This is a genomic window from Candidatus Saccharimonadia bacterium (assembly GCA_035544015.1).
Taxonomy (GTDB): domain Bacteria; phylum Patescibacteriota; class Saccharimonadia; order UBA4664; family UBA4664; genus UBA5169.
Genome location: DATKIP010000076.1, coordinates 220,145 through 275,957, shown reverse-complemented (window position 1 = coordinate 275,957; position 55,813 = coordinate 220,145). Strand labels below are relative to the sequence as shown.

Below are 55,813 nucleotides of genomic sequence, written 5' to 3'. Positions count from 1 at the left end.
GCTATGCTAGCCGCCACCCTCGTTTAGCGACGGCTGGCTATCGCGAACTGCGCTGGTCGTCGCGCAGATACATGTAGATGAAGAGTGCCACAAACGAGACCGCAAAACAGACGGCGCCAAACGTGTCTTCGCGCGGGAACGAAGCGAAGTGCGTGAGGGGCAGCGGTAGGGTTTCGGGATGATGGCTGGCATTTTGAGCAATGTAGACCCAGCCGGCGAATCCAAACACAAACACGGTAAAACTGAAGGCACGTAATATTTTTTTCACGAAGCTTAGTATACCAAATGAATATTCATTGCGGGGTTAATTCTTTTTTCATTTTTCCGTTTTTTCATTTTTACCGAGACGAGCAGAGCCCTAAAGTGGTCGGCTCAATTGGCTTATTCTGGGAGTTTGACTATTGCCAATTGCCAGATATTCGACATCGACGCTCCGATCAGATGAGATCCTGCTCAAATGTCGCGTTGCGAGGAGTTCCCATGGATCAAAACTGGGGTTGGAGCGGCCACAGAACAGTGGAGCGGCTGGGGTCGGTGAAGATTTTTGGTCATAATGCTAAAAACGCCGCTCTTATCCTTTTTTTAGCTGTCCGGCTAGGGGCGTAGGGTCGCCACGCGGGGCGTCGAGCGAGAGACTGGCCCACCGCTACGGCGGTTATCAAAGGTGGAGTCGGCCTCAACGTTCACCTTTCTATAGCCAGAAAGAGCGAGATGGCCGACCTCGCAAGTTTTGGGTAGCGGCGACCGCCATTCGACCGAGGCCGCAGATCGTTCTGCAACCATAGCTACCAAGCATTTTAAATGCCTCTTTGAAGTAAAGAAGTCGATTGTGAGGAATTCCTGGTTGGCCCTTCTGGGGGGTTTTGAGGTCGAGTGATTACTTCGTATTTAATCTTTCCCTTGTAATGTTCATGATGCAATTTCTATCAATACCTAGTTAACTTTGTTTAATTTCTAGGCGGTCATGAAAATTCTCTTGATAGACGATAATCAGCTTATCTTCGACAGTGTGAAATCGAGACTAGCTCCAACCTACGTGGTCGATTCGGCCGACACGGGGTACGAGGGCATCGAGCGCGCGCGTTTGATTCGGTATGGACTGATTTTGCTCGATTTGGGGCTGCCGGATATGGATGGGTTTGAGGTGTGCCGCGCACTCCGTAGTGCCAATGTTGGGGCGCCGATCTTGATATTGACGGTCCGCAAGGACTCAGCCACCTCGGTGCGATTGCTCAATTGCGGAGCTGACGACTTCCTTACGAAGCCGTTTAACGGTGATGAGCTCAGGGCTCGGATTGCGGCGTTGCTGCGGCGTAGCAGCGAGATGCATGAGGAAAAAATCATCAAAGTCAGCGACCTAACCATGAATGTGACCCGGCGCCAGGTGACGCGTTCGGGCACGATCATTTCATTGCGACGCAAAGAATTTGATATTTTGGAATATTTGATCAGCAATCAGGGACACGCCCTCACGAGGTCGATGATTCTCGACCACGTCTGGGAGGCCGGCACCGAGGGCTGGAATAATACCGTGGACGTACACATCAAGCACCTGCGCGATAAGGTGGATCGGCCGTTTGGGATGCCGCTGATCAAGACAGCCTATGGGATCGGTTATATGGTCGATGACACGTAGGGAAAGGCGCGACCGCTAGTCTTGCTGTAGTACCGCGAGCACATTGCCGGCCGGGTCCTTGAACCAGGCAATGTCGGGGCCGCGGCCAGTGGTGAGGCCTCGGGCGATGTCGCCGTCGTCGGTCAGGTCGTCGTAGTGTTCAAACGTAACGCCTTTGGCCTTGAGCGCCTTCACGGCCGTGTCGATGTCGTCGACGGGGAAATTGAGAATGGTGAAGCTGGCGGGTACGTGGTCGTCTTTGGGGTACACAAAAATTGGATTTGAGCCGGCTATCTTGAGCGATAGGCCCATGGGATCTTCTTGCACTTCGATGCCTAGGGTTTCGCTATAAAACTTTTTGGCCGCCGCTTGATCGTCCACGGAAAAACCGCTAAATGCGTGGGTGTCTTTAAACATGCTCTGCCCTCGTTATGTATGCTCATCTTACGCTTTTTTAGTGGGCTGTGGCGGATGATCCGGATTGCGGGGCGCTCGAGAGTGAACACGGCTTGGAGGGCTGATCGACACAGATTTGGAGCTTCGCGTTTTGAGTTTGGGTGGAGGCCCAGCCTTTAGCAGCATTTTCGGCGTTCATGTTGAGCCCCTGGGTGGTGCGGTACCACACAATGTTCGTGGCCCCGACCGCAACAAACAGCGCAATGATAAGCCAGTCTCGAATATGCAGCTTCGGTTTGGGTTTGGGCTTTAATTTTTTCGCCATAATGTCGCCTTCTTGGCTTAATATAGCGTTTACAAGCGCTTTGATCAATAAGCACGAGCATTATGAGCGGATTTGAGCATTTTGGGCCGACTTGGCCGTGAGAGCGCGTAAGCCCCTTGCCAAAGGCAGAAGTTTTATTACCATGGTCTGCGTTTGCTTCGAATGCTCGCGAAAGGCGAGGGACTGCAGCCTGAACCGCCCGCGAACTCTCCCGCCTTGGGCAGGGCGCCGTCTGCCGGGTCTGATCAACCCGACTGCGCGTGCGCCCTGCCCAAGTGTGGTCATCCCCGTTCACCCCTATAGCTTGGCGTGTCATTCCCGCCAATCAGCCGGCGACGCTTGAGGTCATTGAACCGTGGTTCAGAGATTTATTAGTGCCACCTGCTACTAGGCGTCTGGGGCGGCGCGCACAACGGCCATGAGATCCTTGGGATCGGCTAGCGAGGGTGTGAAATTGTGCTCCTCGCCGAGTCCATAGCGCTCGGTTAGTTCGTAGGTGAGCCGCAGCGCGGAGTAATCTTCCAGGCCGATGCCGACCGAATCAAACAAGGTGATGTCGTCATCGTGTTGGCGGCCGGATTTGGCGCCGGTAATGAGCTCGTGGAGTTCGCCCAGTACGGCTTTTTTGGCTTCAGGGAGGCTAAATCGCTGTATCTCTCCCTCTATAAACGATTGGTCGAAATACTCTACTACGATGCGACATCGGGGCAGTAGGGTCGCCTCCAGCTCGGTCTTGCCGGGGCAGTCGCCGCCCAGGCCATTGATGTGCACGCCGGGCTTGATCCAATCGTTTTTGATGACGTCGACGTGCGCCTTGCAGGCGGTGCAGACGGTCACGATGTCGGCGCCAGCGGTGGCCTCCTCGGCGCTGTGGCAACGCACCAGCCGCAGCGGCGACCCGGCCAGGTTGCGCTCGAACTTATCCATAGCCGCGGGATCGATGTCGAAATAGCGCACGCTGGTAAGATTGCGCACCAGCTGCGCGGCCTGCACCTGAAATTCACTTTGCGCGCCGGTGCCGATAATGGCTAGGATGGACGCGTCTGGGCGCGCCATCAGGTTGGTGACGAGCGCCGAGGTGGCGGCGGTGCGCAGGGCGGTGAGGAGCGTCATTTCGCTGTACAGGAGCGGGTAGCCGGTATCGATGCGCGAGAGCTGGCCTGTGGCGACCACGGTCTGAAGCCCGAGCTCGGGATTTTTGGGATGGCAGTTGACGTATTTATAGGTGTAGTAGGTGCCGTCGCAGACCGGCATGAGCTCGAGCACACCGCCAGGCACATGCATGGCGGGGCGCGGCATTTGGGTGAATTGTGCCCAGCGCCCAAAATCGCGCTCCAGGGCCCGCATGAGGTCGGTAAGGTAGGCATCGAGGCCGTGGCGGCCGATGAGCGTGGCGAGGGTTTCGACGGTGAGGATTTTCATTGTCTGTATTGTAAATCATTTATGATGTCCTCGGGAGCGGCTGCCGACACTAGTAGCGCCCCTGCACCTGCTGGGCAACAGTGCGGAAGGCATCATAGGCGGGCTTTTTTGAGCCGTCACTGCGCCGGAGGCCAAAGCCGTCTTCGTTCTTGTGGCTAGTGGGTAGCCATTGATCTGAATCGGAATGCACGAAGAGTGGTCCCACATTGGCCTTGTCATACCAGATATCCAGGCCTTGTTTGACTATTTGGGCTTGGCTCGCTTCAGTGACGTGATCGGGTCGGTTTCGCTTCGTCGGCTGGGCTACCGCACGCGCGCCCGTTGTGGGCGCGCCATACTCCGTGCCCCAAATTTGCTTGTTACCCCAGCCGGCTCTGGCCATGATGGTGCGGAGGTTGTCTTTGGGTCGACCTTGATCAACCGTGTAAAACGCATTGTAGCTGACGGCCCGGGCGGGTGGCACCGGCCAGCTATAGGGGTGGACACCTACGGCATCAAATAATTTGGGATTCAGATACGGGAGCATTTGGGCCAGAAAATCGCTTTGGCGCATGCCTTTGGGAAATTTTGGCTCAAACATCGGGGCGAGGCCGCCGGTGACGACAAGGGTGCCCGGGCTGTTGTGACGAATTTCGCGCGCGGCGGCATTGGCCAGGGCGGCGTAGGCTCGTGGGTCGTAATATACGGTTTTGTTGCGGCGGGCGGTTTTCCAATAGGAGCTTAGATTTGGCTCGTTCCAGATCTCCCAGGCGCGTATGCTCTGGTGCTTATATCGAATGGCGGCCGTCCGAGCAAATCGGGCGAAGGCAGCGTTGCTTTGGGGGTTGCATTTTTGGGCCGCGGCTTTGGTGATGACCAAAGTGGCGCAGCGGGGCTCCGCGGCCCAGGGCGCCGTGTAGTCTAGGACGGCCAGGATTTTGAGGTGGTGCACACCGGCCACGCGCACCACGCGATCATACATTTTCCAGTGGTAGATGGTCGGCCCTTCGGGTTGAATGGCCGGCCAGCTGAAGTCGACTCGGATCCAGGTGGCTCCCAGCCTTTCAATGTCGGCTAGCCGGCTATCGAGGTCCTTGTCGTTCATTCGCAGAAGCGTGGCACCGGTGGCGATACCGACTTCGTCTCTCGTGGCGGCCTGCACCGGCGGCACTGTGGCGAGCTCAAAGATCACGAGACTGAGCATCAGCCCCCAATACATACCGGTTTTCAATAACCGAACGTGTGCTCGCATAACATGACTGTCCTTTCTGAACTGTCGGGATTATAGCAACTTTTGTTGACGATATTATGAAACCGGATCGGGGGGCGGCCTACCCAGACCTCCAAGTTAATACTCACATCACATCCTTCTTCTACATTGTTACGTGCAGCTACGGATACACGATAATGGAGGAGGCCTCACTATTACCAAGCTGGTTAAAAGATTTTTTGGTTTTCTGATCGTCGGCGTTCTGCTTGGTTTGGGCTGCGTGGTTTTTTTGAGCCGATCGGCGCTGGCGGAGCAGGCAGACGCTTGGCACCTGGTGCCTCGCCCTCAAAGATTCACGGAATTATATTTTGCTGATTACCTTCGCCTATCGACTGCGCCGAAGCCCGGTTCGACGCAAACCGTGGCGTTTACGGTGCATAATCTCGAGCACCGATCGACAGCGTATCGCTACGAACTTACATCTCTGGCGGCAGACGAGCAGACCGGGAAGACGCTGGGGAGTGGGTCGATTATGCTGGCGCACGGGCAATCGAAGGTGACTGAGCAAGTTATCGCGGTGCCTTCGCCTCGAAAGCGAACGCTCATCAAGGTTTCTTTGAGCTATGAGGGTATTGCCTTTGGGGACAGCCGTCCCACCCCGCAAACGCAATCGATTCATTATTGGGTCGAAGCTACTCGTGCCGTTTTGAGCGACAAGGTGCACCATGCGACCAAGTGATACGAAGTCTACCAAAGTGGCGGTGGTGATTCCGTGCCATAACGAGGCGGCCAGTATCGGCCATGTGATAGCCAAATTCCCCCTCGACGAGCTAGCCCGGCATGGCGTACAGCTCGAGATACTCGTCGTTGATAATGGCTCTTCTGATAATACGGCCGAAATTGCGCGAGAAGCTGGCGCCACGGTGATTCACGAATCGAAAAAGGGCAAGGGCAATGCCCTGCGAGCCGGATTTCGAACGGTTTCCCCCGACTCCGAGTATGTTGTGATGCTCGATGGCGACGACACGTATAGCCCTGGGGAAATTCTGCGCGTGATAGAGCCATTGCGGAGTGACTTCTGCGATGTGGTAGTGGGTTCGAGACTCGGCGGTCGGATTCAGAGCACGGCGATGAGCAGATTTAACCGGTTCGGCAATCGGGTCTTCACGACCGCTGTGCGCGTGTTGTACGGCGCGAACGTAACCGATGTGCTCACGGGATATTTTGCCTGGAAGAAGGTGGCACTCGATGCCCTGGAGCCGCATGTTAAAAGTACCGATTTTGCTATCGAGATGGAGATGATCACCAAAATGGCTCGGCTCCGGCATCGGATGGCATCGGTTCCGATAAGCTACCACCCGCGCGCAGGGGCGTCTCATTTGCATCCGCTAAGAGATGGCTCGCGTATTCTGCTCATGTTCATGCGGAACTTGGCCTGGCGCCCCCCGGCGGTACCCGAAGGGCGGAAGATCGTATTTGTAAGCGATGCGATTTATCCCTATATGAAGGGCGGAAAAGAAAAGCGCCTGCATGAAATCACCAAGCGATTGGCGCTCATGGGGTATGACGTTCACATCTATACCATGCACTGGTGGAATGAACCCGCTAAGACTCGGATGGAATTCGGGGTGCACTTGCACGCGTTGAGTAAATATTACGAGATGTACCATGGGGACCGCCGGACGATCCGGGAGGGTATAGGGTTTGGCTTGGCGTGCTTTAAGCTCTTTCGGGTTCAGTTTGATGTGCTCGATGTGGACCATATGCCGTTTTTCCCGATTTTCACGGCCTGGATTGTGTGCACCTTGCGCGGTCGCAATCTGTCGGCTACCTGGCATGAGGCACTCACCTACCAGGAGTGGGTCAACTACATGGGGATGGGTGGATTTGTGGCCGCGGGGGTTGAACGGCTCAGCATTCGCCTGCCTCACCACATCACCGCCGCATCGGCCCACACCAAGGAGCTCCTTGAGACTATTCACGGGCGCAGTCGGCGCGTCAACCTGGTGGCCTCCGGCATTGATGCTTCGCTCCTGAGGGCTGTGCGAACGAGCCCCATTCGTGTGGACGCGCTGTATGTGGGGAGGCTCGTGAAAGACAAAAACGTCGATGAACTGATTGCGGCGGTGGATATTATTCGGCAACACCATCCTGAAGTGTCTTGCCTGATAATTGGCGACGGGCTGGAGAAGCCTCGCTTGAAGCAGGAGGTTACGAAACGGAAGCTGGAAAAGAACATTACGTTCTTGGATTCTCTACCCGAGGCGTCGGAAGTGTACGGCTACATGAAAGCTGCTCGGGTTTTTTGTTCGCCGTCGACCCGCGAGGGTTTTGGAATTACCTCGCTCGAGGCCTTAGGGTGTGGCACGCCGGTCGTTACGATCGATAGCCCCGGCAATGCGGCGCGCCATTTCATACAGGAGGGCCTGAATGGGAGCAAGGTTGTGCTCTCTCCTCGGGCACTGAGCGAGGCGATTTTGTACTGGATCTCCTTCGCCAGTAAGCCGATTATCTCGATGCCGGTAGCTGAATACGATTGGAACCAGCTGGCCAAAAAACAAGTGGAGGCATACATGCTATGAATATTCTGCATGTCTGCAAGAAGTATCCCGATGCGCTGGGCGGCGACGCGGTAGTGGTATCCAATTTGCGACGTCAGCAGCAAGCGGCCGGCCACGACGTAGCGGTGGTGACATCAAATTGCAACGAAATACTTAAGGGTCGGCATATCTACAAGATTGGGATGAAGGATACTCCGGCCAGCCTTGATTCGATCACCCCGAAACGGCTGGTGTCTCTGGTGATTTTATCTCTGGGGATGTTTGGTATTTTGCGGAGAGAGCGGCCGGATGTGATCCACACGCACTCGATAGATATGGCTTTTTTTGTTTCGTTTGCGGCCCGGTTGTACGGGATTCCCATGGTTCATACCTTTCATATCGTAACGTTCTACGATGCGACCCAGTCGGCGCTCCGTCGAAAATCTGAACTATGGCTCGCGCGCGCGGCTCATCTGCGCTCGGCCACGGCGCCTAATAGTTATGACGTGGCGAAGCTGCAGGCTGCAGGACTTGTCCAAACCGTACTGCTGCCTAACGGTGTGGATCTCGCATTCTGGCGGGGAAGATGATGTCAGTGAAATCGGAGGTTTATACCTTTTTGTCGATCGGCCGCCTTGAGCGCCAAAAGGGGTGCGAGTATCTGATTCGAGCCGCAGCGCTCCTCATCGGGGAGCTGCCGGGAGTGTTCCGGGTGGTAATTATCGGCGACGGCTCGCAATATGACGCCCTGCTTGATCTGGCGCGCGAACTGCGCGTCGAGGACGTGGTGCTCTTGGTGGGGCGTAAGGACCCGAGCGAGGTGAGGACGATGCTTTCGCGGACCGATGCGGCCGTATTTCCGTCGCTCTACGAGACGACGCCGCTGACCCTCCTGGAGGCTTGGGCGGCAACGGTGCCGGTGATCATAACGCCGGTGGGTATTTTGCACGAGGTATCGCCAGATTTCGAGGCAGCCTATATCGTGTCGCCGGGCGATGAGCGCTCGCTCATGCAGGCTATGAGACGGTGCATGACCGACCATGAATCGAGCTCGCGAGTAGCGGCCAAGGGCTACGAGGAGTCGAAAAAATACGCCTGGCCTTTGATCGCGCAATCGGCCGAAGCGATCTACGGGAGTGTCGTATGAGGGCGGAGCATATTGTTCAGGTAAGCTCGTACTACCCTCCCCATCTGGGTGGGCAAGAAAATGCGGTGCATGATTTGGCCACGCAGCTCGCCCGCGACCACCAGGTGGATGTGCTGACTTCAACCGCGGGCGGAGGCGCGGCAGGCACGAGCCTGGAAGACGGCGTGCGGGTAACGCGGTTTGGCGGCGTCGTGTTTGGGCATGCGCCGATCATGCCTTGGTTTCCCATTGGGCTTTTTCGTGCGGCTCGAGCGGGTAGCGTCGTGCACCTGCATATCGGCCAGGCTTTTACGCCAGAAATGGTATGGCTGGTTTCGAAGCTGCGTCGCTTTCGGTACATCGCTCAGTTGCATATTGATTTTGAACCCTCGGGGCCGGCGGGCCTCTTGCTGCCGCTCTATAAACGCCTGGTACTGGGACGCGTACTGAGGTCGGCGGCCATGGTGGTCACCCTCAATGAGCAAACCCTGCGCATGGTTCGTAGGACGTATGGCTGCAAGCGTGCCCGCGTGATGCACAATGGGATAGATGAGGTTTACTTTACTTTGGAGCGTTTGCCATTTGCTCCCCAGCCACCCAACATCCTGCACCTCCTGTTTGTGGGACGGCTTAGTAAACAAAAAAATGTTCCGGTGCTGCTGGAGGCTCTGCGTAAGACCAAACGGAGCGTGCATTTAGATATCGTGGGCGACGGTGAAGAGCGGGCCGTGATAGACGGCTTCATTGCGGATTACGGCCTAGGGAATGTGACCGTGCACGGCCGGCTCAAACGACAGGAAGTGATGCGATTTTATGAAGCGTGCGATGCGCTCATCATGCCTTCGCTCTACGAGGCCCAGCCTCTCGTGTTGTTTGAGGCGATGGCAGCCCGGATACCGATTATCGGCACGGACGTGATCGGGGTGGCAGATCACATCCAAAAGGTGGGGATTATCGTGGAGCCGACGGCGACAGGTCTGGTTCGGGGCATTGATGAATTCTACGACCGCTACTCCTCATTACCGGAAATGGTGTCGCGGGGGTTCGCGTCGGCGGAGGGGCTGCGATGGAACCGGACCTTGAAAGAATATGAAGATCTCTATGAAGAAATTCTGGGAGATTAGTACCAACAAGACCGCGGCCGAGCTTTTGGGCTGGCTGTTGGTTACGGATGTGCTGATTTGGCTCGTTGATAGCGCGGGATGGTGGCCGCTTCGGGTCGGGCTGTTTGTGAGTTTGGTATTTCTGCCGGGGGTGGCATTGCTGCGAGCGTTGCGCATTACGCTCAAAACGATCTCGGCCGGCGTGCTGTATAGTTTTGGCCTCAGCGTGCTCGTGTTGATGGTGAGTGGATTGGTGACGAACCAAGCCCTGATGATGGTCGGCATCAGCCGGCCGCTCGAACTCCCGGGCATTGCTATCATCTGGACGCTGGTAACGGCCGCGATTATTGTGGCGGGTGTTTTCACCAACCCGCAGCCGGCCAAGCTGCGACGATGGTCGCTGGCGGGGGTATCGAACCTGGCATGGATGTTTGGGTTCCTCACGCTGCTGCTTCCGGGTCTGGCGGCTTTGGGCGCCATTCGGCTCAATAATGGCGGCGACGCGCTCGTAGCGCAGGCCACGTTGGGCTACGCGGCCATTTTGATCGTTTATGCGTTTGTATTGCGGCGACGTCTGCCCGATGGGCTGCTGGCATGGTTTATTTTCGTGATGGGTCTAAGCATATTGCTCATGACTTCGCTTCGCGGGTGGGATATTTTGGGGCACGATATTGAGCGTGAGTTTCGGGTATACACGCTGGCTCACCTGAACGGACGGTGGGACATTGGCCTCAACCGCGATCCCTACAACGCTTGCTTGAGCATCACTATCTTGCCGGAGATGTTTGCGAAGCTGCTCGGCGTATCGGGCCTGTTGGTATTTAAGCTTATTTTGCAAATTGTCTTCGCGGCCTGCCCGGCAGTGTTGTATGTGCTGCTGCGGCAATATGTGTCGCGTCTCGGCGCCCTGGCGGGATGCATGCTGTTTATTTCCTACCCCACGTTTGTGAATGATTCGGCCATGTTGACTCGCCAGGGCGTGGCCTACCTCTTTTTTGCGCTGGCGTTGCTCGTGATATCGAATAAAACTCAGAAGAAAAGATATCGGCGGCTGTTTTTGCTGTGCGCCCTGGGAGCGGTGCTGTCGCACTACTCGACGGCCTACATGTTTGTGGCGTTGTTTGCGGGGGCGGTGGTGTGCAAGTACGTGGTCGGGTGGTGGCAGAAGCGCCGGTCGCCGCAGTACCGCACTCCCCGCAGCGTGGTATCGCCGCTATACGCGGGGCTGATATTGCTGATGACGTTTATCTGGTATACGCAAATTACCGCTACCTCGAATGGGCTTCTGACGACGATTCGCAGTTCGATCGCCAACATTCCTAAGTTGATGACGGAAGACAATAAATCTTCGGATACCTCCGTGGCGCTGGTTTTTTCGGGCAGCAAGTCGGTGGTGGATTTGTACCAAACCTACATCAAGACTTCCCAGGGTGGTGCGGCTGCACATGAGGCGGGTCCGGCGGAGCCCATGCCTTTGCTTACGAGCGACGACCTGCCGCTGACGTGGCTAGGCAAAAAAGCTCAATCGATGGGCCTGAATCCGTCGATCATTACTACGCTGCGCCAGAATTTTGCCAAATTTCTGCAGCTGCTGGCTTTGGCCGGTGTGCTCTACGCGGTGTATGTCTTGCTACGGAAGCGGCCGGATGCGCTGGGCATTGATACGCTCTTTCGGAAACGGCCCGACACACTTACGATTGATTTTATTTGCCTGAGTATGGCCGGTATTGTGCTGCTGGCCCTCATGGTGGTATTGCCGGTTTTATCAGTGAATTATGGGGTTTTGCGGGCATTTCAGCAGGCGCTTATTTTTCTGGTCTTACCGATCACGCTCCTGCTGGCTCAGCTACACAGACCGCTTCGTGCCTGGATGCGCACGAGCATTGCCACGATAGGGGTGGTGGGCTTGTTTTTTCTTTTTACGGGCATGTTTGCCCAGATGCTGGGGGGAACGAGTCCGTCACTGAGCCTGAATAATCGGGGTCTGTATTTTGGCTTGTATTACTCATCGGCGGCGGATTATGAGTCATTTGTGTGGCTCAAGACACACGTCCCGAAGGGGGGTGACGTGCGAGCCGCAAACTTCAACCGCGCGGTTATGCACGATCCGGAATATCCTTTTGGCCACACGGGCATTTTGCCATCCCAGCTTAAGCCTAAGAGCTACGTCTATCTGGATTACGCCCAGATTGTGTCACAGAAGTTTTATGCGTATTACGAAAGCAGCCCACTCGTAATGACTTTCCCGGTTGGCTATTACGATACGACTAAAAACCAAATTTACAGCACTTCGTCTACGCGAGTGTACCAGTGACGACGGCGGTTTGGCTGACGCCGATATCGGTACGGCTGCAGGCCCTACGTGCCAGCAGCTTAGTGGTGAATGCTTTCTATCTCATGCTCTCGACCTTCGTGGTAGCGGCGGCGGGGCTGGGGTTTTGGGTGGTGGTGGCTCGTACGCACGATACGGCTGCCGTGGGGCTGGCAACGACGCTGCTTTCGGTATCGGGATTGCTTTCGCTTTTGGGGCTGGGGGGCTTTGACACGACGTTTGTGCGCTTTTTGCCGCGATCGGAGCACAAGAATGACTACATCAACAGTGGGTTTATCATTGTGACCCTCGCGAGCGCCGGGCTGGCCCTAGCTCTGGCGCTGGTGTTGCCGCGCATATCGCCCCAGCTTTCGATGCTCGGGAGCGGCTGGGCACTGGTGGGATTTGTGTTTTTCACGGTCGTGACGTCGCTGAATGTGCTGACCAATGCGGTGTTTTTGGCTTACAAAGAAGCTCGATATATTTTTGCGATTAATGCGACGTTTAGCGCGTTTAAGGTGATGCTACCCCTCGTAGTGGTGAACGGCGGCGCCATGGGGATTTTTGTGCTGGCGGGCCTGGCTCAGCTGCTGGGGTTGGTTTTGAGCGTCGCTTGGATGTACCACCGGTTTGGCTACCGATTTTCCCCTCGGCTGGATGTGGACGCGCTGCGGGTGGTACGGAAATTTTCGGTTTCGGTTTATTTCTCGAGCGTTTTGAATTTGATTCCGCCGACCGTCTTGCCGCTGATTATTATTCATCAGCTGGGTCCGGAGCCGGCGGCCTTCTACTACATGGCTTTTACTATCGCGGGGGTGCTCTACACCATCGCCTATGCGTCGATGCAGTCGGTGTTTGCGGAAGGTTCGCACGACGAGACGGCCATCCGGGCGCATGTGACCAAAGCCGCGCGCATGATCGGCGTGACGCTGGTGCCGGCGGCGCTCGTGGTGGCGGCGCTGAGCGGGTGGCTGCTGGGGGTATTCGGCCGGGCGTATGCAGCGCAGGCGGGTGCACTGTTGCAAATCTTTGCCCTCAGTGCGCTGCCGGTGGCGGTGTATTCGGCTCTGGGGGCGATCTTCAAGGTCACTAAGAACCTGCGCGGGGTGGTAGCGATGAATGTGACCTACGCGGGGGTGATTTTGGGCTTGAGTTTTCTCTGGGTGCCCCACGGGGGACTCCTGACGGTGGGCTGGGCCTGGGCGCTTGGTAACGTGGCGGCGTGCGGCGTGGGTGGACTCTGCTTGATGGGAATTAATAATAAACGCTTAGGAGTATAGATATGGCACGGCTTCCCAAGCCAGGCGGCGATCACGATGTTTGGGCCAAAGTATTAAACGATTTTCTCTTGGTGGCGCACAATCCGGACGGCACACCGCGCACGGAGGCAGTGAGCACGCTGGCCGCGGCTACGGTGGGGTTGGCGGATCTGAAAACAAGCAATCCGGCGGGACAGGCGATCGGGAACTTTGTGCTGTCGAATGACGGGATCAACCTGAAGTGGAAGGCCGCGACGGTGCTGGATGTGACGAACTATGGCGCCGTCGGCGACGGCATCCACGACGACACGGCCGCTATCCAATCGGCCATCGACGCAGCTATCAACGGCGGCACGGTGTTTTTGCCACGCGGGGTCTATATGGTCACCGGCCTCGTCCTGCGTAACAAAGGCACCAATATCCTCGGCGACGGCCGTTGGGCGACGCGGATTGTGCGGCTCAGCGGCAACGCTCCGCTGATTACGATGAACGGGTCGGGCAGCAAGATTGGGCATTTGCGATATGCGTCCATCAACAACATCATGCTCAGCGGCAACTTTATGCCCGGCACATTGGTGCAGTCGTATTATGCTGATACGTGTTTATTTGGGCAGATAAATTTCATTCACACGGTCGGCCGGGCTATCGACTTTGTGGAGGTCTGGGATACGCGCTTCCTGGAGTGCGCCTGGGAAGACTGCGGTTCGGCGACTGAGGCCTGTGTCTTACTGCGCAATAGCACGGCTCCGGGAAATTTTGGCTTCAGCAGGGATAATACTAACCAAATTTACTTTAGCTCTTGCCGCTGGGAGGGTTTTCGCAACGGCGCGATTCGGATGGACGGGACCTTTGGCGGTTCCACGGAGATGCTCAACGGAGTCTTCATTGTGTCGTGCAAGATGGAGTCGATTGTGGCGGCTGGGCCCTTCATTCAGACGACCGATAATACGACGGTGGTATTCGTAAACCAGCTCTATGTGGCTGTCACCGGCTTTGATGCGGGCTACTCCACGCCCATTGACGTGATCCAGGACAACGCTTCGCATATCTTTATGTCGAATATCTTTGTGCACTGGGGGGATGTGCCGGGTATCGCGAGCTCGGTGGCACACATTATGAGCAACTCGCCGCATATGTATCAGAGCGTCACCACCTTCTATACCACCGGCGTTCCTTCGCACGCTACAATCTGGACCGAGACGGCCGCCTCCGATGTGACGATTACGAGGCTGTGGTCGAATGCGCCTACTAGCACCGACGGCTTGGGCGACTTCAGCCAAGTGGTGGGCAGCAGCCCGATGACCGGCCTGAACGTGCCGCTGGAGTATCCGGGCGCCTTTCAGATTACCGACCAGGTCACAGACCGCGCACTGATAAAAGTTAATGCGAATACTACCCGGCCGGCGCTGCAGGCGGGGAACGGCGTGGACTTGATCGGCTACTCCGACACCTTCACCACCGAAAAATGGCGGATTATCGGTGCCACGGGCGGGGCGCGGTTTGCGGGCGGGAAGTTTCAGATTGAGCCTACCAAAGGCTATGTGGGGATCAATGCTATGCCGTTTACGGGGATTGCCATGCTCGTGAAAGCCGCGGCGGCCGGCGACCGGGGGCTGGCGATTGTGCGGCCCACCAGTGCGGCGGTCGGTAGGCTCTTGGAGTTTCAGGATGAAACCAACACGCTCCAGGGGCAGGCCTTCGACTTCAGTGGCCGCCCGGTGGCTGTGGGCACTCCGGCGACGGTGACGGCCGGTGCTCAAGTGAGCTACGCCAACCCGCGCGATCAGGTGCGCGACATTGCCGGCAACATCACGGCGGCCGTGAAGCCGAGCCCCACGGCACCAGGCACCATTGTGCGGATTACCTTTTCCAAGCCTTACGCCGCTGCTCCGCTCTCTATCGCCATCAACGACCACTCGGCCATTGCCGCGGACTTGTACGTTTCGGCCCGCAGCGGCAGCAGCTTTGTAGTATCGACACGCTCACCCCTACCCGGAGGCTCGATTCTGAACTTTGACTACACCGTAGCAGCTTAATTAATAATAGGAGTATAGATATGGCACGGCTTCCCAAGCCAGGCGGCGATCACGACGTTTGGGCTAAAGTATTAAATGATTTTTTGTTGGTGGCGCACAATCCGGATGGGACGCCGCGGGCGGAGGCGGTGAGCACGTTGGCGGCGGCGACAGTGGGGCTGGGGGATCTGAAAACGATCAACCCCGCCGGGCAAGCTATCGGCAATTTTGTGCTATCGAACGACGGAGTCAATCTGAAGTGGCGGGCCGATACGGTGTTGGATGTGAGCAATTACGGCGCCAAGGGCGACGGCGCCACCGACGACACGGCGGCCATCCAATCGGCCATCGATGCGGCCGTCAACGGCGGCACCATCTTTTTGCCCCGGGGCGTCTATATGGTCACCGGCCTCGTCCTGCGCAATAAAGGCACCAACATCTTGGGCGATGGCCGCTGGGCGACGCGGATTGTGCGCAAGAGCGGCAACGCTCCGCTCATTACCATTAGCGGATCGGGCACCAAAATCGGCCACATCCGCTACGCCTCCATCAACAACATCATGCTTAGCGGCAACTTCATGTCCGGGCCATTGCTGCGGTCGTATTATGCCGACACCTGCTTGTATGGGCAGATAAATTTCATTCATTGCGTGGGAGCGGCTATCGATTTTGTGGAGGTCTGGGATACGCGGTTTATCGAGTGTGCGTGGGAAGATTGTGGCTCGGCTACCGAGGCCTGCACGCTGCTGCGCAATAGCACGGAGCCCGGTACGTTTGGCTTCAGCGACGATAACACCAACCAGATCTACTTCACTTGCTGCCGCTGGGAGGGTTTTCGCAACGGTGCGGTCCGGCTGGACGGAACCTTTGGTGGCTCCACGGAATTGCTCAATGGTATTTTCTTCGTCTCGTGCAAAATGGAAACGCTCGTGGCCGCCGGGCCGTTCATTCAGGCGCTGGAAAATTCCACGGTTATCTTTGTGAACCAATTGTATGTGGCCGTTACCGGCTTTGACGCAGGCTACTCCACGCCCATCGATGTGATACTGGATAACGCTTCGCATATCTTTATGTCGGACGTGTTTGTGCACTGGGGAGATGTACCGGGCATCGCCAGCTCGGTGGCACATATTATCGGCAACGCTCCCCATATGTATCAGGAAATCACGACGTTTTACACCACTGGCGTTCCTTCGCATGCCACCATTTGGGTGGAGCCCGGGGTGGTAGACGTGACGGTCACCACGCTGTGGTCAAATACGGATAGCAGCACCGATGGGCTGGGCAACTTTAGCCAAGTACTCGGCAGCAGCCCGATGACCGGCCTTAACGTTCCACTGCTGTATCCGGGCTCGTTTCGGGTGACGGATCAAACTACGGGCAATACCCTGGTAAAAATCGACGATAACCCCACCCGGCCGGCGCTGCAAGCAGTGAATGCGGTGGATGTGGTGGGCTACTCCGATGCCTTCACGACTGAAAAATGGCGGATTATCGGGGCTACGGGCGCGGCGCGGTTCGCGGGAGGGAAGTTCCAGATTGAGGCCACCAAAGGTTACGTGGGCATTAATGCTACGCCGTTTACGGGGATTGCCATGCTCATCAAGGCGGCGGTCGAGGGCGACCGGGGTCTGGCCATCGTGCGGCCTACGAGCACGGCCACCAACCGGTTGCTGGAGTTTCAGGACGAGGCCTTCGCTATTCAAGGCTTGTCGATTGATTCTAACGGCCGGCCCGTGGTGGTAGGCACGCCCCCGCACGTGACGCCCGGCGCGCAGGTGAGCTACGCTAACCCGGGGGTGCAGGTGCGCGATGTGGCGGGCAATATCGTGGCCGCGGTGCGCCCCTCCCCCACCGCGCCCGGCGCCATTGCCACGGTGACGTTTTCGAGGCCGTACGCCGTGGCACCGCTGACGATTATGCTCACCGACCACTCGGCCGTAGCCGCCAATCTGTACGTGTCGGCGCGCAGCACCGCCGGATTTACGGTGTCCACGCGCAACGCGCTGGCGGGCGGATCGTTGCTCAATTTTGAATATCTCGTGGTTGCCTAACCATATTGAAACCGGTACTTAATTAATAAACAGTTCATTCTTCTTTGGTATTAATGAAGCCAAAAGGAGATTTCATTACTATGGCCAGATTACCGATACCCGGAGGCGATGTTGATGCCTGGGCGGGAGTGTTAAATGAATACTTGCTGGTATCGCACAATCCGGACGGATCGCAGCGCGTAGAAAGTATTCCGGCTCATTCGGTAGAGCTTCATGATCTCGACGTTAAAAATCCGGCAGATCAAATGCTCACAAATCTCGTGCTCACCAACGACAATACGCGACTCGTCTGGCGGAAGGTTGGCGAGGTTTTGCGCGATACGACGAAGGTGCCGCTCGATAGACTGCAGATCAACGTGCTTAGCTTTGGCGCGAAAGGAGATGGTGTCGCTGATGATACCGCTGCGATACAGGCTGCTATTAACTACGCGGCCAATGGCGGTGTGGTGCATATTCCCCGCGGTACCTATCTTGTGCGCGGGCTCAAAGTTAAGAAGAACGGCATCACCATCACCGGCGAAGCGCGCTGGGGTACACGACTCGTGCGGCATAGCGGCGCCGACCCACTGATTGAGTTTAGTGGCACCGCGACGCTTGACGGCCACATTAAGTACGGTTCGCTTCTGAGCATTACCTTGAGCGGCAACTACCAGCCGGGGGTGCTGCTGAGATCGATCTTTGCCGACAACTTCGTGTACCGCGACGTGAGCTTCATTAACTGCGACGGGCTTTCTATGGACTTCGTGGAGGTGTGGGACACGCGATTTTTCAGCAGCAGCTGGGAGGAGTGCGGCTCCCTGAGCGACCCGGCCGTGCTCTTGCGCAACACTATGCCCTCGGGGGTATTTGGCTTTGGGGTTGATAATACGAACCAGATTCATTTTTTGGGCTGCCGCTGGGAAGGCTGGCGAAATGGCGCTCTAAAGCTCGACGGCGGAGCTAATGGGTCGCCCAATCTGTTGAACGGGATATTTTTGGTGTCGTGTAAAATGGAAAGCCGCCATGCTGCGGGGCCGGCTTTCCAGATCATGGAGGGGACCACAATTGTATTTGTGAACCAGCTCTATATCGCCATGATGGCGGTGGATCCGGATCTGGTAAAACCGCTGGACGCGATCGAGGATCACGGCTCGCACGTATTTATGACGGACGTGTATATACAATGGGGTGCCGAGCTGAGCATTGCCCGGTCTTTGGTACATATTTATCGCAGCGGCCCGCATATGTACTACAAGCTTGATACGTTCTTCCCGGCAGAGGACCCAACGGAGGCGGCGGTTATTGCAGAGCCTGAAGCCGAAGATGTAATTGTATCGAGTACGGTGATCAACCGCGGCAAGCCGACGGTTGGTGATGTGTCCTCAGTGACGATCTCAAGTGCGAGCCGAGGGCTGACTTTGCCACTTGATGCATCGGGTGTGTTTAAGATTACTTCTAATGTTATTCACAAGGACCTGCTAAAGCTCGACAATACTGGCACGCGGCCAGCTCTAAATGCGGTAAATGGGCTTGACCTGGCTGGGTTTTCTGACAGCTATGCGGCGGAAAAGTGGCGGATTGTAGGGCCTACGGGAGCAGCGCGATTTGCCGGCGGAAAGTTCCAGATAGAGGGCACAAAGGGCTATGTGGGAATTAACGCGACGCCCTTCACCGGTATAGCCATGCTCGTGCGGGCGGCGGCCGGTGACGACCGTGGTATTGCTGTCGTGAGGCCATCGAGCACTTCCTTTAACCGCCTGCTGGAATTTCAAGATGAGACGTACAACATCCAAGGCCAGGCTTTTGACTCGAACGGCCGGCCGGTGGCGGTAGGGACGCCGCCGCGGGTTTCGCCCGGCAATCAAGCCAACAGCGCCAGTCCCCGCGTACAGGTGCGAGACGTGGCCGGCAACATTACGGCTACCGTCCGACCCGTGCCGACTGCGCCTGGCACAATCGCCACTGTGACGTTTTCGCGGCCGTACGCGGCGGCGCCGTTGGCCATCATTTTGTACGATCACTCGGTAACTTCGGGTGATCTCTACGTATCGGCGCGAAGCGCTAGTGCCTTTACGGTTTCGACGCGATCGGCGCTCCTGCCAGGTTTGGTCCTCAATTTTGACTATACGGTAACGGCTTAATGGGTAGTTAAGACCAACGCGCGATAGTCGTTAGTACAAGAAAGTGGAGGGATTATGGCAAGATTACCCGTTCCGGGAGGTGACGTTGACGCTTGGGCGGCGATATTGAATGATTACTTGCTGATTACCCATGCCGATGATGGTGCGCAAAAAACTGACAGCATCGGCAGCGCAGCGCTGCAAAGTCGGTCGATTGGGATTCGCCATATGCGCACCACCAATCCAACCGGAGCCAACCTGAACAATCTGGTCCTATCCAACAATGGCAACGACCTGGTGTGGAAGTCGGCGGGAGATGTGGCGCTGCCGCCATCGCAGCAGCTGGCGATTAACGTGGCGGATTATGGCGCGGTCGGCGACGGGGTGACCGACGACACCAACGCCATCCAGGCTGCGATAAACGCGGCGGTGGGCGGGGGTCTGGTGGAATTCCCGCGGGGGGTGTTTATGATCCGGGGGCTCAAGATTAGCAATAAAGGCACGGCGCTGTCGGGGGCGGCGCGGTTTGGGACGCGGCTGGTACGCTTGAGCGGCACGGCGCCGCTCATTGATATCAGCGGCACGGCGACCACGATTGGGCATTTGCGATATTGCTCGCTCACCAACTTGATGATCGACGGTGGCGGGTTGCCGGGGCTCTTGGTTCGTTCGTACTACGCTGATAACTTTATTTTCCGTGATCTTAATTTTATTCACTGCCAGGGTACAGCAGTGGACCTGGCGGAGGTCTGGGATACGCGCTTTGAAAGCTGCGCCTGGGAGGATTGTGGCAGCGCAAGCGCACCGGCTACGCTCCTGCGCAATAGTCTACCCGTGGGAAGCTTTGGATATAGCCTTGATAATACGAATCAGATCCACTTTGTAACGTGTCGCTGGGAGGGTTTTCGCAACGGAGCGTTGCGGCTCGATGGTGCGGCCAACGGATCGGCAAGCAAATTGAATGGCATTTTCATGGTGGCGTGCAAAATGGAATCGTCGGTGCTGGCCGGGGCGGCGTTTCAGATAGCGGACGGCTGCACAGTCGTCTATGTGAGTCAACTGTATATGGCGATGATGGCCTTTGATACTGGGTACAGCACGCCCATTAACGCCATTGAGGATTCGGGCACGCAAATCTTTATGACAAACGTGTACGTGCAATGGGGCTTCGCTACGGGGCTGGCGAACAGCCTGACGCATGTTCTGGGCGGCACTCCACACATGTATCACGAGGTCAGTACGTTTTACCCCACCGAAGACCCGGCACAAGCCACATTCTTCATTGAGCCGGCAGCCACCGAGGTGATGGTGGCGTGCATTTGGATCAACCGCGGCGAGGATATCATGGGCGAGGCCACCACGATGCTCGAAGGCGACCCGCATATGGGGCTGGAGCTGCCGATTCATGCACCGGCGTCGTTTCGCGTGACGGATCACGTCACGGGCAAAGACTTAGTGAAGGTGGATGCCAACTCCACGCGGCCGGCGCTGATAGTGCCCAACGGCGTGGATACGGCCGGGTTCTCCGATGCGTATGCGACCGAAAAGTGGCGCGTGGTGGGGGCTAGTGGGGCGGCACGGTTTGCGGCCGGGAAATTTCAGATCGAGGCCACGAAGGGGTATGTGGGGATAAATTCTACTCCGGTCACGAATATATCGATGCTGATCCGCGCGGCGGCCGACGGGGACAAGGGGCTGGCGATTGTGCGGCCCTCGAGCGTAGCAACGAATCGGCTGATGGAGTTTCAGGATGAGACGTACAACATCCAGGGATTGGCGATTGATTCGAACGGCCGGCCGTTGGGGGTGGGGACGCCGGCGCGCGTGACGGCGGGCGCGCAAGTGACGTACGCCAACCCCGGGATACAGGTGCGCGACATCGCCGGCAATATTTCGGCCGCGGTGCGGCCCTCCCCCACCGCGGCGGGGGTGATTTGCACAGTGGCGTTTTCGCGCGCGTTTCTGGCGACGCCGCTGAGCATTATGATTACCGATCACTCGGCGGTGGCGGCGGCGCTGTACGTGTCGGCACGCAGCACTACGGGGTTTACGATCTCTACGCGCGCGGCGCTGCAGGGCGGGTCGATTTTGAATTTTGACTATTCGGTGATCGGCTAAGGGCTGGCGACGACGCTCCACCATGGCAGCTTGCGGATGATGAGATTATCGACCGCCCAGCGCGCGGGTGTTGCCAGCCTCTCTAGCCCATAAAGGGCAAAGAAGACCATCGCGTAGACGATCCCGGCTCCGATGTCGGTCGAGGCGCTCGTGTAGGGGCCGCCAAATCCCTGAGGAATCGCCCAGATAAGCAGGCTCATGGCGGCGGCGCCAAGATAGATGGTTCGCCGGGCAAAGCCAGTAATCAACGCTATTGCTATCGCGCTCTCGAGGACCGCCACCAGGCTGGCAAAAGCCTGGGGCTGGCTGCCTAAAACTTGGCTCCAAAAATGAAACCATGGGCCCAACCAAGCCGGCTGGCCTTGGGCGCCACCGTTAACGGAATCGAGAAAGCTGCTCGCGAACGAAGGCATCCATTTCAGGGCGGCGTTGACGGCCCAAATGGCGCCAAACGCCAGGCGCAGGATGGCAACATGGGTTGCTAGTCGATTTTGGATAGGCTGGGTCATGGTTTATCTCCATTATGCTTATTTTGCGCGATACTGAGCCGCGGCAAAGTAGCTATCTGCGAGCATGTCGACGGTTTTCTCGGCCCGCAAGATATATTGCGGCAGGTATTTGCGCAGATGGGCGCGATAATGGGGCTGTTCTCGCACGAGCCTGTGCAACTGCTCGATAAGCTTGGCCGACGTGACGTCTTCGATCTTTATGACCCAGCGATCGAGTTTGAGGTCGTGCATAATGCCGCTGGTTTTGTGCTCGTACTCGATGGCTAGCACGGGTACGTAGGAGGTAAGCGAGAAGATCACAGAGTGGAAGCGCGTGCCGAGGAGGATATCGAGGTTGTCGTACAGGGCTTTGATGCGGTGGTGATCGGGTGTGCCATCGACGACGGTGGTGGCCGCGGGATGATGCATGAGGTCGCGCACTCGATGGCTGACCACGCGATCGTCGTCGCCTTTGTTGGCCGTGACCTGGGGGATGAATATGACATGCGCGGCCGAGGTTTCGAGGAGGTCGTCTAGGGCGGCCGCGACGGCGGCTTCGTAGGTGCGTTGGGCCTCCCCCTTTAGCCACGACCGTACCGTGACGCCCACCAACAGCCGGTCGGCTGGAATGTGATATTGGTTGCGAATATCTGCTTTGTGCGAGCTTGTGAGCAGAAAGCCGGAGTCGATGGCGCGTTTAACGTTGCGCGTGACGCCTAAATCTTTTAATAGGGCGGCGGAGGTGTCCTCGCGCAGGAGAATGAGCGTCATGCGCCGGAGCACAAAGGCCACCAATCGCTCGTCGAGCCGGCCGTGAAATGGGCCGATGGACTGCGAATACAGCACGGTGGGTTTGCGCAACAGGTAGCCAAACAGCAACGGATGGAGCAGCAGCGGGACATTGAAGCGCATCACGAGCCCCTGGCGGCTGCGGATGTAGCCACCGCCCACCGGCACGATGAGGTCGGCCTGCTCGTAGAGCCGAGCGATGTGGCGCAGATGCGGCGGCAAATAGCCGTGCCAGCCCGTGAGGCGATACCAGGCCGCCCACGCCAAAGTGGCGGCCATCATGGCGAGGGCGTAGGCGAGCTTGAGGAGCGGGTGGCGGTATCGATTGGCCACGTAATACATGAAGCTGGGTTTTTCGGGCACGCCCTCAAACCGCCCGCCCGGCTCGACGGATTCAAGCTTGAGGATGGTAAGAGTGGCGCTCGGGAATTTCCGCTTGAGGTCTTGGATTAAGACGCTGGTGAGCGCGGCGTCGCCCTTGTTGTCGCTGGAGTAGACGTGGGTGATGAGGATGGTTTTGGGCTGGGCGGTCATAGCTGCGCGTGGCGGCGACGGGTGTAGGCAAGGGCGCCGATGCCGGCTCCGGCGGCCAGTGCGCCGGCGAGGCCGCCGTACTCTGGCACGGAGATGACTTTGTGGAGATCGAGATTGATGAAGGTTCCGCCGAATGCCATCGCGTCGGTAGAGCCAAATTCATCGGCGGTTTTGGCCGACACGGTGATGCCCGAGCCATCGGGACACACGTCGGTGGAGTAGTCTATGATGAAGTGACCGAAGACATTGGTGGTGCCAAGGATGGGAGTTATCCCCCCGTGCGTATAGCAGTCTACGGTGACCGGCGCCTGGGGTACGGGTTGGCCGTCGGAGTCGTAAACGTAGCCTTCGAATTGGTACTGGGCCGCGGCATGGGCGGCGTGCGGTGCCAAACTTACGGCGATTACGGCTGCGATGAGGGATATTCCTGCTACTATCTTGTTCATTCTGGGGCCTGCCTTTCGTGGTGATGCTTATTGTTCTCGGTGAGCCACCTGGCGCCGGCGCATCATGGCAATTGCGCCAAAGCCTGCACTGTCGGCGAGCAAGCCGGCCAACCAGCTGTATTCGGGTATTGAGGTACGATGTTCGAGGTAAATATCGAAACGGTTGTTTTCGGCTAGATTGCCCGCGGATAGGCCGACCCATTCGAAGCTCGTGCCGGCGAATACCTGCGCGTAATGGCCGCGCGGGCACTGGGCCTCGGTGATGGTGACACGATAGTGGCCGGTAGCGTCGGTGGGTGCGCTATCGGCCACATGGTGGTGCTCTTCCATCCGGCCGCAGTACACTGAGACCACGACGCCAACTACCGGCTGGCGCTGCTTGATGACCGGGCCAGCGATGGTGCTGGTACCGGCGGCTTGGGTTGGCTGGGCGGCCAAGAGGGCTGCGGCGGAAACAGCGGCCAGAGATACTATTGACAGTGGCTTTTTCATAAGCTGACGTACCGGCGGCGCATTATGGCCATCGCACCAATCCCGGCGCTACCAGCTAGCAACCCGCCCAGCCAACCGTACTCCGGGACAACATTTTTGCGCACCAGACTAATATCTGTCACCGTCACCTTCTGAATCGTGTTGTAGTTGAAGCCGACATACCCGCTCAAGCCGACTGACTCAAACCGTACTTTCAGCTGCGAGCCAAGGGGGCAGAACGCTTCGGTCGCGAAGTGGGAATAGATGCCGCTGCCGTTGGTGACGGCGTGAGCCTGGAACCCCGTGCTCCAGCATTCGATGTCAACTTCGAGCCCGGGCATGGGGTGGCCCTGAATCGTGACGAGCCCGGTAAGCTGAACTGAATCGTTGACGGCGGCGTCGGCCGGCCGCGGCGCGAAGCTGGCTATTGCCACCGCTGCCGCCAAAAGGGTACTGGTTATTATGTTTGATTTTATTATTGTTCGTCGCTTCATTTGGTCCTACCTTTCGTAAAAATAATGATATTCCGAGCAGACGGGGTTAAGGACGCGCGCACTGGCGACGGGCGTAGGCGATGGCGCCAGCGCCGGCACCCCCGGCCATGAGGCCGCCGAGCCAGCCGTACTCGGGGATGGAAGTGTTTGCTCTGACGACAACATCGAGGTGCATGTGCGGGCTCCCGATGCTGGAGGCACTACCAAGGCGGGCGCCGGGGGCGCGGACGTCTACCTGGATGGTCCAGTCAACCTGGCATTGGTCCATATTGGAATGGTACGAACCGTCCACGTCCGATCTGGTGAGTTCTACTTCTACGCCACCGCAAACGATGTAAACGTCCGCGCCCTCAACGGGCTTACCGGTCTCGTCGTGCACGAAGCCCTGCACGTCGTAAACGGGATCAAACGTGGCGTGGGCCGGCTGCGGCGCAAATACGGCTGCGGTTAAGCCGAGGGTTATGAAAACGCCCAATATGCTTTTAGGCATGTGGGGCTGCCTTTCGTGGGCTGTATTGGGCCCGGCGGCGGGTGTAGGCAAGGGCGCCCAATCCAGTCCCACCCACTAGAATGCCGCCCAACCAGCCGTATTCGGGCACGGAGATGACGCTCGTGAGAACCATGTCGATGACGACCTCCGGCTGCGCGGCGGCCTCCCCCTCGGCTCGTTTTTGGTAGTCGGAGGTAAACCCAAAAACTCTGATACGAGTGCCAATGGGGCATTGATCGACGGTGAAGGTAATCTGATAGGCGCCGTCGACACCGGTAAGATGTTGGCCATACTTCGCGAAATGCCCGCAATCTCCGAGGACCTGTACTCCGGCGGCAGGCTGGCCGTGCTCGGTGACGACCCCGGATATTTTCACCTCGGCCGGAGTGGCAGCCCGGGCTGGGCTCGGCGCCAGACCAACTGCCGCCGCGGCAGCCAGCAGACTCAAGCTCGCGATGAATCGTTTCATGATTGACCTCCGAGAGGGGCTGTTTGGGCGGTGCGGCGGCGAGTGTAGGTGGCGTTTGCCAGACAGGGCGTCAAACTGACGGCTAGTAGTCCGGCTGCGAAGAACGTGGTTTTTATTACTTTCGTTATCATCATCCGAGCCTTCCATGCTTAATGGTTCTGCGCCGGTTCGGGACCGGGTATTTGCACGTTCACGGCGGCCGTCTTGAGCTTGGTGGTAATGCCCCGCACGGTACCCGAGGCGCGGCCGGGGCGGCTGCCGTTGGCGGCTACGACCGTAACCGACGATCCGGCTGGGCATTCCGCGGCCGTAAAGGTAACGAGATAGGCCCCCTTGGCGTCGGAATCGTCGAACTTTTGGAGCCCTTTGCACTCGACAAAGGTCGCGTTTCGCTGCCTCGGGACACCAAACTCCGTCACGATGCCGGTGATGTCGGTTTCGCCGGCCGGAGCAGTGGCGGCTCGGGCGGCCGTTACCCCCGTGACGGCCAGGGCTGCGGCGGCTAGGCTGATGATTATGATGGGCTTTTTCATAATGGGTTACCTTTCGCGATTACGTGTTTATGGTCAAGAGGCGCCGATGTCGTAATCAAATATTTGTAGGCTACGGCCCAAAAAACGGCGCTATAGAGCATGAAGAACACCATGCCGGCGTAGGTGTGGAACAGGCTGAAAGCAAGCTCGGGATTGATGTAGTAGCCTGCCAAGATGAGCCCGTAAACGCGCAGGATGTTGAGCCCAAACAGCGCCAGCAGCGCGAACGGAAAGATGGCGAAATAGCGGAAGCGATTGAGGCGGGCCCAATCGAGCAGCCCCACGATGGCGTAGAGGCCCGTAAAGAGTGCAATGGATTCTATACCGGAGCAATATTCGGCGACGGTGATGCCGAATTTGTCGAAGATGAGGCTGTTGGGCGGTACCATGACGGCGTGAAGGCCGCCTAGGGCGAGCAGACCTCGGACACAAAGGAGCACCACGGAGGCCAGCGGACGCCAGAGGGCGTAGACCGCCAGCAAAAATAGGTAAAATAAGGCGCCGAGAGCCAGCGAGGCCACGATCTCGCGCCGGTATATGGACCCTAGCGACCGGAGATTTTTTGCCCCCAGACAGCCAACGGCCAGCAAGGCGATGCCCAAGATGAGGCCGGCGTGGGCGAGCGCAATCGCCTGGACTTGATGTTGGCCAGCCAGCAAGCGGGCAATGTTTGCCCATGCCAAGGCCAATGCCGCCGCTGAGGCCACGATCCAACCAAGATCGGCGGGGCGCCATGGCTGCAACGCAACGAGGAGGCGGCGGCGGCGCACGAGCAACCCGAAGCTGATGAGACTAAAGAGCAGTGTCTTGCCGGCTCCGCCATACACGGCAAAGCCGCCGCTGAAGAGAATCCCGCCGCTAATAATGCGTGGCCCGATGGCTCCCGAGATGGCAACGAATAGCACCGAAAAAACTATCACCCGCTGAAGCAGCGGGTTGATAGTTTTTAGTCGGCGCACTGGCTCTAAAACCCTAGCGATGGCTACGCTTCAAAGTCTTGTTGGCGGCGGCGCATGTAGGCGAGCATGCCGATCCCGGCAGTACCGGCCATGAGCGATCCCAGTAGGCCAAACTCAGGGATTGAGACGTTCACAATAGCGAGATTGAGCTTCGTGGTGATTCCGGTAACCGTGCCGCTCGAGACACCGCTCTTGCCGCCCTTCTTGGCTACAACCTTGACGGTATCACCGAAAGCGCAGTCAGCCACGGGGAAAACTACGAGATACGAGCCATGGGCGTCCGTGGTGGTGTCGACCTGTGCGTTACCGTTACAGGTCACGGTAACTGTCGCACCGGCCACCGCTATGCTATTTTCGGTGATTACTCCGGTGACGTCGGTTTGAGGCGGGGTACCAGCTGCATGGGCGCCGCCCGATGCTGCACCTACCGACACGATTACGGCCGCTAATAATCCAGCCATTATTTTTTTCATTCTACGATCCTTGTTTAAGTTCTAATAGCGGTAGTGTATGGACTAGTGATTAACTCAGTCTGAATTCCTGGACATATCGCCAAAATCACTTTTGGGCCCCGTGGGACCGTTGATTCCGGCCCCACGTTTTTGCGCAAAAGTTCATAGCATCTTAATAAGTTCTCAGTATTTTTCTTTTATAGATAATTAATTATTTTTGATAATGAAAATCCTCTATATTGATGACAATCAGTTGCTTGTTGCCAGCGTAAGAAAGCTTCTTTATGCTCACTACGTAGTTGACTCCGTACACACGGGTCGTGAGGGCGTTGAAAGTGCCTGCGCAGTCCAGTACAGCCTCATTCTTCTCGATGTTGGGTTGCCGGACATGAGCGGGGTGGATGTCTGTCGTGAACTGCGTAGCCTGAAAATTACTGCTCCTATCCTCGTCCTAACGGTCGAGAAGGACCCCCTCACTTCGATCCAACTCCTTAATTGTGGTGCAGACGACTACCTAACAAAGCCATTTAACGGAGGGGTTTTAAAGGCGCACATTGCCGCGTTGTTGCGCCGAGGCACCGAACTACATGAGGAGAAAATTGTCGGCGTGAGTGATCTCACCGTTAATATTACCCGCCGCCATGTATCGCGCTCGGGTGTAACCATTCCGCTGCGCCGCAAAGAGTTTGATGTGCTCGAGTACTTGGTCGCGAATAAGGGCCGCGCGCTCACCCGGTCGATGATTCTGGAGCATGTGTGGGAAGCCGGCACCGAGGGATGGAACAACACTGTCGATGTTCATATCAAGAACCTTCGCGACAAGGTGGACCGTCCTTTTGGGGGATCGCTCATTAAAACCGCCTACGGTATTGGCTATATGGTTGATGACAAATAGTAAACGGAGCGTTTACGTTGCAATATGGTCATTCATGGCTACTAGGAAAGCATGTACCCACTGAATTACACGCTTCGTAATATCCAAGTGATTTGTAAAACCATGGTGGCTGGTAGCTACTTCGGGATAGGGGTGGTGTGGATTTGGCTGGCTGTGCGGGCGGGGCACGAAGTCTTCACCAGCCCCAAGGTGCTCGTGGGAATGGGTGTTTGTTGTCTGGCACTGCTCTATATTGCCGTGGCCCAGCTGCTGGCACGTCGCAATTATCATTATGCGGCGGCCTGCTTGATCATTTCGTTCTATATCTTGATAGCCACCGGGATCATCTGGACCTGGGGCTTAAATGCCCCGATTGGGGAACTTATTTTTGCGCTCGTTATTGTGCTTGCCGGCGTCTTGCTGACCTCGCGTCATTCGCTGTTTGCGGCGCTTGCAGCCGGTGCGGTCCTCATGGGGGCGCAAGTGGCGATTGTCTTTGGCTGGCACTCGCCCGATATTTCTTGGACGCGGCACCAATCAACTTTTGGCGACGTCCTGACATACTGCGTGGTGTTTGGCATGCTGGCGCTCGTATGTTGGCTCTACAACCGAGACATGGAACGCTCCCTGGACCAGGCGAAGCGGGCGGAGTCGGCTTTGTTGCTTCAAAAGAATACTCTCGAGCGGCAAGTCAAAAAACGCACGTCTCAGTTGCGCCATATGCAAGTAGAAGAAATGCGACATATGTATCGTTTTGCCGAACTGGGCCAGCTAGGAGTTGCCTTGCTGCACGATCTGGCCAACCATTTGACTGCCCTCAATCTTGAGATTGAGGATCTGCAAGACAAAGAGCACATGAGAACACTCGCCCGGGCCAAGGAAATACTGCTTTACCTCGAGGGCATCGTGGATAGCACGCGCGAACGGCTGCAGGGAAAGCCCAAGGAGCAAGCCTTCGACATGGTTCGGAAGATGACCGAAGTCGTGACGTTTTTGCATTACAAAGCCAAGGATGCTGGGGTTGCTATCGACTGGCGGCCTCCGGCTGGTTCGCGGGAGTACTTGGGTGACTCCAGCTGTTTCGGCCAGGTTATCGCAACCCTTGTGAGTAACGCGATTGACGCCTACCCCGATCCCGGTGCAGGGGCGATCTCCTCTCATGATCGGCGCGTCGATATATCGGCTCGGTGGGATGATACGCATATGAGCATTCACATAAGCGATTGGGGACGGGGCATTCCCAAGCTTGAGCGAAAGCAATTGTTCAAACCATTCCATAGCAGCAAGAAAACCGGTCTGGGTCTGGGCTTATTTATTGCAAAGCAGACGGTGGAAACAAGTTTTTCGGGTAGCCTTAGACTCAGTCCGCGCAGCGATCGTACGGAGTTTATCGTGAAGCTCCCGTTCAGGCATAAGCCGGAGCCGTTATAGAAACCGCCTTTGAACGTTGGCCGGTTTGGCCGCTCCCCCGTAGGCACTAGCGCCGTAGCCTCCCGAGATCGGCTTGGCTTTGCCGTCTGCTTCTGCCACGGCCTTTATGATGCCCGCAATGCCCGAGACGGCCACGACCGCTGCTCCGATGTGAGCCAGAAATTCCTTGCGGTCGACATCCTTTTTTAATAATTCGCGAACGGATTGGCTGATGTTCGTCATTGGTCTTTTGTCCTTAAATTTAGCTGATGAGAAGGTGGGGGCGAGGTTGGCCAGCTGGGGGCGCGTAGGTCGAGCAGGTTGGCGGGTGGGCGCGGCCTTGGCGCTGGTACCTGCCGCGTGAGATCCAGTACGCCCACTGCGCGGGAGGCCGCCACTGGCGCGGGCTCAGGCGCGAGCTCGACTGGGCCCTTCCTCGCCCGGTTGCGCAGCCAGATCACGAGAATGGTGCCCTGGTAAAGCAGGATCATCGGCAGCGCCATAATGGCCATATTAACGGCATCCGGCGTGGGCGTGATGATCGCCGCCGCTACAAAACTAGCCACGATGAAGATGCGCTGTTGCTTCATGAGGGTCCTCGGCGGCAAGGGCGTGACGTGATTAATAAACAGGAGTATCAGCGGGAGCTGGAAGATGGCCGCGAAACCAGCCAGGTAAATCATGACAAAGTTGAGATATTGATCGGTCGATACGAGGGCCTGGATTCGACCTCCGCCGAAATTGGACAAAAACTGAACGGCGGCCGGCAGGCAGACAAAATACGCAAACATAATCCCAGCCACTGCCAACGCCACGGAGCAGCCCAAAAGCTTCAGGATGCGGGCATGAAAGCCGTGCTTCATGACCGGCTCGATGAAACGCAGCAGATTATAGGTCACCACTGGAATGGCTACGAGAATGCCAAAAAATAGGCAAATCCGAATCAGAAAATCGAGACCGCCGGTCAACGATGAGTAGTACAACTTTTGGCCATAGGGCCGAAGCAGGATATCCATCAGCTGCTGATGCAACTGGTAGCCCGCGGCCGCGCCAATCGCCACCGTCCCCAGCGACCAGAATAACCGTCGACGGAGCTCATGCAGGTGCTCGATGAAGGGCTGCCGCCCGGATAAACTTGCAGGCATGGTGTCCCTACTTCGCCTTACGCTTGGCTGCCTCATCAGGCTTATCTGATCCTCCCTTGAGACCCAGGCGCAGTTCACGCACCCCCTCGCCCAGACTCCTCGACAGCTCGGGTAGTTTCTTGCCCCCGAACAACAGCAAGATGATCGCCAAAATTACTAATAGTTCTCCGACGCCAAGGTTGGGCATCCGTAACCTCACAAAGTTAATTGGGGTGACTATACCATAAGAAATTTAAAGAAATATGAAGTGGGGACGGAGGGTGCCAGCAATGCTTGCCCCGGGTATCATCATAAATTCATCTCGTTGGCTTATAAGTAGCATGCAAGTAATGTGCAAAGGGTCGTATGGAAAAATTACTAAAAACCAGGGTATGGCAAGCAATCGTAACCGTAATGACAGGAGGCATCCTAGCTGCGATCCCGCTCGCGAGCGCCGGTGCCAGTAGCTTAAGCACCACAACGCTCGCCACCAAGGGGCAAACTGGCGCGGGCGCCAATGAAGACATCCACAAAGCTCGGGCGCGCACCGTAAGTGCCGATGGCCGCGTAACGGTATTCTCGTCACCGTCGAGCAACCTAACGAGTGGCCCCCATAACGCCATGGAACAGGTATACGCTTACGATCGCATCACTCAAAAAACCATCCTCGTTAGTCGTAATGCGGCGGGCGAGCCGGCCTCGGGCGGTAGCTATGTGCCGACGATCTCGGCCGATGGTCGCTTCGTAGCCTATGCCACGACCGCGCGCGATGTGGCGCCTGGCCTGGACAAATTTTGCCTGGGGTCAGCCGACCCCTGCACCAACATAATCGTGCATGACCTGATAACAAAATATACTCAAGCCGTAAACGTTGACTCAGACGGTAAGCGGCGGCTTCCGGCCATCCAGACGGGCGTCGGCGGCCAGGCGCCGGTTATTACCCGCGACGGCAGGTATGTGACATTTCTGACCTACCATCGCACGGTAAACAATACGGATGGCTACCGCCTCGTTATACGAAACCTCGAAGGACGGACGACACGAGTGATTGAGCTCACCAATGCGGATGATCAGATTAGTGAGAGTGGTTTTTGGGACGCGACCATAAACGATACTGGTCGTTTTATTGCGTTTTCAACCGACGAACGGCTCACGCGCTTTGATTATAATGGTCAGCCCGATATTTATTTATACGATCTTTGGGACAACAATCTTATCTTCGTGACTAGTGGCCTATACGGTTTTGGCGCTAGCAATTCTACCCAACCGGTCATAAGCACGGATGGAAACTTCATCGTCTACGAATCGACCGCCCCGAACCTGGTGCCCGGTGACAACAATCACAAAGTGGATGTATTTCTCTATAACCGCGCGAAAGGCACTACTACGCTCGTTAGCAAATCGACCAAGGGGGCGCTCGGTACCGACAACAGCTTTGCCGCCGATATTAGTGGTGATGGCCAATATGTGGTTTACGCGTCCTACGCACCCAACTTGGTTCGGGCCGACACCACCAATATTGATGTCTTTTTGTACTACACCAACTTTGGTGCCACGCGCCTCATTAGCCGGGCATCGCACAATGGGGTACCGAGTGATAATCACAGCCTAGATCCCTCTATTAGCCAGAATGGCAAAGCGATAACGTTCTTGTCGAAAGCTCATAATTTAACGAGCGATACTATAGACCGGAATACCCTGTTTTCTAATCTGTTTATTGGCTTCGATGACGCCCGGCCGATTCCTTATTATGACCAGACGGACTTGCTTGAGTTGCTGTAGCGGCGTGGGCGATCATCTCCTTGAAAAGAATAGTTTTCATTAGATTACCTTGACAGTCATAGTATTATGACTTATATTGTTATTGGGGGGGGAATGGTGCTTTATTTAAGCGGTATTTAATGTAAACGCGGGATTCTATTTTTATAACGATCTAACTAAAAGGAAATATCATGAGCAAACAAACCAATTCACGTCAAACTTCTAGGAGCCGTCCTCAAGCCGTAACTGTCGTGGCGATAGTACAGGCTCTGATTGGGTTAGCTTTCTTGAGCATACCCATCATTGGCCTCATGTACGGCGCTCAAGTCCAGACGGCGGTGGACGCCGAGATGGTGCGACAGGGGCATTCGACTGCTCTTTTGACCCAGAACCATATCAGTTTCACCGAGAACGGCGCTGCCACCATCGTCCCTACCATCGTCGCCCTGATCATGATAACTCTGGCCTGGCTTAACCTCGCTGGAAAGCGAGCTGGCCTGATCCTGTCTTGGGTCCTTCAACCGCTCGTCCTGGCTGGCAACTTCCTGATCATGGCCAGCCAAGCAGCTGTTGTTTCGACGCTGGAGTCTGTATTCAAGAGCACAGGGGATGCGGCTCTGCAGAGCCTAAATGTGCAAAAGCTGGTCGATGCGGCCTTTAACGCCTACCCTAGCTGGGTATCTTCTCTGGTGAATGCGCGCAACGTTGTGGTGATCTTGGGTTCGATACTCATCCTCATTCTTCTCGCGATTCCTTCGACACGGGGCTATTTCCGCAAGGCTACGGCGGCAGCGAACTAGGCTTGGGCTTTAACGACTTGCATCTACCGATGAGGTGGAGCGGAAATAAAAAAGACTGACGTTAGGTCAGTCTTTTTTATGGCTGGGCAAAGAGGCCCCGTGAGTACAGATTTAGGAATGGATGTTAGACCTTATTGATGGCGCAGTGACCGCTTAACATTTTGGAATACTAGTCCATCGGCATCCGTGTACTCGTCGCCATCATTGGCGAAGCCGACCCTTGCGAGTAGTTTGGCGGAAGCGGTATTTTCGACCAAGTGTCTTGAGTGAAGATGTTGGTATTCGCCTTCTTTCTCCAATAGCTCGATAACCGCCTGCAGGGTGGCTTGGGCGAGGCCTTTTCCGCGCACATTTGGATCGCCGATCATAATGTGGATTGATGGAGACTTAAGGTATTTACTCGACTCAAGGTCAATCCAGGTTGCCCCGACTGTTTTGGTCCTGTAGTGCAGGTTCCACGTTCGCTGATTCGTGGATGTGATAAACTCTCGGATACGTTGCTCTTCAGCCTTTAGGGTTGACGGTTTGTTGTTTGTCTCGGTGCTACCCATGAGCCGAAGGGTCTCTTTGCCGGGTTCGCCCGCAAGCCACTCGACGCTGATGGCTGGGTCGCTTTTGATGTTAGGATTTGTGAGACTGAGATCGGGCATCGAGGTTTGGAGGCGTTTGATGCGATAATTTGAGCCGTCGGTATTGCGATCAAGGAAGCCTTGTTCGTAAAGCTCGCGCCTAAGAAGTGGCCAATCATTGAATGTATGCCATTGCTTGAGCAGCTCGTTAACTTCGGATTCAGTGTAGCTGGCCTTGAAGTCGAACTTGGTCGCCAAATAAGCCACCGCCAGTAATTTGTCGGAACGCCTAGACGGCCATTGCCGCAAGCGACCTTTGTCATCCAGAAATCTTTGCTCGGTGTGCATGCGACTATCATAACAAAAGGAAGATTGTGCTGGCTTGGTGGGCAAAATAAAAAGTTCCAGAAGATATTTTCTGGAACTTTTTGCGGCAGAACTCTAGCGGTTTTGTTCGGGTAGCTTTTGGTCCAATGCGGCCTTTTGTAGGATGGCGTAGTTCTTGGCTATGGCTTTGTAGGCTTCGCGTAGCCCCGGGTTATTGTCGGGCACGCGTTTTACGCCGTGCGGGGTCACGACAAAATGGCCACCATCCCCGCTCGCATCACCGATTACAATGATGACCTCTTGTGTGGCATTTACGTTGGACATAGGAACTCCTTTTGTTTTAGTTTTTTAACGGCTATAGCGTAGCACGGCGAGCCAGAGAAAACGTGTGGCATTGTTGCTTAATCCTGGCGACTAGTGCTCGGCAAGTTTGAAGTATTCGGGGTAGACAACCTTGCCCTTGGGTGCTAGTGCGGGGCTGTTGCCCGAAAGCGGTAGGGCCTGGCCCGCTTCCGCCGGCGCCCAGTCGGGTAGTGGGTATTCGATGTCTAGCTGATAGGAAGGCCGGAAACCGAACCGGGTGTAGTACTCGGGGCGGCCTTCGAGGACGATCAAGGATTCACCCCGCTCGTCAGCTCGGCGAATCGCTTCCCGGACCAGTTGTGAGCCAATACCTTGTTTGTGAAACTGGGGGTCGACTGCTAGGGGCGACAACGTCAGAATTTTGTGCCGCCGGCTGCCATCTTCGAGCGTGACATAGCTCTGCATGATATGCCCAATGATTTGGCCGTCGCGTTCGGCCACGAGCGAGAGCCCCGGCACGTAATTGTCCGAGGCCCGGATATGCCTGATTAGCTCGGCCACGCCCGGCCGCTTGAAGGCGCGGGTGACTACGTCGGCTATCCTGTCGAAGTCGGTGGTGGTTTCTGGACGGATGAGGATGTTCATAAGTGTCAGCGCCCTGATTATGACTCAAGCAGCCTCTTGATCGGATCAAAATAATATTCGCGCCAGTCGTCGATGTCTCTTTGCTCATCGTAGATGTGACCCGAATAAGCCAGGTGAACGAGAGTAGTGTTACCCTTCATCTCAAACGAGAATACGGCACGGTATTTTTCTTCTGGATGATCATGGCCGTACCAATCCTGCTCAAGTAGCTTCTCTGAAACGACCTTCGTATTAATACCGTGGATATCTCCGTTCCAGTAGCTGAATTCGCCGTCTTCGGTAGCATCAAATTTTGCGGGGCCAGCCCCCCATTGTTCGGCGCCTTCGGCTGTCGTGAGTGCCTGCCAGACTTTTTCTAAAGGAGCCTTGATGACATAGGTTTGTTCGATTTGCTTCATGCAGACGATTATATCAGAAACAGGTGCATTGGCTGGGGAGGAGAAAGATAGTCCAAACTTTAAAGTTAGCCCTCGACCTCAACCGTAAAACCACCATAAGCCATACGTGTCATATCGGCAGGCATAGGCTCGGCTGGGTGCTCCATTTCGCTCATTTCTGCCATGACTTTAGCGTTAACCTCATCGCGATGTTCTTTGGATTTAAAGACAATGAACGAAAACCAGACATCTTCGCCATCTTTCGCTCCCGCCATTTCGTTAAATGAGCGCGTAGCTTGGTCGCCCATTTTTTGCTGCGCGAGGTCGTTCGCCTTACACTCGTAATACGAAAGTGCGCCGTGCTTCATCCACGAATCACGGCCCATAGTAGCCATTTTTTTGTATTCGTCGGCTTTATCCGCCGGTACCACTAGTACGAAGCCATCTACATATTTGTCCATGCCTTGCCTCCTTATGCATTCGCAACGATACTATTTTAGCATCACGGGCATGGGGTCTGAAGAGCGAGAACTAAATTTTGGTCGTTCTACCTACCCAGCCTAAAACTTTTGCCTTTCGCCCCTTAGCAGTGTTCTCGAAGAGAAGCTAGATTTGATTATACGAGAAAGTATGCTATAATAAGTTTTGCCTCCTCGAGATTGGAGTAGCCATGTAAAGCTCATCCTTTGACCAACTTCCCTCTTTGGACTTAGAGAATGGAGCATAGCGGTGACCAAGACCTAAAGGAGCAAGCATGTTCGGACGGGGCCGACACCCAACACCTCCACCGGTTGATACCCGCTCGCGCGCAGAAATACGGCGGGACGAGGAGTTGGATAGGCAAGAAAGGGACTTCTACATGGGAGGCCCTAAAGCATGGTCTGAAGTCTTCTCCGATGAAGACTTCAACGCTACCGGTGGCAACTTCACGTTCGGGTTTCGCGTAGACCTGGCCAATGGGGTGAGGCGCGCGAAGAAGTACAAGGTCTGGCACGCGATGCACCTGACGCTCATAATACCCGAGTTTTACCCTGCGGCCGCCATAGCAGAGATGTTGAGGCTGGGGCTGGTTACCGGCACGAATATGGGGCTTGCGCTGACGAAACGGGGCAAGATATTTTGCCTCATGCTACACGAAGTAGTCTACCCATTCTATGAGTAGATGAACATGGGATAAGGAAGCCTCTTCCTTATCCACCATACGCCCCCACGAAGTTGGCAGCCGCCCTCCTTGTGGGGGCGATTTGCATTTGTGGAATAACGGAAACGACTGATGCGATCTAAATTGGTCGGCTTCTTATCTGTAAAATTCCTTGGCTGGGGCTAGTTAACGAAGTTAGAACCCTTTTAGCGATGGGTCCTGCCGGTCTTGCGACATAAACGACTGGCTGGAGTGATTGGCTTCCCACTCCTCTATCAACTCTGCTCGGCGTCTTAGCATCCAATCGCCGCCACTGTCATCGTCAACAGATGGCGATACTAGAGCCTCTCGCAATTGATTTCGAACAGCCATGAGCTGATCTGAGCCAGTAAGTCGATTGCCAAGTATATACTCGCGGACAATGCTTTCGTGGACATCGTCTTGACCGCCCCGGTTTGGGCGATCGTTCTCCTGATAATAGAGGTCTTGAGCTAGCATATCTTCCAAGATGAGTTCGGGAGTACGTCGTATGCCCGAATCTGGCACCTGGAGCACCTTTGAATATTCAGCCCACATGGCCCGGAAGCCTGTTTCGGAGTTATTACGGGATTCCTCATCAGTATCGCCGTGTCGGCGCGGTGGCAGTAATTCATCCACCTTATTATCGGCTGCATTCAAGGCGGTGGGCAATATGTCTTGGTGCCCGGCTTGTACATGCTGGTCGGCCAGAAGACTAAATAGTGGCGGTTGAATGGCTGTCTCTTTTTGTGAAAGACGAAAAGTTTGATAGAAGTCCCGCAATAAATCTCCGCTCAATTTACCAATCTCAGCTTGGTGCTCAAGCTCTTGACTCAATTGTGCGCCACTAAAATCGCTTCGATGCTCCGGTGTATTTAACTCTTCATTCATACTTTACAATTTTATACGAGATATATGCGGACAACAAAATAACGGCTCATCGAGCCGTTATTTTAAGCATAAGTGCAATGGCTGGGGATCATGTTGGAGGATCGAACCCCAACTCGTTTAGATGAACTTGTGGGATCTATTGGTCAGATGCGAGCACTGCTCGATGAGGATGATGAAGGAGCTACGACATGAATTCTTCTATAAACTTTGCAAGTCCATCGTGGTCGACAGAATCACAGACAACGTCCGCCTGCGACTTCAGTAATTCGGTCGCGTTTCCCATCGCCACTTTTTTGCCGACCCCACGAAACAGATGGACGTCGTTATTGCCATCGCCTACGCCAATAGTTTGTACCTTGGTGATGTCCAGCATTTTTAGCAGTTCGGCAATTGCATGTTCCTTGGTCGCTTCACGGTGTGTTACATGGATATCAAGGCCTTCGCCTGTCCAGGACAACACGCCAGCGGCAGTAATGTTAGGAACCTCGGCAAGTTCTTTGAGAATTGCTTGGCCGTCAGCTTCCGAGCATTGCATGATGTATATGACATTCACGCTTTCGGTAATGATGCGCCGTGCGGCAGGTGCACCCTGTCCCATCAGCTCATTACGGATGAGGACTTCGTAATGATGGGGCTTACAAATATCCAGAACAGCGGCGACATCTTTGTTATCAAGCGCGGCTTCCCACAAGATTTGACCGGTTTGCGGATTAACAATTTGTGTCCCCGCCGAGATAATGCACGGATCGGTCAAGTTAAGTCTGTCCAAAATGGGTTTTGCATTCGTAATAGGCCTACCAGTGGCCGCACAGAATCTCAGCCTTCCTTTTGCCTTAGCTATAGCCTTAACCAATCGATCCGAAGGAAGGCCGTTTGGAATGTTGGGAATTGCCGTGCCGTCGAGGTCGAAGATGAACGCTTGATATTGCATGAGTAAATTCTAACAGATAGACGATGGGCCAAAGTTCGGTCGTACTATCTCCCTCGCCCGATGACCGAACTAAGTTACAGATACAAAATGACAAATAATAACTGGCTGGGGCGCTAGGATTCGAACCTAGGATCTCTTGAGCCAGAATCAAGCGCCTTACCACTTGGCCACGCCCCATTGGATGAATATTTGGCTGGGATGAACCGTCATATGGTACAAGATTTTGGGGCGAATGACAATGCGCTAGCGGCGGGGGCGGAGTTTTTTGAGCTGAGGGAGGGCGCGGCGGACGATGCCGATACCGTACACCAGAAACACGAGGATGGCGGCGATGATGGCGATGGCGTCCTCGGAGGCGTCGATGTTGTAGTGGTCGGTGAGGCGGACCCACATACCGAATTCATCGAAGGCGAGGGCGAGGCCGGCGCCGTAGAAAAAGGCCTGCACGCGGCGGGCGCGGTCGGTGATGAGGGCGATGAAGCCCATGGTAGCGAGCACGAAGAAGCCGTAAATGAAATGATGGACGTGCGTGCCGTGGACGTGGACGAACAGATACGGGAAGTGCTGCACGGTAAACCGCGCCAGGAAGAAGGTGGGCAGAAAGCCGACCAAGATCCAAAATGGGATTTGTTTGCGGCGGTGCAGGATGAGCTCGCGGAAGGCGTAGCGGAAGGGTTTGAGAAAAGGCCTGAGGAGGAGCATGGGTTAGAGCTGCTTTTGGATTAGATAAATGGTGCCGGAGTAATCGTCGGAGAGGTAGAGGTTGCCCAGCGCGTCGAAGGTGAGGTCGACCGGGCGGGCGGAGACGCTGCGGCCGGCGATGAAGCCGGTGACGATATCGGTGGTGCCGGTGATGGTGTTGCCACGGACGGTGAGGCGCACCACTTTGTAGCCGTCGGGTACGCTGCGGTTCCAGGAGCCGTGGTAGGCCACGAGCAGGTCGCCTTGCTGGTCGGTGGGCCATTGCGGGGAGGCGATGAAGGCGAGGCCGAGCGGCGCATTGTGGGCGGGGACGCCGTAGATGGGCCCAACGGTGGAGGCGCAGGGGTCGGCGAGGTAGGCGGCGTGATCGAAGGCGGTGTCGTGGATTTTGGCGCCGTAACAGATCGGCCAGCCGTAGTTGGAGCCGTCGTGGATGATGTCGATTTCGTCGGGCGGGGTGGTATCGCCGAGGTTGTCGCGGCCCATTTCGGTGGACCAGAGCTCCTTGGTGGCGGGGTTGATGGCCATGAACGGGGCGTTGCGCAGGCCGGAGGCGAACGTGCGCAGATTGTGGCCGTCGGCGTCGGCCGTGAGGATGGTGGCGGAGTGCGGGTCGGATTCGCGGCAGACATTGCAGGTGGAGCCGACCGAGATGTACAGCTGGTCGTCGGCGCCGAAGGTGATGGTGCGTTTGTTGTGGTCGGGGTTGGGGGTGGGGAGTTTGAATAATTCTTGGCCGGTGGTGGCGGCGAGCGTAGTTTCGTCCCAGGCGTAGCGCATCACGCGGCCGGTTTCGGCCACATACAAGTAGCCGCCGCGGAAAGCCAGGCCATGGGGGTTGTCGCCGCCGGTGAGAATGATTTTGGCGGAATCGGCGGCGCCGTCGTGGTTGCTGTCGGGCAGGGCGGTGATGGTGCGCGCCTTGGGATCGGACACGAGCAAGGTGCCGCCGGGCGAAAATTGCAGATCGCGCGCGGTGCCTTGGCGGTCGGCGAACACATGGATGGCATAGCCGGCCGGCACGGTGAGCGGCGCCTTGGGGGCGGGCCCCGCCGACATGGCGTACGGCGGCGTGGCGGCGGGGCTGGGCTGGGCGGCCGTCGCCGTGGGCGTCGGCGCGGGGGCGCGATAGACCCCGCGCCCTGGCGGCCGGATGGCCGCGGCGGCGAAGACGGCGGCGCCGGCCACCGCCACGAGCGCGGCGGCTACCAAGCCGGCCCGGCGCCACGGCACGATCACGGCCTCGAGCTGCGAGCGGTCGACGGCGCCAAAGTGGCGGCTATCGTGCGAGTCGGCGGGGTTGTCGCCGGCCAGCCACACCTGGCGGCCGTCGATGCGTTCGATGCGCTTGAGCAGCGGGTCGCCGCCGGCGCGCGCCACCACGGTTTGGCCGGGGCGGGGCACAAACCAGCGGCAGCCCAACACGACGTCGCCCGGCCGGTGCGTCGGCTGCATGCTGTGACCCGCCACGCGGTAGAGCCCCAGGGGCCAGAGTTTGCGCATGCGCTACTTGGCCGCGGCTTTCGTGGCGTTAAATATTTCGGTAATTTCGGCAATGAGATCGAGTAATTTCTGACCTTCTTCGGGTTCGACGTGGTGCTTGCACTCCCCCGCCTGCTTCGTGGCTCGCCAAAAGAGGTCGTGGAGGTTGGGATGTTTTTCGAGATGCTCAGGCTTGAAATAATCGGTCCAGAGCACCCACAAATGGCGCTTCACTAGTTCGGTACGCTCTTCTTTGATAATAATGGCGCGGGTACGAAAGACTTGGTCGGTGTTGTCGGCATATTTTTGCATAATTTTGTGAACCGACTCGGCCTCTATGCGGGCCTGGGCTGGGTCGTAAACGCCGCACGGCAGGTCGCAGTGCGCATACACAGTGGTGGTGGGCAATACGTCGATAAGTCTCATCATTTTCTCCATATTCTGTCCCTCATTATACGCCGAGAATGAAAGGGTGGCTTGTGTGGAGATGATGCTTACGTTTATAGTAAATCTATGATTCGTGTGATGGATGGAGTGCGGCCGACGCCAATGCGTCCTCGGGCGACTGTTTTGCAACAGCCGATGATGGCACGCCCCCTGACGGCGGCGCCGGAGGCGCGCGGCTACACGGTGGGCATGGACGGCATTCGCCGGCCGGTGCCGCGCACGACGCCGCGCGAAGTGGTGGCGGCGATGCAAGCGCCGGCTGCGACGCTCACTCCGGCCTGGCAGCTGCCGTCGCTGCGACTGCCGCACATTGGTTGGCGGCGGCCGGCCATCGCCTTTGGGCTGGTGGCGACGGCGCTGGTGGTTTCCACGCTCACGGTGAGCCGGCTGTCGACGCCGGCGACTTCGACGGCCCGGGCGGCCGAGAAGCCGGCGCCGAGCCCGGCTGCGACCCCAGCGCCGGCCGTGGCGGCGGCAACTCCGGCGCCGACGCCGCAAAAAGCCGGCTTGCAGCAGATTTTGGATGATTTTTCGGCCGCCAATCCGGGTAAATTTGGGATTGTGGTCAAAGATCTGTCCAGCGGCGCCACCGCCAGCATCAATCCTGATCAGCAAATGGAAAGTGCCAGCCTCTATAAGCTGTTTGTGGCTCAGCGCATCTACCAGCAGATCGACCTCGGTAAGCTCGATTACGGACAAGCGGCCGGCGGCGGCACAGGGCGCAATATCAGCGACTGTTTGCGCGTGATGATTAATGTTTCGGACAACGCCTGCGGGCGTGCTTTGGGCGATATTCTCGGTTGGGGCCAGCAAAACCAGGCGCTGCAGATAGAAGGTTACACGCAAACGAATTTGGCTACCCCGCAAAAAACCTCGGCTCAGGATGTATCAACGTTGTTGACGCGACTCTACAGCGGCACGCTGGTGTCGTCGAATTCGACTAATAACTTCATGGGGCTGCTCAAGGATCAGCGGGTGAACAACCGCCTGCCGCAAGGTTTGCCGGCGGGAACGGTGATCGCCCACAAAACCGGCGATCTGGATGGATTCGTGCATGACGCGGGCGTGGTGTACGGCCCCAAGACTAATTATTTGGTGGTAGTGACCTCGGGTCCGTGGAATACACCGGGTGGCGCACCCGCGCTGTTTGGGGATTTGTCGTCTAAATTGTGGAATTATTTCGAACTTTAGAGGCGTTTCTGGAGCAGCCGATAGGTCTGGAGGGCGCGCTCACGTTCAGTATGGAGCGTGCGGCGGCCATGGGGCGTGAGACGGTATTTTTGTGGGCGAGTATCGGCGGTGGCCGCTACGAGACCAGCTGCGATTAAGCGCGGCATTTCGCGATACACTGATCGGCTGCTTATGAGAATAGCGCCCCGGACATCGGCGATCATTTGTTGTTCAATGGCGTAGACATGCGCCTCGCCGGTGGCGAGAGCTGCGAGGACGCTGAGTGAGAATGGTTTGGGTGGCACGATGGATGGTACTCCGGAATTTTCGTTCTTTCGGGAAGAGTGTACGTGACGGCAACGCATACATCGTGTAGTATACCGCCAAATTGACATATTGTGAGCGTGATTTGTGTCAGTTTGGCGGTAAGTGCTGTGTTGTGTGTGTCGGCGGGGGTGGGGTTCCGGCGCGCGGCGGGGTTATGGTCGCAGATCGGGCCGAAACTGGCGAGTTTTGGCCTCGGCCTGGGTGCGGCGCCAAGCGGCGATTTCGGCGTGGTGGCCGTTTTGGAGCACCTCCGGCACCTCGGCGCCGCGGAATTCGGCCGGGCGGGTGTAGTGGGGGTATTCGAGGAGGGTGGGATCGCTGAATGATTCGTCGTGGGCGGATTGTTCGCCTCCCAGCACCCCGGGAATGAGGCGGATGACGCTGTCGGCGATCACCATGGCGGGGAGTTCGCCGCCAGTTAGCACGTAGTCGCCGATGGAAATTTGATCGTCGACGTAGCTATAAATGCGCTCGTCGAAGCCCTCGTAGTGGCCGGCCAGCAAAATGAGTCCGGGGAGACGGGCCAGTGCGGCGGCGGTGGCTTGGTCGTAGCGGTGGCCGCCAGGCGTGAGCGCAATGACACGAGCACCGGGGCTGGCGGCGCGGGCAGCCTCAATCGCCGCCACTACCGGCTCGACCCGCAGCACCATCCCGTCGCCGCCGCCGTAGGGCGTATCGTCGACGGTGCGGCGCGAACCCAGGCCAAAATCGCGCAGGTCGATCAAATTGATCTGCGCCAGTCCCCTCTCCTGGGCTTTCCACAGCATGCTCATGTCGAACGGACCTTTGAACATGTCCGGGAAGAGCGTGATAATATCGATTTTCATGGGGCGTCGTTTATTTACAGGTCGAGGTCGTCGAGATCAGCAAATTCGCGCTTGGTGCGAGCCAGCATTTCAGCTTCGGCATCCTCAACGGGAGCGGCGGCGGCGGGGACTTCTTCGAGCGGCAACTCATCGGCGGCGGCGGCGTGATGTTCGCTGCCTTCGGGCTCGATGATCTTAAGGTTGACGCGGGCGTCGTTGCGCGAGCCGAGTACCCGCAGCAGCGTGCGGATGCTCTTGGCGGTGGCGCCGGCCTTGCCGATCACCTTGCCCATGTCTTCGGGGTTTACTGATAACTCAAGCAGGACGCCCATGTCATCGACAGAGCGCTTCACCACCACGTCGTCGGGGTGACTCACTAAGGCCCTAACGACGTACTCTACAAATTCCTTATCCATGTCCGGCATACACCACTCCTTACAGAATTATGGATGTTGGAGATATCATATCATTTTTATAGCGATCAGGGACCTACGATCTACGTAGTTTCGGTGCTATCATCCGGGAGCGCGTCGGCTTCGGCCTCAGCGGGCGAAACTTCGGTGGCGGCTTCCTCGGCCGGAGCCTCGACTACCTTGGGAGCTTTGGTTTTGAGTTTCACCCACTTGGGCAGCTCAACTTTTTCGCGCATCAGGAGTTTCACGACGGTATTCGACGGCTGGGCGCCATTGGCCATGTGCTTGACGATTTCGTCGGTTTTGAGCACGATTTCCTTGGTGTGAGGATTGTAGTGACCAAGGATGGCGACAAATTTACCCGTAGCGGTACGAGCCGATTCGGCCGCAACAACGCGGTAGGTCGGGTATTTGTTACGGCCGGTGCGGGCCAAGCGAATAACTAACAAATGAAGTGTTCCTGGATTATTCCTGATATGTGGTTACAACGAAGTTGAGTTTAACGATTTTTGCGGTATAAGTCAACAGATTGGCTAGCGGGCGGCGAGTTGGGTGGCTTGCTCGAGGCGCATGGAGATGAGGCTGGAAATGTGGTGGTCGCCCATGGTGACGCCGAAGAGGACTTTGGCGGCTTTCATGGTTTGGCGGTTGTGGGTGATGACGATGAGCTGCGAGTATTGCTCGAGCTCGGCGAGGATGGTGGCGAGGCGGCCGGAGTTGGCTTCGTCGAGAGCGGCGTCGATTTCGTCGAGCACGACGAAGGGGCTGGGGTTGACGCGCAGGATGGCGGCCACCAGCGCGACGCCGGCCAGCGCGCGTTCGCCACCGGAGAGCGCCGCGATAGTGGCGAGGCGTTTGCCTTTGGGGCTGGCTTTAATGGTGATGCCGTAGCCCGCGTCGTCTGACTGGGTGAGTTCAAGCGAGGCCGAGCCGCCCTCGAACAGGCGGGTGAAATAATGGCTAAATTGCTCGGCCAGAGCGTCGAAATTGTCTTTGAAACGGGATTTAATGAGAGTTTCGAGCTCGGCGACGAGCTTGCGCAGGTCGGCCTCGGCTTGCTCGAGGTCGGCGATTTGGGTGGTGAGGTCGGATTGGCGGGCGGTGACTTCGTGGTACTCGGCGAGATGGTCTTGGTAGACCTGGGTGCGGGCCTCGAGCAGTGTTTCGGCCCGGGCGAGCTGGTCGCTGAGGGTGGCGAAGGAATCGAAGGGCGGCGAGACGGCGGCTGTGGTGGGGGCGGCGGGAACGGCCCAATCGGCGGCGAGCTGGTTGAGCTCGGCGAGACGCGCGGCGGCGGCCTCGCGGTCGTCGCGCAGGCGGGCCTGCTCGGCGGCGAGGGCGGTGAGCTCGGCGCGCGTGCGCTCGAGCCGGCCGAGCTGATCGGCGACGGCCAGAGTAACGGCGGAGCCGGAGCTCAGCCGAGCGAGCTCGGCGCGGCCGGATTCGAGCTGGGCGGTGGCGGCGGCGAGCGCGGTAGTGGCCCGGTGTTCGGCCACTGTGAGCTTGGCGAGCGCGCGGGCGCTGCGTTCGAGTGGGTCGAGCTCCAGCTCGAGTTCCTCGCGCCGGGCGTTGAGGCGTTCGACCTCCGTCTGCTGATGGGCAAGGTCGATCTCGAGTGAACGGCCGGCGATCGAGAGATTGGTTTGGTGCTCAATGGCGGTATCGCGCGCGGTCATGGCGGCTTCGAGCTGTTTTTGGGAGACTTTCAGATCGGCGAGGAGCTCGGCGGCCCCGGTGCGGGTGGCATGGCTGAGCAACCGTCCGGCCTTGTGGATAAGTAAGCGGATTTGCTCGGCGGTGAATTGCGGCGTGCCGAGACCCTGGGCTAAGGTTTTGAGAATTTGCAGTGCGTGTTCGAGGTATTGATCGCGGGCGCCGTCGCCGGTGTCTTCGCGAATGGTGATCAACGCTGCCTGCGCGGCAGTGACGGCGCGGTTGGCGCGAGTGGCGGCCTTGGCGGCACGAGCGGCGGACTCGGCGTTTGAGGCCAGTGCGGTGTGGGTGGCGGCCAGGCGGTTGGTAGCGGCGCGCAGGTCGGCGATGGAGGTCTTGAGCCGCACCGTGAGCTCGGTGGCGGCGCCGGCATCGCGCTCGGCGATGGCCATGGCGGCACCGGCCGTGGTGAGCTCGGTGGCCGCCTCGTCGCGGGCGCGCTCCAGGGCGGCGACTTCGGCCTGGAGCTGCTCGCGGCGGCGGGCGGCGGCGACTTCGGCCTGGCGGCGACGGGCGGCGGCGTGGCTCAACGCGTGGTGCTGGTGGCGCAGGCGGTGAGCGGCGGCGGCCAGGTCGGCGAGACGGCTCGCCGCGGCGGCGTGAGCGGCGGCCCATTGAGCGCGGCCGGCCGCCACCACCGCGGCGCGCAGGTCGGCCACGCGGCCCGCCAGCTGCTCGCGCTCGCTGGCCGCATCCACCGCCGTCTGCAGCGAGCCCAGGCGCGGCGCCAGCTCGGCCGCGATGTCGCGCAGGCGCGTGAGGTTGGCGGCGGTGGCGGTGAGTTTGCGCAGCGCGGCTTCGCGGCCGAGCTCGGGGCCGCGGATGCCGGCGGCCTCATCAAACAGGAGCTTGCGCTCGGCCGGCGAGCTGGTGAGCATGGTATCGATCATGCCTTGGCCGATGACGGCGTAGGTGCCGGCGCCCACCCCGGCCTGGGCCAGCAGCGCCTGGAGGTCGGCCAGCCGCACACTGCGCCCGGCCAAGCGGTAATCGGTTTCGCCGCTGCGGTACATGCGCCGCGAAATTTCGACCTCGGTGAGGTCGAGCGCAAAGGCGCCGTCTTCGTTATCAAACAGCAGCGTAACCTCGGCAAAACTGGCGCGGGCACGGTGGTCATTGCCGGCAAACACCAGTTCGTCGCGCCCCTCGAGCCTTAGCCGATTCTTGCCCTGTTCGCCCAGCGCCCAACGGATAGCGTCGGCCAAGTTGCTCTTGCCAGAGCCATTTGGTCCCACCACGGCCGTGATGCCGGGCTCGAGATCGATCACCGTTTTATTGGCAAACGACTTGAACCCGGTGACCGTTACGCGCCTAAGCAGCATGTAGTTTATCTCGCAACACCATTAGCTTTATTGTAGCAAATAAACGGGCGCCGAAATGACTCGCCGCCGCTCCCACAACACTAGGGGAGCGGCGGCGGTCGCCTGACGGGACCGCGAAGCGAGCATCAGGCGACGGGCGGACGGGTTGTGGAGGGGGCGGGGTCATTCGCGTTAACCATGCCGGTCAGCACGGTGCTGACGGCGGCGATGATGGCGGCGCGGAAGTGTGGCACCAGCGGCAGCAGCGACGGGAAGTTGTGCGGCGCCCCGAAGAGCGTCACCATGTCGCCAGGGCCGCCCGGACCGGGCCAGGGGTAACGGTAGCGGATGGTGGGGTCTAGGCCGGCCCCTAGGTTGAAGGCGGGGATGGGGAGCCGCTGCATCGGGCCCAGGAGCTGGGGCGTATTCCGGATGAGGCGGAGGATGGTGCGAGCCCGCGGGCCGTGCAGCACACTGTCGACGGTGTGCCGCAGCACGTCGCGGCGGTAGGGGCCCAGCAGTTGCGTCCCCAGCGAGACCCAGAAGGCGATCAGCCCTTCGACGGCCAGGTAGGCCAGCTTGGGCATCAGCAGCGGGATGGGCCGGCGGTCGAACACTGCGTTGACCGGTCCGGCCAGGTTGACGACCCCGCCGACGTACTGCGGCCGCTTGAGCGCCACGCCGTAGACCAGGTAGCCGCCAAGCGAGTGGCCAATCCATAGAGCACGCTCGATTCCGCAGGACTCAGCCCAGTCGCCCAGGCAGTCGATGAGCTCGTCGTAGGTGTCGACCCGGCAGGAGCGGGCGTGATTGGGCAGGAACGGGGCCAAGACGGTGAGGTTGAGCTCCTGGCTCAACCACGCCAGCCACCCCAGATCGAGACCCGGTATGCCGCCCAGGCCGTGCAGGTGCACGACCAGCTGGTCGCCGGTGCCGATGCGCAGGTAGCGAACGTACCGGCCTCCCAGCAAGTTTTTCGCCACGCAGGCTTCGATCGGCACGCGGGTGCGCGCTGGAGTGCGATGCTTTGACGGCCGCATGGGCCATCACCCCCAAAACGAAGGAACCGGCACCATGCCGGATTCCGGACGGTGTCCGGTATGGTTATACCGTAAATACTCGAGGAATGCTATCTAGGCTTTGGGCTGGGCGAGCTTGGCGAGTGCGGCGGCGGCGGCTTCTTGCTGGCCGGCCTGCTTGCTCGAACCGGAACCCTGGCCGTAGAGGGTGTCGCCTACATACACACCGATGGTGAAGACTTTGTCGTGATCGGGGCCGGCTTCTTCCATGACACGATAAGCGGGTGTGAGGCCGAAGCGTTCCTGGGCGAGTTCCTGGAATTTGCTCTTGGGGTCCATCCAGGCGCCGGATTCGAGGATATGCTCGAGGCGGGAAATGATATGGTCGGCGATGAAGCGCTTGGCGGTATCGTAGCCTTGGTCCAGGTAGGTGGCGCCGATGATGGCCTCGACGGCGTTGGCCGAAATGAGGGCGTGCGAGCGGGCGTTGCCCTTGGCTTCGCCGCGGCTGAGCTTGAAGTATTCGGCGATCTGGAGCTTTTCGGCCACGGCGGCGAGCGATTCGGTTTTCACGAGTGCGCTGCGCCAGTTGGTGAGATCGCCCTCGGGATTGGGATAATTGCGATACAGGTGGTCGGTGACTACGAGCTCGAGAACGGCGTCGCCGAGAAACTCAATGCGCTCATTGTGCTCGAGGCCGAGCTTGGGGTGCTCGTTGAGATACGAGCGGTGAGTAAACGCGCGCTCGAGCAGAGATACGTCGTTAAATTTGATGCCGATGCGGTCTTGGAATTCGTCGAGTGGGTTCATGATGATGGGATGAGTTTAGGAGTTTTGACAGCCGGAAGGTTGGCAGCGATGCCGAGCTTGGACAGCCCGAGCCGGAAGAGCCGCTCGGTGTCGCGGTATTCGATGAGGCCCAGGGCTTTGTCGGCCGGAAACCATTTGGCGTCGACAATGCCTTCGGAGTCTTCGGCTACTACCGCGTCGGTGTCGCCGAGTGCCTCCATCAGATAGACGTGCGTGGTCATGAAGATCAGCTTGCCCTCTTTACGATAGAAAAAATGGAGCTTATCGAGCTTGTCGCCCAAGCGAAATTCTTGTAGGCCGGTTTCTTCGGCTACTTCGCGCAGGGCGGTTTGTTCGAGACTTTCGCCGGCCTCCACGTGGCCCTTGGGGATGGTCCAGCGGCCCAGCCGGTCCTGGATCATCAGGATGTCGACGTGGCTACCGGCGCGGCGGTACACCACACCGCCGGCGGTGTATTCGCGAACGGCCTTGGTGGCGCGATTAGTTTTCGGCTTTGTCGAGCGGTTTGGCCGCCGGTTCTTCTTCTGGTTCATAGAAATCACTGTTTCGGTAAATGGTTCCCAGCACACCGTTGATGAATTTGCTGGAGTTTTCGCCGCCAAACGTTTTGGCGAGCTCGACGGCTTCGTTGATGGCCACCTTGGGGGGAACATCGCGCTTGATCATGAGTTCGTACACCCCGATGCGCAGGACGATTTTGTCGATTTTGGCGATCTGGTCGACCGGCCATTCGGGCGCGGCCGGGGCGATCATGCCGTCGATTTCGGTCTGATGGCTATGCACACCGTCTACGACATCTTCGACGAAATTGGTGTCGTCGATGCTGGAGCGGAATTCATCGAGGTTGCGCTGCAAAATCGGCGAAAGCTCGAGCGAGGTCTCATCGCCGGCGCGAAAATCATGCTCATAGAGCGTCTGCATCGCAACGATGCGGCCGAGGTGACGGTTGGAGGCCATCGCGGGCGCCCCTAGGCCTTCTTGGGATTCTTGAGTAAGCCGAGCTCGGCAGCCTTTTTGAGGCGGCGAGGAATGAGTGCACCGGCAGCGGTGCGAATAAGCTGGGTGGGGACGAGCGCCAGGTGCGAGCGACGCTGGCCCTGGGCGGTTCTAGTAGTGCGTTTCTTAGGTACGGCCACGCTTGGTTCCTTTCGTGATGCGCGCGCGTTGTGCTACGCGCGTGCTGGTATCTGCTTCTTTAGTATACTGCTCTGCCGCGTCTTGGATACCCGGACAATCGGGCCGACACAGGATCTGCAGGGGAATATCCAGAATGAGCTCCTGACCAATGACGGGCGCGAGATCAATCTCGTCGTCTTCAATGGGCAGCTGATCGTCCATGGGACTCTCTGCGTATTCTTGGGCCAGGTTGACGTGGGTGGGGCGGCTAAAAGTGCTTAAACAACGGTGGCATTCGAGTTCAATCTCGGTCATGACGCGCCCGCGGACGAGCAGGCTTGAATCGAGGCGTGAGATGGTGATCTCCCCCTCGATGTCTCGGGTCAGCGTGAGCCCGTCGATTTCTGGGCGTTCGCCCGAAATCTTGTAGGCCCGGCTGTACCCGACCGATTCAACTAGAATGTCGCGTACGTTGATGTGCATAGCACTCTTGCGCAGGAGTATATCTTATTTTGTGGTTAGGTGCAACCTGTCGGGCCTCCTATTTGCCCCCGAACCACGCGCACAGTGCTGCCCAGATGAGACCGAGCGGAATCCATAGCGCACTCACGATGAGCAGGATGCGGCGATGGCGGGGGCTCGAGCGACGCAGCGAGCGCACAGTATCGAAGGTGATGAGCTTGAGCTCGGGTACGGCAATGTAGACGAGCTGCAGGACCAGCCAATAGATGAGGGCAAAGCCGCCGAGCCCGAGCAGCCAGGCTGCGGGACCGATAGCGCGGGTGGCGAGAAAGCTCAGGGCGAGGCCGGCCAGGGCGGCCGCCCAGCCGAATTCCTCTAGCTGCGACCAAACATAGCTGCGGGCCTGCATGCGGCGCTTGGTGGGCGTAACGCCCTGGCCGGTTTCGGGCGCGGCGGCGGGCTCGGACGCGCGGCGGGTGCTGGTGCGCGCAGTGGCAGCGGTGGCGTCGGCCTGGACGTCGCGATGGCGGTCAAATTCGCGCTTGGCGGCGGCGTCGCTCAGCAGGTGGTAGGCGCGATTGACGCGATCCATGGCCTCGGGACTGCCGCCGGCGTCGGGGTGGGCGGATTTGGCGCGCGTGCGGTAGGCGCGTTTGATTTCATCGGTGGTGGCACCGCGCGACACGCCAAGTACGGCGTAGGGATCGACTTCGGGGTCTACGACGGGGATTGAAGCCACTGGCGCCCGTCTTCCGTTACTTCACGACGAAGTTTACGAGCTTTCGCGGCACTACGATGGTTTTCACGACCTTGCCTTCGCTGAGGAATTTGGCCACTTTGGGGTCGGCCTGGGCGGCGGCGGTGAGCTCATCGTCGGAGGCGGAGGCGGCCAGGGCGAGGTTGGCGCGGACGCGGCCGTTTACCTGTACCACGACGGTGATGATGTCGTCTTTGATGAGCTCGGGGTCGTATTGGGGCCAGCCGGCCACGTGTACACTCCCCTCCCAGCCGAGCTCGCGCCAAAGTTCTTCTGAGAGATGCGGGGTGATGGGAGCGAGGAGCTGAACGAGCGTATTGAGCGATCGCCAGGCCAGGGCGGCCGAGGTGGGTTTAAGTAATTTGGCTTTGGTTTTGGCGTCGCTGAGGAAATTTACGTACTCCATAAGGGCGCTGACGGCGGTATTGAAATGCATCTCGTGCAGGTCATCGTGGATTTTTTTAATGGCTTTGTGCGTGGCGCGGTCGACGGCGGTTTCGAAAGCGTCGCCGGGGCCGGGCTGCATGGGGCGGGTGAATTGGTGAGCGGCCATGAGTTCTTGGGCGAGGTTCCACACTTTGTACACGAAGCGCGACGCGCCATTTAAGCGTTCTTCGCTCCAGGGGGTGGTTTCGTCGTAGGGCGCCATGAAGAGGATGTAGAGCCGCAGGGTGTCGGCGCCGTGGGTGGCGATGATGTCCGTGGGGTTGATGACATTGCCGATGGATTTGCTCATTTTGCGGTTGTCGGCGGCCAGCACGATGCCTTGGCCGCGGCGGGCGGCGTAGGGCTCGGGGGTGGGCACGAGGCCTTGGTCGTAGAGGAATTGGTGGACGAAGCGCGAGTAGAGCAGGTGGAGCGTGGTGTGCTCCATGCCGCCCAGATATAGGTCGACCATGCGCCAATATTCGAGGGCCTCGCGGGAGGCGAAGGCTTGGTCGTTGCGGGCATCCATGTAGCGCAGGTAGTACCAGTTTGACCCGGCCCAATTGGGCATGGTGTCGGTTTCGCGCTTGGCCGGGCCGCCACAAATGGGGCATTTGACGTTGACCCAATCGGTGACGGCGGCCAGCGGCGACTCGCCGGTGTCGGTGGGCTCGTAGTTTTCGACCACCGGCAGCGTGACGGGGAGCTGATCCTCGGGCACGGGCACAACGCCGTCTTTGGGGCAGTGGATGATGGGGATGGGTTCGCCCCAGTAGTGCTGGCGGGAGAAGATCCAATCGCGGAGCTTGTATTTGACGGCGAGTTTGCCGACGCCTTTTTCTTCGAGAGTTTTAACGATGGCCCGCTTGGCTTCGGCGCCTTCGAGGCCGTCGAACTGGCCGGAGTTGATAAGGGGGGCGTAGCCAGTGAAGCCGGATTCACCTGAGACCACTGGCTTGATGGGCAGACTGAACTGGCGCGCGAACTCGTTGTCACGCTCGTCGTGGACGGGGACGGCCATGATGGCGCCGGTGCCGTAGCCGCCGAGCACGTAGTCGGCCACCCAAACGGGCATGAGCTCGCCCGTGATGGGGTGCACAGCTTGGATGCCGGCATCGACGCCGGTTTTAGTTTTGGCCACTTCTTGGCGGGAAAGTTCGGACTCGCGCAGGGATTTTTCAATGTAGACTTTGACCTTATCTGAGGCTTTCCAGCCGATTTTGAGCCAGCTGTCGGCGACTTCCGGAGAAACCACCAGGAACGTGGCGCCGAAGAGTGTGTCGGGCCGGGTGGTGTAGACGGTGACGCTGTGTTTGTCGTCGTCTTGGCCGGCGATGCCGCGGAGCTTGAAGGTGATCTCGGCGCCTTCGGAGCGGCCGATCCAATTGACCTGCTGGTCGGCGATGCGACTTGGGTAATCCACGGTTTTGAGGCCGTCGATGAGGCGGTCGGCGTAGTCGGTGATGCGGAACATCCACTGTTTGAGGAGTTTCTTTTCGACCGGGGTGCCGCAGCGCTCGTGGACACCATTGACGACTTCTTCGTTGGCCAGGCCGGTTTTTTCCTTGGGACACCAATTGATGGCCATTTCGGCCTGGTAGGCGAGGCCGGCTTCGAGGAATTTGAGGAAGAGCCACTGAGTCCATTTGTAAAACTTGGGGTCGGTGGTGTTGACCTCACGGTCCCAATCGAAGCTAAAGCCCATGGCGTCGAATTGCTGGCGGAAGGTGGCAATGTTGTCGGCCGTGGCCTTTTGGGGAGCGATTTTGTGCTTGATGGCGTAATTTTCGGTGGGCAGGCCGAAGGCGTCGTAGCCCATGGGGTAGAGCACGTTGTAGCCCTGCATGCGCTTGTGGCGGGCGATGACGTCGCCGAGGGTGTATTCGCGGGTGTGGCCGGCATGGAGGCCGGCGCCGGAGGGGTACGGGAACTCGGTGAGCATGTAGTATTTGTCGCGGGTGGTATCGCCCGTGACGGCAGCGTAGAGCCTAGTGTCGGCCCAGGTTTTTTGCCATTTGGGCTCTATCTGCTGGGGATCGTACTTTTTCATGGCCTTAAGTATACATGGATTCATGCTGGGGCTAACTATCCTCCCGTGGGCTGGCCGTTTTTATATCATGTATGGTATCCCCCGCATCTCATATATGAGCTAAAAAACGCTATGCATGCACGGGATGTGGGGCGCCCCTTAGAGGTAGCTTTTAAAGAACTCGATTGTCGCGGCGTTAATGCGCTCTAGCATGTCGGGGTCGTGCTTGTAGGCGTGGGTGGTAGCGAATTCGAGGTAGCGTTTGGGCTCGGGCGAGGCCGAGATGGGTGGGGATGGGGAGCGGTTTGGTCATGGCTGGGGGCTTTATATTTCGGGGAAAGGTATACTAAACTATACAGTAAGAGGAACCGGCCTGTGTGGCGCTTTTTCGCGGTGGGTTTATTGGTGGTATTGGCGGTGGTGACGGCTCTGACGAATGGCTCGACCTACCATCCACACACGCGCACGTATTATATTGCGGCCGAGGATGGGGAGTGGAATTATGCGCCGGGTGGGCACGATTTGGCCTCACACGGGCCGGTGCCGCAGCCCTATAGCGATCAGCTGGTCTATAGCAAAACCCGCTACATTGAATATACCGATGCTAGCTTCACTGCTAAAAAGCCGCAGGCGGAGTGGCTGGGGATTTTGGGGCCGATTATCCGAGGTGTGCCGGGCGATACCATTAAGGTAGTGTTCAAAAATCGCGCTGCCAAGCCCTATAGTATTCATCCGCACGGGGTGGAGTACACCAAAGAGAATGAGGGCGCCATGATGATGGATGGCGACGATGGCGCGGGAGGGCCGCTGGACGCCGCGACCATGCAGCAGGCGATGAGGGATAGCGCCGGGGCGGCCGGAGGGATGGTGGCGCCCGGAGGGTCGTTCACCTACACCTGGCACGTGCGGCCCGATGCCGGCCCGCAACCCGGCCAGGGCAGCTCGCGGGTGTGGCTGTACCACTCGCATGTGACGCCCGACGATATTTACGACGGCGTGATCGGGCCGATTATCATCACCTCGCCGCAGCATGCCCGGGCTGACGGCTCGCCCGATGATGTGGATCACGAATTTGTGGCGCTGTTTATGATTTTTGATGAATCGAAGCCGGGCATGACCGACGACGAACATGAAGGCGCGCAAAAGCACGCCATGAATGGCCGAATATTTAGCAACCTCACGGGGTTCATCATGAACCAGGGCGACCGAGTGCGGTGGCATTTGCTCGATCTGGGCAACGAGCCCGATGTGCACACGCCGCATTGGCATGGCAACGTGGTAAAAACGGAAACCGGCCTCACGACCGACGTGGTGGAGCTACTGCCAGCAAGTATGCGCTCGGTGGATATGATACCGGATGCGGCGGGATTATGGATGTTCCACTGCCACGTGGCGGATCACATGGAGGCGGGCATGATGACGCAGTATTTGGTGTTGCACGGGCATTGACGACCCGGATACTGTCTGGCTATGGTGATGGCGTCCGAAAATCCGAACGAACGGGGATGTGATCGTGACAAGGCTCAAAGAGCCAACGCAAACGCCGGAGCAGGAGCAAGCCCTACGCGTTCTGGCCTGCGGCGACAACCGGGCCGTCTGGCAGGAGCACCCGGCCTTTCTGGCCTGGCTGCACACGCGCGAAGCGGCGCTCAATGATGGGGTCGGGCTCCCTGAGGCCGAAACGGTGGCCGCGCAGGCTAGCGTGGCGGTGCTGGAGGGGTCAATAGCCAAGCGGCCCTATATCGAGCCGGTTAGGGCACTAGTGGAGACGGGCGTGCAGATGCTGCGCGTAGTGAGCCCTTCCCCGGCGACCCCTCGGCGCTGTGGCCACGATGGCACGGCGAAGTCTTCAGTCGGATCTTCCTGGGAGGGCAAACGGGCGAAACAGTGGTGCTCGTGAACCGGGCGAAGCTCCAGACTCTGGGCATTGAGCTGCGTCCATGCGACGTCGACGTGTGGGGTCAA

General features: G+C 57.9%; 63 protein-coding genes and 1 tRNA gene (2 of these 64 cut by a window edge). 22 read left to right on the top strand and 42 right to left on the bottom strand.

Going from position 1 to position 55,813, the window contains the following annotated elements; translation table 11 throughout:
• A protein-coding gene (locus VMT30_05205; protein HVQ44334.1) for a DUF6609 family protein crosses the window boundary here: on the top strand, window positions 1-27 show its 3' portion. 495 nt of this gene lie to the left of the window's left edge; 27 of the gene's 522 nt are visible here — the last part of the coding sequence; the start codon falls outside the window, past its left edge; it ends in the stop codon at window positions 25-27.
• A 10-nt stretch (window positions 28-37) separates the two neighbouring features.
• Here VMT30_05205 and VMT30_05200 read toward each other — a convergent pair whose 3' ends face one another.
• The gene (locus VMT30_05200; GenBank protein ID HVQ44333.1) at window positions 38-268 is read right to left on the bottom strand and encodes a hypothetical protein; all 231 of its coding nucleotides are present in this window, start codon (window positions 266-268) and stop codon (window positions 38-40) included.
• Window positions 269-964: 696 nt separating this feature from the next.
• Between VMT30_05200 and VMT30_05195 the strand changes: the two genes are divergently transcribed.
• Window positions 965-1,636: a response regulator transcription factor gene (locus VMT30_05195; GenBank protein ID HVQ44332.1), complete on the top strand. Its 672-nt coding sequence runs from the start codon at window positions 965-967 to the stop codon at window positions 1,634-1,636.
• A gap of 15 nt (window positions 1,637-1,651) precedes the next feature.
• Here VMT30_05195 and VMT30_05190 read toward each other — a convergent pair whose 3' ends face one another.
• The 4 genes from VMT30_05190 to VMT30_05175 form a co-directional block, all read right to left on the bottom strand.
• Window positions 1,652-2,032: a VOC family protein gene (locus VMT30_05190; GenBank protein HVQ44331.1), complete on the bottom strand. Its 381-nt coding sequence runs from the start codon at window positions 2,030-2,032 to the stop codon at window positions 1,652-1,654.
• Window positions 2,033-2,069: 37 nt separating this feature from the next.
• Window positions 2,070-2,336 (bottom strand): hypothetical protein, encoded by a 267-nt coding sequence (locus tag VMT30_05185; protein HVQ44330.1) that lies wholly within the window; start codon window positions 2,334-2,336, stop codon window positions 2,070-2,072.
• A gap of 387 nt (window positions 2,337-2,723) precedes the next feature.
• Window positions 2,724-3,758, bottom strand: a complete 1,035-nt coding sequence (locus tag VMT30_05180; protein ID HVQ44329.1) for an ornithine cyclodeaminase — start codon at window positions 3,756-3,758, stop codon at window positions 2,724-2,726.
• A gap of 49 nt (window positions 3,759-3,807) precedes the next feature.
• Window positions 3,808-4,989 (bottom strand): cellulase family glycosylhydrolase, encoded by a 1,182-nt coding sequence (locus VMT30_05175; protein HVQ44328.1) that lies wholly within the window; start codon window positions 4,987-4,989, stop codon window positions 3,808-3,810.
• Between the two features lie 133 nt (window positions 4,990-5,122).
• Between VMT30_05175 and VMT30_05170 the strand changes: the two genes are divergently transcribed.
• The 11 genes from VMT30_05170 (at window position 5,123) to VMT30_05120 (ending at window position 21,572) form a co-directional block, all read left to right on the top strand.
• Window positions 5,123-5,686, top strand: a complete 564-nt coding sequence (locus VMT30_05170) for a hypothetical protein (GenBank protein HVQ44327.1) — start codon at window positions 5,123-5,125, stop codon at window positions 5,684-5,686.
• Entirely contained in the window at window positions 5,673-7,529 is a 1,857-nt protein-coding gene (locus VMT30_05165) for a glycosyltransferase (protein ID HVQ44326.1), read from the top strand. Before VMT30_05170 ends, VMT30_05165 begins: the two co-directional genes overlap by 14 nt.
• On the top strand, window positions 7,526-8,077 hold the full coding sequence (locus tag VMT30_05160) for a glycosyltransferase family 4 protein (GenBank protein HVQ44325.1): 552 nt from the start codon (window positions 7,526-7,528) through the stop codon (window positions 8,075-8,077). The genes VMT30_05165 and VMT30_05160 overlap by 4 nt, the downstream gene beginning before the upstream one ends.
• Entirely contained in the window at window positions 8,074-8,634 is a 561-nt protein-coding gene (locus tag VMT30_05155; GenBank protein HVQ44324.1) for a glycosyltransferase family 4 protein, read from the top strand. Before VMT30_05160 ends, VMT30_05155 begins: the two co-directional genes overlap by 4 nt.
• Window positions 8,631-9,737 carry a glycosyltransferase family 4 protein gene (locus VMT30_05150; protein ID HVQ44323.1) on the top strand — a complete coding sequence of 369 codons (1,107 nt, stop codon included), beginning with the start codon at window positions 8,631-8,633 and terminating at the stop codon, window positions 9,735-9,737. Before VMT30_05155 ends, VMT30_05150 begins: the two co-directional genes overlap by 4 nt.
• Window positions 9,715-12,030: a DUF2206 domain-containing protein gene (locus VMT30_05145; protein HVQ44322.1), complete on the top strand. Its 2,316-nt coding sequence runs from the start codon at window positions 9,715-9,717 to the stop codon at window positions 12,028-12,030. The genes VMT30_05150 and VMT30_05145 overlap by 23 nt, the downstream gene beginning before the upstream one ends.
• Window positions 12,027-13,307, top strand: coding sequence for an oligosaccharide flippase family protein (locus tag VMT30_05140; GenBank protein HVQ44321.1), 1,281 nt, complete (start codon window positions 12,027-12,029; stop codon window positions 13,305-13,307). Before VMT30_05145 ends, VMT30_05140 begins: the two co-directional genes overlap by 4 nt.
• Window positions 13,308-13,309: 2 nt before the next feature.
• Window positions 13,310-15,322 carry a glycosyl hydrolase family 28-related protein gene (locus VMT30_05135; GenBank protein HVQ44320.1) on the top strand — a complete coding sequence of 671 codons (2,013 nt, stop codon included), beginning with the start codon at window positions 13,310-13,312 and terminating at the stop codon, window positions 15,320-15,322.
• Between the two features lie 20 nt (window positions 15,323-15,342).
• Window positions 15,343-17,355, top strand: a complete 2,013-nt coding sequence (locus VMT30_05130; protein ID HVQ44319.1) for a glycosyl hydrolase family 28-related protein — start codon at window positions 15,343-15,345, stop codon at window positions 17,353-17,355.
• A 344-nt stretch (window positions 17,356-17,699) separates the two neighbouring features.
• Window positions 17,700-19,475, top strand: a complete 1,776-nt coding sequence (locus VMT30_05125) for a glycosyl hydrolase family 28-related protein (GenBank protein ID HVQ44318.1) — start codon at window positions 17,700-17,702, stop codon at window positions 19,473-19,475.
• A 321-nt stretch (window positions 19,476-19,796) separates the two neighbouring features.
• Window positions 19,797-21,572: a glycosyl hydrolase family 28-related protein gene (locus VMT30_05120; protein HVQ44317.1), complete on the top strand. Its 1,776-nt coding sequence runs from the start codon at window positions 19,797-19,799 to the stop codon at window positions 21,570-21,572.
• On the opposite strand, the gene VMT30_05115 is transcribed toward VMT30_05120, so the two are convergent.
• From VMT30_05115 to VMT30_05070, 10 genes are all read right to left on the bottom strand, one after another.
• A complete protein-coding gene (locus tag VMT30_05115) occupies window positions 21,569-22,081 on the bottom strand; it encodes a hypothetical protein (GenBank protein ID HVQ44316.1) in 513 nt (170 codons plus the stop codon). The genes VMT30_05120 and VMT30_05115 overlap by 4 nt on opposite strands.
• 18 nt (window positions 22,082-22,099) lie before the next feature.
• A complete protein-coding gene (locus VMT30_05110; GenBank protein HVQ44315.1) occupies window positions 22,100-23,383 on the bottom strand; it encodes a polysaccharide pyruvyl transferase family protein in 1,284 nt (427 codons plus the stop codon).
• Window positions 23,380-23,829, bottom strand: coding sequence for a hypothetical protein (locus VMT30_05105; GenBank protein HVQ44314.1), 450 nt, complete (start codon window positions 23,827-23,829; stop codon window positions 23,380-23,382). Before VMT30_05105 ends, VMT30_05110 begins: the two co-directional genes overlap by 4 nt.
• Before the next feature lie 27 nt (window positions 23,830-23,856).
• Window positions 23,857-24,321, bottom strand: a complete 465-nt coding sequence (locus tag VMT30_05100) for a hypothetical protein (protein ID HVQ44313.1) — start codon at window positions 24,319-24,321, stop codon at window positions 23,857-23,859.
• Window positions 24,318-24,794, bottom strand: a complete 477-nt coding sequence (locus VMT30_05095; GenBank protein HVQ44312.1) for a hypothetical protein — start codon at window positions 24,792-24,794, stop codon at window positions 24,318-24,320. The genes VMT30_05100 and VMT30_05095 overlap by 4 nt, the downstream gene beginning before the upstream one ends.
• Window positions 24,795-24,840: 46 nt before the next feature.
• Entirely contained in the window at window positions 24,841-25,284 is a 444-nt protein-coding gene (locus VMT30_05090) for a hypothetical protein (protein ID HVQ44311.1), read from the bottom strand.
• A complete protein-coding gene (locus VMT30_05085; GenBank protein HVQ44310.1) occupies window positions 25,277-25,753 on the bottom strand; it encodes a hypothetical protein in 477 nt (158 codons plus the stop codon). Before VMT30_05085 ends, VMT30_05090 begins: the two co-directional genes overlap by 8 nt.
• A 149-nt stretch (window positions 25,754-25,902) precedes the next feature.
• Window positions 25,903-26,286, bottom strand: a complete 384-nt coding sequence (locus VMT30_05080) for a hypothetical protein (protein HVQ44309.1) — start codon at window positions 26,284-26,286, stop codon at window positions 25,903-25,905.
• Window positions 26,283-27,191 (bottom strand): archaeosortase/exosortase family protein, encoded by a 909-nt coding sequence (locus tag VMT30_05075; GenBank protein HVQ44308.1) that lies wholly within the window; start codon window positions 27,189-27,191, stop codon window positions 26,283-26,285. The genes VMT30_05080 and VMT30_05075 overlap by 4 nt, the downstream gene beginning before the upstream one ends.
• A 77-nt stretch (window positions 27,192-27,268) precedes the next feature.
• Window positions 27,269-27,706, bottom strand: coding sequence for a hypothetical protein (locus VMT30_05070; protein HVQ44307.1), 438 nt, complete (start codon window positions 27,704-27,706; stop codon window positions 27,269-27,271).
• Between the two features lie 214 nt (window positions 27,707-27,920).
• Between VMT30_05070 and VMT30_05065 the strand changes: the two genes are divergently transcribed.
• Window positions 27,921-28,592 (top strand): response regulator transcription factor, encoded by a 672-nt coding sequence (locus tag VMT30_05065; protein ID HVQ44306.1) that lies wholly within the window; start codon window positions 27,921-27,923, stop codon window positions 28,590-28,592.
• A gap of 51 nt (window positions 28,593-28,643) precedes the next feature.
• Entirely contained in the window at window positions 28,644-30,002 is a 1,359-nt protein-coding gene (locus VMT30_05060; GenBank protein ID HVQ44305.1) for an ATP-binding protein, read from the top strand.
• Here VMT30_05060 and VMT30_05055 read toward each other — a convergent pair.
• From VMT30_05055 to tatA, 3 genes are read right to left on the bottom strand one after another with little or no spacing between them, the layout of a single operon-like run.
• Window positions 29,997-30,224, bottom strand: a complete 228-nt coding sequence (locus tag VMT30_05055; GenBank protein HVQ44304.1) for a hypothetical protein — start codon at window positions 30,222-30,224, stop codon at window positions 29,997-29,999. The genes VMT30_05060 and VMT30_05055 overlap by 6 nt on opposite strands.
• Window positions 30,221-31,126, bottom strand: a complete 906-nt coding sequence (gene tatC, locus VMT30_05050) for a twin-arginine translocase subunit TatC (protein HVQ44303.1) — start codon at window positions 31,124-31,126, stop codon at window positions 30,221-30,223. Before tatC ends, VMT30_05055 begins: the two co-directional genes overlap by 4 nt.
• A gap of 7 nt (window positions 31,127-31,133) precedes the next feature.
• Window positions 31,134-31,313, bottom strand: a complete 180-nt coding sequence (tatA, locus tag VMT30_05045; GenBank protein HVQ44302.1) for a twin-arginine translocase TatA/TatE family subunit — start codon at window positions 31,311-31,313, stop codon at window positions 31,134-31,136.
• 206 nt (window positions 31,314-31,519) lie between these two features.
• Here tatA and VMT30_05040 point away from each other — a divergent pair, with 206 nt between their 5' ends.
• Window positions 31,520-32,887, top strand: coding sequence for a hypothetical protein (locus VMT30_05040; protein HVQ44301.1), 1,368 nt, complete (start codon window positions 31,520-31,522; stop codon window positions 32,885-32,887).
• Window positions 32,888-33,057: 170 nt separating this feature from the next.
• Entirely contained in the window at window positions 33,058-33,666 is a 609-nt protein-coding gene (locus tag VMT30_05035; protein HVQ44300.1) for a hypothetical protein, read from the top strand.
• 131 nt (window positions 33,667-33,797) lie between these two features.
• Here the strand turns inward: VMT30_05035 and VMT30_05030 are convergent, their stop codons facing one another.
• From VMT30_05030 to VMT30_05010, 5 genes are all read right to left on the bottom strand, one after another.
• Window positions 33,798-34,583, bottom strand: a complete 786-nt coding sequence (locus VMT30_05030) for a GNAT family N-acetyltransferase (protein HVQ44299.1) — start codon at window positions 34,581-34,583, stop codon at window positions 33,798-33,800.
• A 93-nt stretch (window positions 34,584-34,676) separates the two neighbouring features.
• A complete protein-coding gene (locus VMT30_05025) occupies window positions 34,677-34,886 on the bottom strand; it encodes a hypothetical protein (protein ID HVQ44298.1) in 210 nt (69 codons plus the stop codon).
• Between the two features lie 90 nt (window positions 34,887-34,976).
• Window positions 34,977-35,510 carry an N-acetyltransferase gene (locus tag VMT30_05020; protein ID HVQ44297.1) on the bottom strand — a complete coding sequence of 178 codons (534 nt, stop codon included), beginning with the start codon at window positions 35,508-35,510 and terminating at the stop codon, window positions 34,977-34,979.
• A gap of 17 nt (window positions 35,511-35,527) precedes the next feature.
• Window positions 35,528-35,908 carry an SRPBCC domain-containing protein gene (locus VMT30_05015; protein HVQ44296.1) on the bottom strand — a complete coding sequence of 127 codons (381 nt, stop codon included), beginning with the start codon at window positions 35,906-35,908 and terminating at the stop codon, window positions 35,528-35,530.
• A gap of 65 nt (window positions 35,909-35,973) precedes the next feature.
• Complete coding sequence (locus VMT30_05010; protein ID HVQ44295.1) at window positions 35,974-36,348, bottom strand: DUF1428 domain-containing protein; 375 nt, start codon at window positions 36,346-36,348, stop codon at window positions 35,974-35,976.
• Between the two features lie 293 nt (window positions 36,349-36,641).
• On the opposite strand from VMT30_05010, the gene VMT30_05005 reads away from it, so the two are divergent.
• Window positions 36,642-37,049, top strand: a complete 408-nt coding sequence (locus VMT30_05005; GenBank protein ID HVQ44294.1) for a hypothetical protein — start codon at window positions 36,642-36,644, stop codon at window positions 37,047-37,049.
• 174 nt (window positions 37,050-37,223) lie between these two features.
• On the opposite strand, the gene VMT30_05000 is transcribed toward VMT30_05005, so the two are convergent.
• The 6 genes from VMT30_05000 to sodN all read right to left on the bottom strand — a co-directional run bounded on the left by VMT30_05000 (window position 37,224) and on the right by sodN (window position 41,478).
• Window positions 37,224-37,937: a hypothetical protein gene (locus VMT30_05000; GenBank protein HVQ44293.1), complete on the bottom strand. Its 714-nt coding sequence runs from the start codon at window positions 37,935-37,937 to the stop codon at window positions 37,224-37,226.
• Between the two features lie 181 nt (window positions 37,938-38,118).
• Window positions 38,119-38,868, bottom strand: a complete 750-nt coding sequence (locus VMT30_04995) for an HAD family hydrolase (GenBank protein ID HVQ44292.1) — start codon at window positions 38,866-38,868, stop codon at window positions 38,119-38,121.
• Window positions 38,869-38,970: 102 nt separating this feature from the next.
• Window positions 38,971-39,045 (bottom strand) — tRNA-Gln (locus VMT30_04990).
• Between the two features lie 66 nt (window positions 39,046-39,111).
• Window positions 39,112-39,570 (bottom strand): hypothetical protein, encoded by a 459-nt coding sequence (locus tag VMT30_04985; protein HVQ44291.1) that lies wholly within the window; start codon window positions 39,568-39,570, stop codon window positions 39,112-39,114.
• A gap of 3 nt (window positions 39,571-39,573) precedes the next feature.
• Window positions 39,574-41,073, bottom strand: a complete 1,500-nt coding sequence (locus VMT30_04980; protein ID HVQ44290.1) for a PQQ-dependent sugar dehydrogenase — start codon at window positions 41,071-41,073, stop codon at window positions 39,574-39,576.
• A gap of 3 nt (window positions 41,074-41,076) precedes the next feature.
• Window positions 41,077-41,478, bottom strand: a complete 402-nt coding sequence (sodN, locus tag VMT30_04975; protein ID HVQ44289.1) for a superoxide dismutase, Ni — start codon at window positions 41,476-41,478, stop codon at window positions 41,077-41,079.
• Window positions 41,479-41,565: 87 nt separating this feature from the next.
• Between sodN and VMT30_04970 the strand changes: the two genes are divergently transcribed.
• The gene (locus VMT30_04970; GenBank protein ID HVQ44288.1) at window positions 41,566-42,690 is read left to right on the top strand and encodes a serine hydrolase; all 1,125 of its coding nucleotides are present in this window, start codon (window positions 41,566-41,568) and stop codon (window positions 42,688-42,690) included.
• Here the strand turns inward: VMT30_04970 and VMT30_04965 are convergent.
• The 13 genes from VMT30_04965 to leuS all read right to left on the bottom strand — a co-directional run bounded on the left by VMT30_04965 (window position 42,687) and on the right by leuS (window position 53,869).
• Window positions 42,687-42,974, bottom strand: a complete 288-nt coding sequence (locus VMT30_04965; GenBank protein HVQ44287.1) for a helix-turn-helix transcriptional regulator — start codon at window positions 42,972-42,974, stop codon at window positions 42,687-42,689. The two genes, VMT30_04970 and VMT30_04965, sit on opposite strands and share 4 nt — an antisense overlap.
• Before the next feature lie 174 nt (window positions 42,975-43,148).
• On the bottom strand, window positions 43,149-43,823 hold the full coding sequence (gene trmD / locus VMT30_04960; GenBank protein ID HVQ44286.1) for a tRNA (guanosine(37)-N1)-methyltransferase TrmD: 675 nt from the start codon (window positions 43,821-43,823) through the stop codon (window positions 43,149-43,151).
• 14 nt (window positions 43,824-43,837) lie between these two features.
• Window positions 43,838-44,227 (bottom strand): KH domain-containing protein, encoded by a 390-nt coding sequence (locus tag VMT30_04955; GenBank protein ID HVQ44285.1) that lies wholly within the window; start codon window positions 44,225-44,227, stop codon window positions 43,838-43,840.
• Window positions 44,228-44,298: 71 nt separating this feature from the next.
• Complete coding sequence (gene rpsP, locus VMT30_04950) at window positions 44,299-44,664, bottom strand: 30S ribosomal protein S16 (protein ID HVQ44284.1); 366 nt, start codon at window positions 44,662-44,664, stop codon at window positions 44,299-44,301.
• Window positions 44,665-44,748: 84 nt separating this feature from the next.
• Window positions 44,749-47,250 (bottom strand): AAA family ATPase, encoded by a 2,502-nt coding sequence (locus VMT30_04945; GenBank protein HVQ44283.1) that lies wholly within the window; start codon window positions 47,248-47,250, stop codon window positions 44,749-44,751.
• Window positions 47,251-47,375: 125 nt separating this feature from the next.
• Window positions 47,376-48,230, bottom strand: a complete 855-nt coding sequence (locus VMT30_04940) for a hypothetical protein (GenBank protein HVQ44282.1) — start codon at window positions 48,228-48,230, stop codon at window positions 47,376-47,378.
• Window positions 48,231-48,362: 132 nt separating this feature from the next.
• Complete coding sequence (gene rnc, locus VMT30_04935; GenBank protein ID HVQ44281.1) at window positions 48,363-49,058, bottom strand: ribonuclease III; 696 nt, start codon at window positions 49,056-49,058, stop codon at window positions 48,363-48,365.
• Window positions 49,055-49,591, bottom strand: a complete 537-nt coding sequence (locus VMT30_04930; protein HVQ44280.1) for an NUDIX domain-containing protein — start codon at window positions 49,589-49,591, stop codon at window positions 49,055-49,057. The genes rnc and VMT30_04930 overlap by 4 nt, the downstream gene beginning before the upstream one ends.
• On the bottom strand, window positions 49,539-50,015 hold the full coding sequence (nusB, locus tag VMT30_04925; protein HVQ44279.1) for a transcription antitermination factor NusB: 477 nt from the start codon (window positions 50,013-50,015) through the stop codon (window positions 49,539-49,541). Before nusB ends, VMT30_04930 begins: the two co-directional genes overlap by 53 nt.
• Window positions 50,016-50,026: 11 nt before the next feature.
• Window positions 50,027-50,194: a 50S ribosomal protein L32 gene (rpmF, locus tag VMT30_04920; GenBank protein ID HVQ44278.1), complete on the bottom strand. Its 168-nt coding sequence runs from the start codon at window positions 50,192-50,194 to the stop codon at window positions 50,027-50,029.
• The gene (locus tag VMT30_04915) at window positions 50,181-50,657 is read right to left on the bottom strand and encodes a DUF177 domain-containing protein (protein HVQ44277.1); all 477 of its coding nucleotides are present in this window, start codon (window positions 50,655-50,657) and stop codon (window positions 50,181-50,183) included. The genes rpmF and VMT30_04915 overlap by 14 nt, the downstream gene beginning before the upstream one ends.
• 58 nt (window positions 50,658-50,715) lie before the next feature.
• Window positions 50,716-51,375, bottom strand: a complete 660-nt coding sequence (locus tag VMT30_04910) for a J domain-containing protein (GenBank protein ID HVQ44276.1) — start codon at window positions 51,373-51,375, stop codon at window positions 50,716-50,718.
• A 16-nt stretch (window positions 51,376-51,391) separates the two neighbouring features.
• On the bottom strand, window positions 51,392-53,869 hold the full coding sequence (gene leuS, locus VMT30_04905; protein HVQ44275.1) for a leucine--tRNA ligase: 2,478 nt from the start codon (window positions 53,867-53,869) through the stop codon (window positions 51,392-51,394).
• Between the two features lie 354 nt (window positions 53,870-54,223).
• On the opposite strand from leuS, the gene VMT30_04900 reads away from it, so the two are divergent.
• The 3 genes from VMT30_04900 to VMT30_04890 all read left to right on the top strand — a co-directional run.
• Window positions 54,224-55,297, top strand: coding sequence for a multicopper oxidase domain-containing protein (locus tag VMT30_04900; protein HVQ44274.1), 1,074 nt, complete (start codon window positions 54,224-54,226; stop codon window positions 55,295-55,297).
• 64 nt (window positions 55,298-55,361) lie between these two features.
• Window positions 55,362-55,748: a hypothetical protein gene (locus VMT30_04895; protein HVQ44273.1), complete on the top strand. Its 387-nt coding sequence runs from the start codon at window positions 55,362-55,364 to the stop codon at window positions 55,746-55,748.
• Between the two features lie 53 nt (window positions 55,749-55,801).
• Window positions 55,802-55,813, top strand: partial view of a hypothetical protein gene (locus VMT30_04890; protein ID HVQ44272.1) — the start only. The gene runs 189 nt beyond the window's last position; 12 of the gene's 201 nt are visible here — the first part of the coding sequence; its start codon is at window positions 55,802-55,804; its stop codon lies off the right edge, out of view.

Excerpts from the sequence above, each read along its gene's own strand:
- VMT30_04915 (HVQ44277.1), bottom strand. The coding sequence starts at position 50,657 with ATGCACATCAACGTACGCGACATTCTAGTTGAATCGGTCGGGTACAGC.
- VMT30_05175 (HVQ44328.1), bottom strand. The coding sequence starts at position 4,989 with ATGCGAGCACACGTTCGGTTATTGAAAACCGGTATGTATTGGGGGCTG.
- leuS (HVQ44275.1), bottom strand. The coding sequence starts at position 53,869 with ATGAAAAAGTACGATCCCCAGCAGATAGAGCCCAAATGGCAAAAAACC.
- VMT30_05090 (HVQ44311.1), bottom strand. The coding sequence starts at position 25,284 with ATGCCTAAAAGCATATTGGGCGTTTTCATAACCCTCGGCTTAACCGCA.
- VMT30_04955 (HVQ44285.1), bottom strand. The coding sequence starts at position 44,227 with ATGCCGGACATGGATAAGGAATTTGTAGAGTACGTCGTTAGGGCCTTA.
- VMT30_05025 (HVQ44298.1), bottom strand. The coding sequence starts at position 34,886 with ATGTCCAACGTAAATGCCACACAAGAGGTCATCATTGTAATCGGTGAT.
- VMT30_05065 (HVQ44306.1), top strand. The coding sequence starts at position 27,921 with ATGAAAATCCTCTATATTGATGACAATCAGTTGCTTGTTGCCAGCGTA.
- VMT30_05005 (HVQ44294.1), top strand. The coding sequence starts at position 36,642 with ATGTTCGGACGGGGCCGACACCCAACACCTCCACCGGTTGATACCCGC.
- VMT30_05055 (HVQ44304.1), bottom strand. The coding sequence starts at position 30,224 with ATGACGAACATCAGCCAATCCGTTCGCGAATTATTAAAAAAGGATGTC.
- VMT30_05130 (HVQ44319.1), top strand. The coding sequence starts at position 15,343 with ATGGCACGGCTTCCCAAGCCAGGCGGCGATCACGACGTTTGGGCTAAA.
- VMT30_04995 (HVQ44292.1), bottom strand. The coding sequence starts at position 38,868 with ATGCAATATCAAGCGTTCATCTTCGACCTCGACGGCACGGCAATTCCC.
- nusB (HVQ44279.1), bottom strand. The coding sequence starts at position 50,015 with ATGGCCTCCAACCGTCACCTCGGCCGCATCGTTGCGATGCAGACGCTC.
- VMT30_05035 (HVQ44300.1), top strand. The coding sequence starts at position 33,058 with ATGAGCAAACAAACCAATTCACGTCAAACTTCTAGGAGCCGTCCTCAA.
- VMT30_05145 (HVQ44322.1), top strand. The coding sequence starts at position 9,715 with ATGAAGAAATTCTGGGAGATTAGTACCAACAAGACCGCGGCCGAGCTT.
- VMT30_05085 (HVQ44310.1), bottom strand. The coding sequence starts at position 25,753 with ATGAAACGATTCATCGCGAGCTTGAGTCTGCTGGCTGCCGCGGCGGCA.
- VMT30_05080 (HVQ44309.1), bottom strand. The coding sequence starts at position 26,286 with ATGAAAAAGCCCATCATAATCATCAGCCTAGCCGCCGCAGCCCTGGCC.
- sodN (HVQ44289.1), bottom strand. The coding sequence starts at position 41,478 with ATGAGACTTATCGACGTATTGCCCACCACCACTGTGTATGCGCACTGC.
- VMT30_05190 (HVQ44331.1), bottom strand. The coding sequence starts at position 2,032 with ATGTTTAAAGACACCCACGCATTTAGCGGTTTTTCCGTGGACGATCAA.
- VMT30_05165 (HVQ44326.1), top strand. The coding sequence starts at position 5,673 with ATGCGACCAAGTGATACGAAGTCTACCAAAGTGGCGGTGGTGATTCCG.
- VMT30_05000 (HVQ44293.1), bottom strand. The coding sequence starts at position 37,937 with ATGAATGAAGAGTTAAATACACCGGAGCATCGAAGCGATTTTAGTGGC.
- rnc (HVQ44281.1), bottom strand. The coding sequence starts at position 49,058 with ATGAACCCACTCGACGAATTCCAAGACCGCATCGGCATCAAATTTAAC.
- VMT30_05030 (HVQ44299.1), bottom strand. The coding sequence starts at position 34,583 with ATGCACACCGAGCAAAGATTTCTGGATGACAAAGGTCGCTTGCGGCAA.
- VMT30_05150 (HVQ44323.1), top strand. The coding sequence starts at position 8,631 with ATGAGGGCGGAGCATATTGTTCAGGTAAGCTCGTACTACCCTCCCCAT.
- trmD (HVQ44286.1), bottom strand. The coding sequence starts at position 43,823 with ATGAAAATCGATATTATCACGCTCTTCCCGGACATGTTCAAAGGTCCG.
- VMT30_05020 (HVQ44297.1), bottom strand. The coding sequence starts at position 35,510 with ATGAACATCCTCATCCGTCCAGAAACCACCACCGACTTCGACAGGATA.
- VMT30_04945 (HVQ44283.1), bottom strand. The coding sequence starts at position 47,250 with ATGCTGCTTAGGCGCGTAACGGTCACCGGGTTCAAGTCGTTTGCCAAT.
- VMT30_04930 (HVQ44280.1), bottom strand. The coding sequence starts at position 49,591 with ATGAACCAGAAGAAGAACCGGCGGCCAAACCGCTCGACAAAGCCGAAA.
- tatC (HVQ44303.1), bottom strand. The coding sequence starts at position 31,126 with ATGCCTGCAAGTTTATCCGGGCGGCAGCCCTTCATCGAGCACCTGCAT.
- VMT30_05160 (HVQ44325.1), top strand. The coding sequence starts at position 7,526 with ATGAATATTCTGCATGTCTGCAAGAAGTATCCCGATGCGCTGGGCGGC.
- VMT30_05010 (HVQ44295.1), bottom strand. The coding sequence starts at position 36,348 with ATGGACAAATATGTAGATGGCTTCGTACTAGTGGTACCGGCGGATAAA.
- tatA (HVQ44302.1), bottom strand. The coding sequence starts at position 31,313 with ATGCCCAACCTTGGCGTCGGAGAACTATTAGTAATTTTGGCGATCATC.
- VMT30_05115 (HVQ44316.1), bottom strand. The coding sequence starts at position 22,081 with ATGACCCAGCCTATCCAAAATCGACTAGCAACCCATGTTGCCATCCTG.
- VMT30_04970 (HVQ44288.1), top strand. The coding sequence starts at position 41,566 with ATGATTCGTGTGATGGATGGAGTGCGGCCGACGCCAATGCGTCCTCGG.
- VMT30_05155 (HVQ44324.1), top strand. The coding sequence starts at position 8,074 with ATGATGTCAGTGAAATCGGAGGTTTATACCTTTTTGTCGATCGGCCGC.
- VMT30_05015 (HVQ44296.1), bottom strand. The coding sequence starts at position 35,908 with ATGAAGCAAATCGAACAAACCTATGTCATCAAGGCTCCTTTAGAAAAA.
- VMT30_05105 (HVQ44314.1), bottom strand. The coding sequence starts at position 23,829 with ATGAACAAGATAGTAGCAGGAATATCCCTCATCGCAGCCGTAATCGCC.
- VMT30_05185 (HVQ44330.1), bottom strand. The coding sequence starts at position 2,336 with ATGGCGAAAAAATTAAAGCCCAAACCCAAACCGAAGCTGCATATTCGA.
- VMT30_05180 (HVQ44329.1), bottom strand. The coding sequence starts at position 3,758 with ATGAAAATCCTCACCGTCGAAACCCTCGCCACGCTCATCGGCCGCCAC.
- VMT30_04985 (HVQ44291.1), bottom strand. The coding sequence starts at position 39,570 with ATGCTCCTCCTCAGGCCTTTTCTCAAACCCTTCCGCTACGCCTTCCGC.
- VMT30_05095 (HVQ44312.1), bottom strand. The coding sequence starts at position 24,794 with ATGAAGCGACGAACAATAATAAAATCAAACATAATAACCAGTACCCTT.
- VMT30_05135 (HVQ44320.1), top strand. The coding sequence starts at position 13,310 with ATGGCACGGCTTCCCAAGCCAGGCGGCGATCACGATGTTTGGGCCAAA.
- VMT30_04980 (HVQ44290.1), bottom strand. The coding sequence starts at position 41,073 with ATGCGCAAACTCTGGCCCCTGGGGCTCTACCGCGTGGCGGGTCACAGC.
- VMT30_05040 (HVQ44301.1), top strand. The coding sequence starts at position 31,520 with ATGACAGGAGGCATCCTAGCTGCGATCCCGCTCGCGAGCGCCGGTGCC.
- VMT30_05100 (HVQ44313.1), bottom strand. The coding sequence starts at position 24,321 with ATGAAAAAGCCACTGTCAATAGTATCTCTGGCCGCTGTTTCCGCCGCA.
- VMT30_05070 (HVQ44307.1), bottom strand. The coding sequence starts at position 27,706 with ATGGCTGGATTATTAGCGGCCGTAATCGTGTCGGTAGGTGCAGCATCG.
- VMT30_05110 (HVQ44315.1), bottom strand. The coding sequence starts at position 23,383 with ATGACCGCCCAGCCCAAAACCATCCTCATCACCCACGTCTACTCCAGC.
- VMT30_05195 (HVQ44332.1), top strand. The coding sequence starts at position 965 with ATGAAAATTCTCTTGATAGACGATAATCAGCTTATCTTCGACAGTGTG.
- VMT30_05060 (HVQ44305.1), top strand. The coding sequence starts at position 28,644 with ATGTACCCACTGAATTACACGCTTCGTAATATCCAAGTGATTTGTAAA.